The following is a 55001-nucleotide window of genomic DNA, read 5'->3' as shown; positions in this document are numbered from 1 at the left end:
GCGTCGAGGAAGACGAGGACCTCGGCCCCCTCCTCGATCGCCGTCTGCGCCGCGAGGTTGCGGGCCGCCGCGTAGGGCAGCGCCCGGCGGTCGGTCTGCACGGGGCGCACGATCGTGCGCCAGCGGTCGGTGCCCAGGGGGAGCCGGTTGCGGGTGAGGTCCCGGTCGCCCATGGAGACGACGACGTGCAGGTCCGCCGGCCTGGATCCGACCGAGATGCCGTCGACCTGGCCGAGCAGCTGCTCGTGGTGGCCACGGGTCATCGTCAGCACGGCCAGGGAGGAGGTCACACCGGTGACCCTAGTGACGCGGCGGGGCCGGTGCTACACCCCGAGGGGTGGTTCGGGCCGCGCTCCCGACGAATGAGGCGTACTCTCTGGTCGTGACTGTGCCCGTGACGGTGGCGATCCTCAACGACTACGAGGTGGTCGTGCGGGGTGTCCACGCGATGCTGGAACCGTTCGACGACCGGGTCGAGGTCGTCGAACTGACGGCGGGCCTGCCGGTGCGTCAGGACGTCGACGTCGTGCTCTACGACACCTTCTCCGCCCCCCAGGTCGACAGCGCCGACTTCGACCGGGCGGTGCGTCACGAAGGGTTCGGCGCGGTCTGCGTCTACTCCTGGGACACCGACCCCCGCCTCGTGGACGTCGCCCTGTCCAAGGGCTGCCGGGGCTATCTCGACAAGGGCCTGGAGGCCGCCGACCTGGTGGCCGCCATCGAACGGGTGGCCGCCGGCGAGCTGGTCGTCTCGCCCTCCCGCTCGCACGTGGTCCCGATCGGTCCCCAGGCCGGGCTGACCGCGGACGAGGACCCGCGGGACCGACGGCCGCAGCTGGTGCCCGGCGACTGGCCCGGCCGTCCCTACGGGCTGTCGCCGCGGGAGGCGGAGGTCCTCGCCCTCATCACCCAGGGCCTGACCAACGTGGACATCGCCTCCCGGGCGTTCCTGTCGATCAACTCGGTGAAGACCTACATCCGCAGCGCCTACCGCAAGGTCGGGGTGACCCGTCGCTCGCAGGCGGTCCGCTGGGGCATGCAGCACGGCCTGGCGCCGGACACGATGCGCGAGACCGACCCGGACGTCCCGCAGCGGGCCGGGGCCTGAGGACGGGGCCTCAGCCCTCCGGCAGGTAGACGACGCAGGAGTAGGGGCCCAGGTCCAGCAGGCCGGTGCCGTCGGTGACGTCCAGGTCCGGCGTCGCGTGGTCGCCGAAGAGCTGGCTGTAGCGGCGGGCGTCGCTGTTGAACCGCACCCGCCACCGACCGCCGGGCAGCTCGACCTCGCGTTGGACGGCGTGGGCGGTGAGGTTGAGGGCCACGAGCACGTGCTGGCCGTCGTCGGTGGAGCGCACGTAGGCGATGACGTTGGCGTCGTCGTCCAGGCTGACGAGGCTGGTGGTGGGCCCGCACAGGCCGGCCGTCTCGCCGTCGAGGTTGCGGCGCATCCGCACGAGGTCGCGGAAGAGCTGGGTGATGTCCCGGAACGCCCAGGCCCGCTCCCAGTCCAGCGGGACGGTGTCGCGGAACCACTCGTCCTCGAGGAACTCCTGACCCTGGAAGAGCATCGGCATGCCCGGGGCGGTCAGGACCAGCGCGGCTCCCAGCGTGGCCATCTTCTGGGCGTCCCAGCCCGAGGGGTTGTGCCCCTGGACCTCAGAGGTGATCCGGGCCTTGCCGTTGGCCACCTCGTCGTGGGACTCGGTGTAGACGACCCGGTCGAAGGCGTGGTGGTAGCGGTGCATGACGGCCTTGGCCACCGCCGGGATGGACCGGTGCTCGTCGCCCGGCGCGGTGAGCACCTCACGCACCGGGTGGACGAACTGGTTGTCCCACTGCGCGTGGAGCGCGGCGCCGCCCTCCTCGGTGGAGGTGACCCACGGGTCGTTGTGCAGGTCCTCGGCGATCGTCAGCCGGCCGGGGAAGTCGGTGCGGACCAGCTCGCCGACCTGGCGCATCATCTCCCACCCCTCCGGGATGTCCCCGGAGAAGCCGTCGACGTGCCGCATGTAGGGCGTCATGTCCAGCCGGAGGCCGTCGACGTGGTAGTCGCGCAGCCACATCCGGGCGTTGTCGAGGATGAAGTCGCGCACCTCCTGGCGGCCGTAGTCCGGGCGGGTGTCGCCCCACGGGGTCTCCGAGCGCCAGTCGTTGTAGAAGTAGATGCCGCCCTTGCCGTCCTCGCTCCAGCCGTCGAACTGCCACAGCGACAGGTCGCTGGGGCCGAAGTGGTTGTAGACCACGTCGACGACGACGGCGATGCCGTGGCGGTGGGCCTCCCGGACGAACGCCTTGAGCGCGTCCGGGCCGCCGTAGGTGTGCTCGACGGCGAAGATGTGCGCGGGGTTGTAGCCCCAGGAGTAGTCGCCGGCGAACTCCATGAGCGGCATCAGCTCGATGGCGTTGACCCCGAGGCCGACGAGGTAGTCCAGCTTGCCGGTGAGGTCGTGCAGGTCGGCGGGGCCGTCGGCGGCGTCGACGAAGGAGCCGATGTGGGTCTCGTAGAGCACCAGCTCGTGCTGCCCGGGGGTCTCGAACTGCTCGTCGCCCTCCCAGTCGAACCGGCCGTGGTCGTAGAGGATCCCGTTGCCGACCGAGTTGGTCACCGCGTAGGCGCGGGGGTCGATCCGGAAGAAGGTGTGCTCGCCGTTGGTCAGCAGCAGCTTGTACTCCTGGCCGTGCTCGGCGCCGGGCACCTCGACGTACCAGTTGCCGTTGCCCTCGGGCTCCATCGGGTGCGCCTGGTCGTCCCAGCCGTTGAAGTCGCCGACGACCGAGACGGCGTCGGCGTTGGGCGCCCACACGCGGAAGGCGAAGCCCCCGTCGACGGCGATGGCACCCATGCCGGGGTGGGACGAGCTCATGCAGCAACCTCCAGGTCGAGGGGTCGGGACCAGCGACATCGTATGCCGTGGGCGCCCGGGTCCCGCCCCGCGGACCGGGCGGGAACGGCCGCCCGACGCCGGTGGGGCAGACTGCGGGGGTGTCCGACCGCACCCGTCCGCCCCGTGGCCCCGCGCGCCCCCGCCGGGAGCTGGCCGACATCGGGCCCCTGGAGCAGCTGCGGGCGGGGCGGCTGGCGCCCCGGCTGACGCTGCTGCTGCTCGGGCTGTTCCTCTACGGCGCCTCGATGGCGCTGGTGGTCCGGAGCGTGCTGGGGCTGATCCCCTGGGACGTGCTCCACGTGGGCATCCAGCAGCACGTGCCGCTGACCTTCGGCACGATCGTCGTGGGCACCTCGGTGCTGGTCCTGCTCGCCTGGATCCCGTTGCGGCAGAAGCCGGGCCTGGGCACGCTGGCCAACGCCTTCCTCATCGGCCCGTCCGCCGACCTGGTGCTGGCGGTCGTCCCGCAGACCGACCACCTGGGCTGGCGGACCCTGCTGCTGCTCGGTGGGATCCTGCTCAACGGGGTGGCGACCGGGATGTACATCGGCTCGCAGTTCGGCCCGGGCCCGCGGGACGGGCTGATGACCGGCCTCGCGCGGGTGAGCGGCCGCTCCATCCGGCTGGTCCGGACCGTCCTGGAGGTCTCCGTGGTGGCCGTCGGGTGGCTGCTCGGCGGCATCGTCGGCGTGGGGACCGTGCTCTACGCGGTGCTCATCGGTCCGCTCGCCCAGCTCTTCCTGCCGATCTTCACCGTCGAGCTGCCGCCCCGGTCCCGCGCCTCGTGAGTCGCGGCGGGACCGGCGGCGGCGCGCGACGGCATACCCCCCCGGTGTGGGTGCTGACCCTGACGCTGGCGACCCTGTCGATGATCGGGCCGTTCACCATCGACACGATCTTCCCGGGGTTCGCCCAGATGGGGAAGGCGTTCGACGCCGGCCCGGCCGCGCTGCAGCAGGTGACGAGCGTCTACCTGCTGTCCTTCGCCCTGATGAGCGTGGTGCACGGGCCGCTGTCCGACGCGCTCGGCCGGCGGCCGGTGATGCTCCTGGGGCTGGGCGGCTACGTCCTGGCCTCAGCCGCGTGCGCGCTGGCCCCCTCCCTGGGCTGGCTGCTCGTCGCGCGCGTGGTGCAGGGACTCTTCGCCGGGGCGGCGACGATCGTCAGCCGGGCCATGATCCGCGACCTGTTCTCCGGCGCCGAGGCCCAACGCCTGATGAGCCAGGTGATGATGATCTTCGCCGCGGCGCCCGCGCTCGCCCCCGTCGTGGGCGGGTGGATCCTGCAGTGGGGCCCGTGGCCGTGGATCTTCTGGTTCGTCGGCGCCTACGGGGTCGTGGCGGCGCTGCTCGTCGTGCTCGTCCTGCCCGAGAGCCTGCCCCCGCAGGACCGGCAGCCGCTGCGGCTGGGGTCGGTCGTCGGCGGCCTGCTCACCGTGGCCCGGTCCTGGGTGTTCGAGCGGCTGGCGCTGGCGGCGGCCTTCGCGATGTCGGGCTACTTCGTCTACGTCGTCGGGGCGCCGATCGTGGTGCTGGACCTGCTGAACCTGGGCGAGCAGGACTTCTGGGTGCTCTTCGTGCCGCAGATCGGCGGCTTCGTGCTCGGGTCGTGGCTGACCGGGCGGCTGGCCGGACGCCTGAGCGCGCCGCGGCTCATCGACGGGGCCATGGCCGGGCTGCTCGTCGCGGGGACGGTCAACGTTACGCTCGCCGCGGTCGTGCCCTCCCTGCCGTGGGCCGTCGTCGGGCCCACGCTCATGGGGGTGGCCATCGGGGTCGTCTTCCCGATGCTGCAGCTGGAGATGCTCGAGCTGTTCCCCACGCACCGCGGGTCGGCGGCCTCGATGGCCACCTTCGCCTCGCTGACGTTCAACGCGGTGCTGGCCGGGGCGATCATCCCGCTGGTCACCGCGTCGCTGCTGACGACGGCGCTGGCCAGCGCCGGGCTGGGCCTGGCCGGGGCGTCGATGTGGGCCTGGCACCGGGCGGCCGGGCGCGCCTGAGCGCCGAGGTCCTTGCCCCGACGTCCGGCCTCAGCCGGGCAGCCCCTCCGTCCGGCAGATCCAGGGTCGGGACCCTGCCAACGCCTGACGCTGGGAACGCCTGGGCCTGGGGGCCGAAGGCACCGGAGACGCCGGGTCAGCCGCCGGAGGGCTTGCGCACCTCCGATGGGTCGATCTCGCCCTCGCGCAGCAGCTCGACGCCGGCCCGGAGCAGGTCGTCCATCGGTTCGCCGCGGTCGACCCGGGCCAGGATGGTGGCCCGCATCCGGGGGTCCCAGAACTTGCGCAGGTGAGTGGCGATCTCCTCGGCGGCACGCTCGGGCGGGTGGTGGGCCATGGCGCGGGCGATGTCGTGGCCCATGCGCAGGTCGGCCGGCTGGTGCTGGCGCTCCTGGGCGTCGACGTCGTCCCCGGTCGGTGGTCCCTGGTCGGGCACCGGGTCGGCGTCCGTCGGGGCGTCCAGGTCCGGGCCAGCCAGGTCCGGGGCGCCGGGCTCCGGAGCGACGAGGCCCGGGCCGCCCGACGACTGCCCGTTCATCGCGACGCCCCGGACGACGGGGACCCGACCAGCTCGCCGCCGACGGCCGCACCGTCGGCCGCCCCGTCGGGCCGGCCGGCGTTGGCCACGGCGACCTGGACGGCGGTGACCTTGTACTCCGGGCAGTTGGTGGCCCAGTCGGAGTTCTCGGTGGTCACCACGTTGGCACCGGTCACCGGGTGGTGGAAGGTCGTGTAGACCACGCCCGGCTGCATCCGCTCGGAGACCTGGGCGGTCAGCGTCGTGGTGCCGACCCGGCTGGAGAGCTCCACCCGGTCGCCGGTGCGGATGCCGCGCAGCTCGGCGTCGGAGGGGTGGATCTCCAGCACGTCCTCGGGGTGCCAGGTGCTGTTGGCCGTGCGCCGGGTCTGGGCCCCGACGTTGTACTGCGACAGGATCCGGCCGGTCGTGAGGATGAGCGGGAACCGCCGGTTGGTGGTCTCGGTCGTGGGCACGAACACCGTCGGCACCAGCCGGCCGCGGCCGCGGACGAACTGCTCGACGTGCATGGTCGGGGTGCCGGTGGGGGCGGCCTCGTTGACCGGCCACTGCATGGAGCCCTCCCGGTCGAGCCGCTCGAGGCTGACCCCGGCGAAGGTGGGCGTCGTCGCGGCGATCTCGTCCATGATCTGCGCCGCGTCGTCGTAGTGCATGGGGAAGCCCATCGCGGTGGCGATCTCGCAGACCACCTGCCACTCGTCCTTGCCCACCTTCGACGGCATGATCGGCCGCACCCGGCCCAGGCGGCGCTCGGCGTTGGTGAAGGTGCCGTCCTTCTCCAGGAAGCTGCTGCCGGGCAGGAAGACGTGCGCGTAGCGGGCCGTCTCGTTGAGGAACAGGTCCTGGACGACGACCAGCTCCATCGAGGTCAGCGCCGCCCGCACGTGCTGCAGGTTGGGGTCGGACTGGGCGATGTCCTCGCCCTGGACGTACAGCCCCCTGAAGGTCCCGCCGATGGCGGCGTCGAACATGTTGGGGATCCGCAGCCCCGGCTCCGGGTCGAGGGAGACGCCCCACAGGTCCTCGTAGATCGCGCGCACCTCGGGCCGGGAGATGTGCCGGTAGCCGGGCAGCTCGTGCGGGAAGGACCCCATGTCGCAGGAGCCCTGCACGTTGTTCTGCCCGCGCAGCGGGTTGACGCCCACGCCCTTGCGGCCGATGTTGCCGGTGAGCATCGCCAGGTTGGCCAGGCCCATGACCATCGTCGAGCCCTGGCTGTGCTCGGTGACGCCCAGCCCGTAGTAGATCGACCCGTTGGGCGCCGACGCGTAAAGCCGGGCCGCCGCACGCACCTGCTCGGGGTCCAGCCCGGTGGCCGCTGCCGTGGCCTCGGGGGAGTTCTCGTCGCGGCGGATGAACTCGAGGTAGGGGTCGACGTCCTCGCAGCGCTCGCGGAGGAACTCCTCGTCGGCCAGGCCCTCGGTGACCACGACGTGCGCCATCGCGTTGATGAAGGCCACGTTGGAGCCGGGCAGCAGGGGCAGGTGGGAGGCCGCCTCCACGTGGGGCGAGCGCACCAGGTCGATGCGGCGGGGGTCGGCCACGATGATCTGCGCGCCGTGACGCAGCCGCTGCTTGAGCCGGGAACCGAAGACCGGGTGGGCGTCGGTGGGGTTGGCCCCGATGAGCAGGACCACGTCGGTGTGGTCGACCGACTCGAAGTCCTGCGTCCCGGCGGAGGTGCCGAACGTCTGGTTGAGCCCGTAGCCGGTGGGGCTGTGGCAGACCCGGGCGCAGGTGTCGACGTTGTTGTTGCCGAAGGCCGCCCGCACCATCTTCTGGACGACGTAGACCTCCTCGTTGGTGCACCGGGAGGAGGAGATGCCACCGACGGCGCCCACGCCGTGGCGGTCCTGGATGGCGCGGAAGCCGTCGGCCACCCGCCGGATCGCCTCGTCCCAGGCCACGACCCGCCACTCCTCGTCGATGGAGTCGCGCACCATCGGGTGCAGCTGGCGGTCCTCGTGGTTGGTGTAGCCGTAGGCGAACCGCCCCTTGACGCAGGAGTGGCCCTCGTTGGCCCCGCCGGAGCGGGCCGGGACCATCCGGACGACCTCGGGAACGGTCGTCGGCGAGCCGGGCAGGACGTCGGCGTCGTCGTCCACCGGCCGGTCCTGGATCTCCGCCCGGAAGGTGCACCCCACCCCGCAGTAGGCACAGGTGGTCTCCACGACCCGGGTCGGCATCCCCAGCTGCACCAGCGAGCGCTCGACCAGCGCTTCGGTTGGGCAGGCCTGGACGCAGGCCCCGCAGCTGACGCACTCGCTGCCGAGCATGTCCGTCGGTCCGGGGGCGATCCGCGAGCCGAATCCCCGGCCCTCGACGGTCAGTGCGAAGGTGCCCTGGACGTCGGCGCAGGCCCGCACGCAGCGGGAGCAGACGATGCAGGCCTGGGGGTCGTAGTCGAAGTAGGGGTTGGAGGCGTCCCGGCCCTCGCCCCCGTCGACGTGGTGGGCCAGCCCCGCCCTGGCCATGGCCAGCACGTCGGGCCGTCCGGTCGCCGGGCTGTCGACGAACGCCTCGGTGGTGCCCTCCTGGTCGGCCGGCCCGGGCGGGGTCGGCAGCCCGTAGCGGACCTCCGCGACCCCCGTGCGCCGGGCCATCTCCTGGACCTGGCAGGTGCCGCGCGCACACCCGGGGCAGTCGGTGGGATGGTCGGACAGGTAGAGCTCCATGACGCCCTGCCGGAGCCGCTGCACCTGCTCGGTGCCGGTCCGCACGACCATCCCGTCGGTGCACGGCGTGGTGCACGAGGCTGGCGTGCCCTTCGCCCCGTCGACCTCGACGAGGCACAACCGGCAGGACCCGAACGCCGACAGCGAGTCGGTGGCGCAGAGACTGGGCACGTCGACCCCGGCCTCCCTGGCCGCCCGCAGCACCGAGGTGCCGGCCGGCACCTCGACGTCGCGGTCGTCGACCGTCACGCGGACGGTCACGTCGGTCTCCACGGCGGGCGTGCCCAGGTCGGGCTCGGGGGCGTAGGCCGTGCCGGCCGGGCGGTGCGGGGTGAGGGTCATGGCGCGCTCCTGGTGGTGCTGGCGGCGGCTGCCCCGGCGCGGGGGTCGGGGCCGGTGGCGTCCCCACCTCCGGCGGGGGCGAAGTCCTCGGGGAAGTGCTTCAGGGCGCTGCGCACGGGCATGGGCGTCAGGCCGCCCATCGCGCACAGCGACCCGCTGGTCATCGTCGTGCAGAGGTCCTCGAGCAGGACGAGGGCGGCCTCGCGCTCGGCCGGCGGACCGACCCGGATCCGGTCGATCGTCTCGACGCCCCGGGTGGACCCGACCCGGCAGGGGGTGCACTTGCCGCACGACTCGGCGGCGCAGAACTCCATCGCGAACCGGGCCATCCGGGCCGCGTCGAAGGTGTCGTCGAAGACGACGATCCCGCCGTGGCCCAGCATCCCGCCGGCCTCGGCCAGCGTCTCGTAGCCGGCGGCCACGTCGAGGCCGGCCGCGGGCAGGTAGGCCCCCAGGGGTCCGCCGACCTGGACGGCCCGCACGGGGCGTCCGGAGCGGGTGCCGCCGCCGAAGCCCTCGACCAGCTCGCGCAGGTCGGTGCCCAGGTCGGCCTCGACGAGCCCGCCGCGGGCGACGTTGCCCGCCAGCTGGAAGACCTGGGTGCCGCGGGAGCGGCCGTCGCCCGCGGCGGCATACGTCTCGCCTCCCCCGGTGAGGATGGCGGGCACGGCGGCGAAGGTCAGCACGTTGTTGACGACCGTCGGCCGGCCCCACAGGCCGGACAGCGCGGGGATCGGGGGCTTGGCGCGGACCTCGCCGCGGCGGCCCTCGATCGACTCGAGCATCGAGGTCTCCTCGCCGCAGATGTAGGCGCCGGCACCGCGCCGCACGTGGACGGTGAAGGACCGCCCGCTGCCGAGGACGTCCTCGCCGAGGTAGCCCTCGGCGGTCGCCACCGAGATCGCCTCGCCGAGGATGGCGATGGCGTCGGGGTACTCGCTGCGGACGTAGAGGTAGCCCTCCGTGGCCCCGATGGCGACGGCCGCGATCGCCATCCCCTCGAGCAGGGTGAACGGGTCACCCTCGGCGAGGATCCGGTCGGCGAAGGTCCCCGAGTCGCCCTCGTCGAGGTTGCCGGCCACGAACTTCTGGTCGGCCTGCGCCTCGAGCACGGTGCGCCACTTGATCCCGGTCGGGAACCCGGCACCGCCCCGGCCACGCAGCCCGGAGGTGACGACCTCCTCGACGACGTCGGCGGGGTCCATGTCCAGGGCCCGGCGCAGGCCGGCCCAGCCGCCCGCGTCGCGGTATGCCGCGATGTCGGTGGGCTCGGCCAGACCGAGCCGGGCGCAGCTGACCCGGTGCTGGGCGGTCAGCCAGGGGTCCTCCGCCACGGGCCCGAGGGAGTTCCCGACGGGGGCGCCCTCGAGCATGCCGCCGGAGACCAGCCCGGGCACGTCGGTCGGGGCGACGTTGGCGTAGCCGACTCGCCCGGCGGGCGTCTCCACCTCGACGAGCGGCTCGCGCCACAGCATGCCGCGGGTGCCGTTGCGCCGCACCGTGACCCCGGGCTGCTGGGCCAGGGCGGCGGCGACCTCGTCGGCCCCGACGGCGCGGGCGGAACTGTCCCTGGGGACCCAGACGATGGTCATCGGCGCGCCTCCTGGTCGGCGGTCGGCAGGGTCTCGGGAACCCCCGGTGCGGGCGGACGGTCGGCGAGCTCGGCGACCAGCTGCTGCACCCGGGACTCCTCGACCCGTCCGTGCAGCACGCCGTCGGCCTCGACCGTGGGACCGAGCGCGCAGTTGCCGAAGCAGAAGACCTGCTGCAGCTCGACGTCGGGGCCGGCGGTCCGCACCGCCTGCTGCGCAGCGGCATACACCCCTTCCGCCCCGACGGACTGGCAGGCCTCCGCCCGGCAGACGCGGACCGTGTGCGCGGGCGGCGGGGTCCGCCGGAAGTCGTGGTAGAAGCTGACGACCCCGTGGACCTCGGCGACCGAGAGGTTGAGCTCGTCGGCCAGCACCCGGACGTCGGGCTCGTCGATCCAGCCGAGGGCGTCCTGCACGTCGTGCAGCACCTCGAGCAGCGGGCCACGCTCCCCGGCCCGTCGCCGGGCCAAGTCCCGCACCGCGTCGGCCCGGGCACCCTCGGGCGCCGGGGCGGGGCCGCCGTCCTGCCGCGGACCTCGCCTGCGCCTGCGCGGGCCTTCGCGCTCGTCCACGTCCGCAACCTCCTCGTCGCCGTGTCCTGCCCACTCTAGGTCGCGGGACCGACGTTGGGCACCCCCGTCGCCCGCTCCGACCGGCGCACCCCGCCCGTCACGGCGGGTCCCCACCTCACTAGAGTGGAAGCACGAACCCACAGGAGGATGAGATGTCCGAACAGCGGTCGACGCCGATCCTGTCCGAGGACGAGTGCTGGGAGCGGCTCCGCCAGACCGAGTTCGGCCGGATGGCCTACCACCTCGCCGACGAGGTCCACATCAGCCCTCTCAACTACGCGGTCGACGGGGACCGGCTCGTCTTCCGGACCGCCGAGGGGTCCAAGCTGCTGGGGGTCGCCATGAACGAGGACGTGGCGTTCGAGGTGGACGACATCCTCGAGGACGAGGAGCGGGCCTGGAGCGTCATCGCCCGCGGCAAGGCACACATCCTCGAGGGCGACGAGGCCCGCGACGCCGACAACCTGCGGCTGCGGCCCTGGGTCAGCTCGGCCAAGTTCAACGTCGTGGCCATCACCGTCGAGGAGGTCAGCGGTCGCGACTTCCACCTGGCCCGCCCGTGGCGGCACATGATGCCGCCGGAGGACTGATCGCCGGCGCCGGACCCTGGAGCGAGCGCGCGCTGCCCCGGGTCGTCGACCTCGTCCTGTCCGAGCGGGTCACCCGCCCGTGGCGCGAGCGCGCCTGCGCCGACGCCGTCGGCACCGTGCTGGAGATCGGCTTCGGCAGCGGCCTCAACCTGCCGCACTACCGGGCGGGGGTCGAGCGGGTGCTCGCGGCCGAGCCCTCCGACCGCGCCTGGGAGATCGCCGGCGACCGGATCGCCGAGTTCGGCCGGCCGGTCGAGCGGGTCAGCCCGGACGCGGCCCGCATCCCCCTGCCCGACGGCAGCGTCGACACCGTCGTGTCCACGTGGTCGCTGTGCACCGTCCCCGACGTGCGGGCCGCGCTGGCCGAGGCGCGTCGGGTGCTGCGTCCCGACGGGGCGCTGCACTTCGTCGAGCACTCCCGCGCGCCGGAGAAGGCCGTGCGGCGGGTGCAGGACGCCATCCAGCCCGTCTGGGGTCCCGTGGCCGGGGGCTGCCACGTCACCCGGGACGTGCCGGGCCTGGTCCGCGCGGCGGGCTTCGAGGTGGTGACGGACGAGGCATACCTGACGCGGTTCCCGCCCGCCCGTCCCTGGGCCTGGTTCGTCGTGGGGACCGGCCGCCCGACCGGCTGACGCAGCCGGCCGGGCGTGCCACCGGCGTCAGTCGCCCTTGTTGAGCCCCGCAGAGATCGCGTTCATCACCGAGGAGTCGGCCAGCGTCGTGACGTCGCCCACCTCCCGGTGCTCGGCGACGTCCTTGAGCAGGCGGCGCATGATCTTGCCCGAGCGGGTCTTGGGCAGCTCGGGGACGATCATGATCTGCCGGGGCTTGGCGATCGGGCCGATCTCCTTGGCGACGTGGTTGCGCAGCTCGGCGACCAGGTCCGAGCCCTCGCCCGCGTCGTCGGCCTCCTGGACGGCCTCCTCGCGCAGGATGACGAACGCGCAGATCGCCTGGCCGGTGGTCTCGTCCGCGGCCCCGACGACGGCCGCCTCGGCGACCTTGGGGTGGGACACCAGGGCCGACTCGATCTCCGAGGTCGACATCCGGTGGCCGGAGACGTTCATCACGTCGTCGACCCGGCCGAGCACCCAGATGTTGCCGTCCTCGTCCAGCTTGGCGCCGTCCCCGGCGAAGTAGACGTTCTCGAACCGGCTCCAGTAGGTGTCCTTGTAGCGCTGCGGGTCGCCCCAGATGCCGCGCAGCATCGAGGGCCAGGGCTCGGTCAGGACGAGGTAGCCGCCGGAGCCCTTCTCCACCGGCTGCCCCATGTCGTCCACGACCGCGGCGCTGATGCCCGGGATCGCGTGCTGGGCCGAGCCCGGCCGGGTGGGGGTCACGCCGGGCAGCGGGCTGATCATGATCGCCCCGGTCTCGGTCTGCCACCAGGTGTCCACGATCGGGCACCGGTCCCCGCCGATGACCTCGCGGTACCACATCCAGGCCTCCGGGTTGATCGGCTCCCCGACCGACCCGAGCAGCCGCAGCGAGGACAGGTCGAACTTCGCCGGGATCTCCTTGCCCCACTTCATGAAGGTCCGGATCGCGGTGGGGGCGGTGTAGAGGACGGTGACCTTCTTGTCCTGGACGATCTCCCAGAAGCGGCCCTGGTGCGGGGTGTCCGGGGTGCCCTCGTACATCACCTGGGTGGCGCCGAGGGTCATCGGCCCGTAGACGATGTAGGAGTGCCCGGTGACCCAGCCGATGTCGGCGGTGCACCAGTAGACGTCGGACTCCGGGTGGATGTCGTGCACCACGGAGCTGGTGTAGGCGGTCTGCACGACGTACCCGCCGGTGGCGTGGAAGATCCCCTTGGGCTTCCCGGTCGTGCCCGAGGTGTAGAGGATGAACAGCGGGTGCTCGGCGTCGAACGCCTCCGCCTCGTGGGTGTCGGCCGCCTGCTCCAGCTGCTCGTGCCACCACAGGTCACGGTCGTCGTTCCACTCCACCTCCTGCTCGGTGCGCCGCACGACGAGGACCTTCTCCACCGGGGAGTCGCCCACGGCCAGGGCGGCGTCCACGGCGGGCTTGAGCGCGCCCGGCTTGCCGCGGCGCCACCCGCCGTCGGCGGTGATGACCACCTTGGCGCCGGCGTCGTCGATGCGGCTGTGCAGGGCCTCGGCGGAGAAGCCGCCGAAGACGACCGAGTGCGGGGCGCCGAGGCGGGCGCAGGCCAGCATCGCCACGACCGCCTCAGGGATCATCGGCAGGTAGATCGCGACCGTGTCCCCCTTGCCGACGCCCAGGTCGGCGAGCGCGTTGGCGGCCTTCTGCACCTGCTGGTGCAGCTCGGCGTAGGTGATGTCGCGGGTGTCCCCCGGCTCCCCGACGAAGTGGATCGCGACCCGGTCGCCGTTGCCGGCCTCGACGTGCCGGTCGACCGCGTTGACGCAGGCGTTGAGGGTGCCCCCGACGAACCACTTGGCGAACGGGGCGTCGGACCAGTCGAGCACCTGGTCGAAGTCGTTCTCCCAGCTCACGAACTTCCGCGCCTGGTCGGCCCAGAAAGCCTCCCGGTCCGCGGACGCCTGCTCGTAGAGCTCGCTCCTGCCGTTGGCGGCGGCCGCGAACTCCTCGCTCGGCGGGAAGGTGCGCTCCTCGTGCAACAGGTTGGACAGTCCTTCTTCGGACATGGATGCCTCCTTGCGTCTGGGCTGCGTGCTCCCGAGTATGCCGTGACCTCGGCGGGCGCGCGGGCCGGGGCGGGTGCGGGGCGACGAGCGGACGGTGCCGTGCGACGAGCGGCAGCGCCGGCGGAGGTCAGCGCCGCGCGGGCACGCCGAGCGCCCCGGTCGGGATCGACTCGGGGGTGTGCAGCCGCACGAGGGTGCGCCGGGTCCCGCGGGGGATCCGGTGCGGGGTGGCCAGGGAGACGCCGACGGCGGTGAGCAGGGCCACCGGCACGGTCCAGGCCGCCGGCTGCGCCAGGAGCGCGCCGGCCCACCCGGGGCGGTCGCCGACGAGCACCGTGACGCCGATGGCACCGGTGGCCAGGACGGCACCGACGAGCAGCCCGGCGGCGGCCCCCGGCACGGTGAGCCGGGGCCACCACACGCCCAGCGCCAGCAGGGGGAAGAAGGTCGAGGCCGCCACGACGAAGGCCAGCGTGACGAAGGCGGCCAGCCCCACCTCGGGGAAGAACCGGCTCAGCCCGTAGGGGACGAGCACGGCGACCACGGCGGCCAGCCGGAACCCGGTGACCTCGGAGTGGTCGCCCCCGGTGACCTTGGCCAGCAGCGGCCGGACGACGTCCTGGTTGAGCACTCCGGTCACCGCGACCGCGAGCCCGGAGGACGTCGAGAGGAACGCCGCGAACGCCCCGCCCGCGAGCGCGGCGACGAGCAGGTCGGCCGGCACCCCGTCGACGACCTGCGCGGGCAGCCGGAGCACCACCGTGTCGGCCCGCCAGTCCTCGGCGGAGGAGGCGAGGTAGGCGCGGCCGAGGACGCCGTAGACGATTGTCACCACGTAGAACATGCCCAGCAGCCACAGCACCCGCACCGTCGTGCGACGGGCCTGGGCGCCGTCGGGGTTGGTGTAGTAGCGCACCACGACGTGCGGCAGCCCCGTCGTGCCGAGGGCCAGCGCCACCAGCAGGGAGAAGGTCCGGTAGAGGTGGTGCCGGTCGGGGACCTCCCCGGTCAGCGGCAGCAGCCAGGAGCTGTCGACCTGCGGGAGTGGCCCGCGGGTGGCCCACCAGACCGCGACGATCACCCCGGCGGGCACGGCGAGGGCGGTGAGCTTGACCCAGTACTGCACGGCCTGGACCAGGGTGATCGAGCGCATGCCGCCGGCGGCGACCGAGAGCACGACGACGACGAGGACCACCGTCGCCCCGAGCCGTTCGGGCGCCCCGGTGACCAGGCGCAGCGTGAACCCGGCGCCCTGGAACTGGGGCACGAGGTAGAGCCAGCCGATGAAGACGACGAGCACCGTGCACAGGTGGCGCACCGCCCGCGACTCGAGCCGGGCCTCGGCGAAGTCGGGCAGGGTGTAGGCGCCCGACCGCCGCAGCGGCGCGGCGACGAGCACCAGCAGCACGACGTACCCGGCGGTGTAGCCGATCGGGTACCAGAGGGCGTCCACCCCGGTGTCGTAGACCAGCCCCGCCACCCCGAGGAAGCTGGCGGCCGAGAGGTACTCCCCGCCGATCGCCGCCGCGTTGCGGCCGGGGGTGACCGTGCGGCCGGCGACGTAGAAGTCGCTCGTGCGCCGGGACAGCCGCAGGCCGAAGACGCCGAGCACGAGCGTGAGCACGCACACGGCCAGGACCGCCAGCCCGGGCAGCACCCCGGACACTAGGCGTCCCGTCCGACGACGTCGCTGAACCGCGTCTCCAGCCGGCCCGCCTGGTGGGCGTACCAGGCGGCGAGCGCGACCATCGCCGGGTAGACGAGCACCCCGAGCAGCACCCAGACGAGGGGGACGCCGGCCAGGCTCACCGCACCGGTCGCCGGCACGAGGGTGACGAGCACCGGCACGGCGAGCAGGGCGGCGGCGAAGACGCCCAGCACGGTCAGCGCGAGGCGCAGCTGGGCCCGCAGCAGCCCCTGGAGGTAGAGCTCGCCCACCTCGGTCTGCTCGACGAGGTCGGTGGCGGGGGTGCGCTGCCGCACGGGCGGCGCACCCCGGCGGGAGGAGGTCACCCGGACCCGGGAGGTATGCCGTCGCGCCGGCGCGCCCGGTCCGTCCGGGGGCGGGGACGACGGGGTCGGCATGGTGGGCAGGCTACGCCCGACCTGCGACACCGGGTGGGGTGGGCGACGATGGGGCCATGGCAGACCTCAAGGACCGCACGATCGAGCTCGTGAGCAAGGGCTACCGCTTCACCGACCGGCTGCTCGGGCCGGCGGTGCGCCCCGGCTCGGCCCGGCGGGCCCCGATGAGGCTGCTCGGCTCGCCCACCCTCGTGGTCCGCGGGGCGGAGGGGGTGCGCCTGTTCTACGACACCGACCGGATGCAGCGCACCGGTGCCATGCCGGCCATCATCGGCGGCGGCCTGTTCGGCAAGGGGTCGCTGCACGGGATGGACGGCGAGGCGCACCGCAACCGCAAGGCGATCTTCGTCCGGGCCGCGATGGACCCCGACGCGCTGCGCGAGCTGATGGCCGACGCACGGCGGGAGTGGGCGGCATACATCGACCGGGAGTGGGTGGCCGGCGAGGGCGGCACCGTCTACGACGCCGCGGTGGACGTCTACGGCCGGTCGATCATGCGCTGGGCCGGGATCGAGGCCGACGAGGGGACCCTGACCCGGCTGTCCCGGTGGGAGGCGCAGATCGTCGACGGCTTCGCCGTGCTCGGGCCCGCCTACGTGCTGCAGAAGGTCCGGCGGCGCCAGTGCGACCGCTGGTTCGAGGAGCACGTGCGCAGGGCACGGGCCGGCGAGGTGCCGGTGCGTCCCGGCAGCGCCCTCGACCTGGTCCTGGCCCACCGCGAGCTGGACGGACAGCCGCTGTCGGACCATCTGGCCGCCGTGGAGATCCAGAACGTGGTCCGGCCGACGATCGCGGTCGCCCGGTTCGCCGCGTTCCTGGCGCTGGCCTTCCACGAGCACCCGGACGTGCGCGAACGGGTCAGCGAGGAGGTCCTCGCCCGCGGGACCACGGTCGACGGGCCCTACGCCACGGCGGTCGCCCAGGAGGTGCGCCGCTACTACCCCTTCGTGCCGGTGCTGCCGGCCGTCGCGCGGCACGACCTGGAGTTCGAGGGAGCCCGGGTCGCGGCCGGCGACCGGGTGCTCGTCGACATCTTCGGGACCGACCGCGACGCCGAGCACTGGCACCAGCCGGACCGCTTCGACCCGGAGCGGTTCACCGGGGAGGGCGCCGACCTGGCCTGGTCGGACCACTTCCTGCCCCAGGGCGGAGGCCGTCCGGAGACCGGCCACCGCTGCCCCGGGGAGCTGGTGACGGTGGGGCTGCTGGCGCTCACCGCCGCCGAGCTGTCCCGGCTGGAGGCGGACCTGCCCGAGCAGGACCTGTCCTACCCCCTGGACCGGATGCCGACGGCACCGGGGAGCAAGGTCCGGTTCGTCGACGTGCGCCGGCGCTGACCGTCAGGTCCGGGGGCCGCGGGCGAGGATGCGCTCGCGGACGTCGCGGGTGTGCCGGCGGGCCACCTGCAGCTCGGTCCCGTCCGGGGCCAGCACGAGGGACACCCGTCCCTGGCTCTGCCGCACCTCGGCGACGTGGGCCAGGGAGACCAGGGTCGAGCGGTGGATGCGGACGAACCCGGCGCCGGCCCACCGTTCCTCCAGCGTGCTCAGCGGCACCCGGACCAGGTGGGAGCCGGTGGCGGTGAACAGCCGGGCGTAGTCGCCCTGGGCCTGGACGTAGCGGATGGTCGACCGCAGAACGAACCGGGTCACCCCGCCGAGCTCGACCGCGATCCGTTCGTCCGGGGCGGCCTGCGCGGGACCCGCCTCCCTTGCCGCGGCCGTCGGCCCGGCGGCCTCGGCCACCTCCCCGGGGGCCCCCGGCTCGGCGCGCGCGTCCGCGGGGGGCGCGGACGTCATACCCTCCACCACCCGGTCGACCGCCCGGGCGAGCCGGGACGGGGAGACCGGCTTCATCACGTAGTCCGTGGCTTGCACGGCGAAGGCGTCGACGGCGTGCTCCTCGTGGGCGGTGACGAAGACGACCTGCGGGCGGCGGGCGAACCGGGCGATGATGCGCGCCAGCTCCATCCCGTCGAGCCCGGGCATGGAGATGTCGGAGAAGACGACGTCGACGTCGCCGGCGTCCAGCGCCCGCAGCGCGTCGGTGCCCGAGGAGGCAGGCACCACGACGTCGAACCGGCCGTCCTGCTCGAGGAGGTAGGTCAGCTCGGAGAGGGCGGGCGGTTCGTCGTCGACGACGAGGGCGCGCATGACCTCATCGTAGGAGGCGCCCTCCGTGCGGCGGAGGAGGCACCGGGGCGGCGGGCCGGTGTCAGCAGCCGCGCAGGAGCTGGGCCTTGGCCCAGGCGCCCGACTGGTAGACCGCGGCCTGCGCCCAGGCCCGCAGGCTCCGGTCCGTGCCGGCGTCGGTGGTCCAGACGAGCACGTCGGCGTCGCTGCACCGTTCCATGAGCATCCGGGTGCGCGCCGCGTGCGGGGTGCTGGTCATCACGGCGACCCGGTCCCAGCCGTGCTCCGTGACCCGGGCGCCCAGGACCCGGGCCTCCCCGCGGGTGGTGTACGGCTCGGGCAGGACGCACTCGACCCGGTAGGTGGCCGTGCGCAGGCCGCAGTGGTCGGTCGCGTAGGCCTCGCCGGTGTCGGCGTTGACCGAGGTCGTGGCCAGCAGCACGGGGGCGACGCCGGTGTCCATGACGGCGAGCGCCTCCTCGATCCGGGTCTCCACCGGACCGATGACGTAGGCCGCGTCCACCGGTGCCACCTCGTCGACCCGCGGGTCGACCACCACGTCGAGACTGACGGCCACCCACGTCACCAGCGCCGCGAGGACGGTCGCGATCAGGGTCGTCAGCCAGGGCCTCATCCGGCCACGTGCACGCCGGGGGCGTACTTGGGCACCCGGAAGGAGACCTTGGTGCCCAGCCCGGGGGCCGTCTCGACCACGAGGCCGTGGTCGTCGCCGTAGACCTGCCGGAGTCGGGCGTCGACGTTGCCCAGGCCCACGCTGTCGGTGTCCTTGCCGTCGGCCGCCGTGTCGCCGTCGAGCGCCCGCTGGACCAGCTCGGGGTCGGAGCCGACCCCGTCGTCCTCGATGGTGATCTCGGCCAGGTCGCCCAGGTCGGTGGCGGTGATCGTCACCGTGCCGACGTCCTCCTTGGCCGCCAGCCCGTGGCGGACGGCGTTCTCCACGAGGGGCTGCACGGCCAGGAAGGGCACGGCCACGGTGAGCACCTCGGGCGCGACGAGGAGGTGGACCTGGAGCCGCTCGCCGAAGCGCGCCTGCTCGAGCACGAGGTAGCGCTCGATGTTGCGCAGCTCGTCGGCCAGGGTGGTGAAGGCCCCGCCGCGCCGCAGGGCGTAGCGGGTGAAGTCGGCGAACTCCAGCAGCAGCTCGCGGGCCCGGTCGGGGTCGGTCCGCACGAAGGAGGCGATCGCGCCGAGGGAGTTGTAGATGAAGTGCGGGCTGATCTGGGCCCGCAGGCTGCGCAGCTCGGCCTCCATGGCCCGGGTGCGCTCCCGGTCCAGCTCGCCGAGCTCGAGCTGGCCGCTGACCCAGGTGGCGAGCTGCTCGGTGGCGCGGGCCAGCCCGGCGGAGGGCCGCTCGGCGTAGGCCGCGACCGTGCCCACGACCCGGTCCTCGACGACGAGCGGGGCGACCACCCCGGCCCGGACGTCGCACTCGGGGTCGGCGCAGGGCAGGTCGTCGCGGTCGAGGACGACGACGTCACCGGTGTCCAGCACCCGGCGGGAGTGGTCGACCGCCTGGCCGGAGTGGTGCTCCCCGTGCCCGGACCAGGTGAGCAGCTGGTGGCCGTCGCACAGCGCCAGCCCGGACGCCCCGAGCATGAGGCGCAGGTGCCGGGCCGCCCGGCCGGCGTGCTCGCTCGTCAGGCCGGACCGCAGGTGCCGGCCCGCCTGGGACCCGGTGCGCAGCGTCTCGTAGGTGATCCGGTCCGCCTCGGAAAGGAACCCCCTAGCCTCCCGCCGGCGGCGCAGCCACAGCACGACGTGCAGGACGAGGAAGGCGCCCGCCACGACGATGGCCGTGGGGAGGTGGAAGTCCTGCATGGAGGGAGGGTATGCCGTCGGCCGGCCCGGCCTCCGCCGTCTTTGGTGCGAACTCACCTGGGCGATACCCTTGGGGGTATCACGTCAATCCGTTCAACGAGGAGTTCCATGTCCCACGGCGCCCACGTCCTCGACGGCCTCAAGGCCCCCGCCCGCGACCTGCGCTCGCGCATCCCGGACGTCTACGCCGGGTTCGCCGCCACCCACAAGGCGGCCCTGGCCGAGGGCGAGCTGAGCACCGCCACCAAGGAGCTCATCGCCCTGGGCATCTCCGTGGCCACCCAGTGCGACGGCTGCATCGCCAGCCACGCCCGCGGTGCGGCCCGCGCCGGAGCCACGGCCGAGCAGGCCGCCGAGACCATCGGCGTCGCTATCCTCATGGCCGGCGGCCCCGCGACCGTCTACGGCCCGCGCGCGATGGACGCCTTCCTGGAGTTCTCCGGCGCCAAGGAGGCCTGAGCCTCCCGGGGCGCTGCCCGCGCGTCGGCCGGCGCCGGCGCATCGGCCGGGGGCGCGTCGGCCGGGGGGCGCTCCCGGCCGCGTGACCAGTTGTGGCCCCCACCAGGGCCACGACTCGTCGGCCGAGACCCCCCGACGACGTCTACTCCCCCCGGCCGGACGAGCCGACGGTCTCGACCGGGCGGCCCAGGTCCACGAGCAGGGCGGTCGACAGCTCGGCGGCCGCCCGCCGCACCTTGTCGAGGTCGACGGCCGCGTGCCGCTCCTCCACGCTCGGCTCGATGGTCGAGAGCACCTCGTCGCGGTTGCGGGCGGCGGCCGCGGCCTGCACCGCCAGCTCCTGCCGCAGCTCGGCGCTCAGCAGCCCGCCCTCCTGGTCGGCCCGCCGGGCCAGCTCGACGGCGAACCGCTCGCCGGCGGCCGCCTCCTCCTGGTCGTCGCTGGTCAGCATGAGCGCCGCCCGGTCGAGCAGGCACCGGCCCCGCTCCAGGTCGCCCTGGCCGACCTCGGCCACGGCCCGGGTGAGCAGCGGCCGCTCCGCGGCACCGGCCTGCCGGGCGATCATCGCCAGCTGCAGGCCCAGCACCCGCTCCCGGGTCCGGGCGCCGACGTCCCCCTCGCGCAGGCTCGGCACGTAGCCCTTCGACGGCGCGCTCTGGGCCATCGTGTCGAGGTACTCCCGCTGGGCCTCCTCCGGCGTGCCGACCGTCTCCCGCAACGGGATCGCCCGGATGGCCAGGGTGGCGAAGAAGACCACGACGATGATCGGCAGGCCGAGGACGAACACGTCGTGCAGCTGGTCGGCCAGTCCCCGGCGCACCGCCTCCAGCACCTCCGGCGGCAGCACCTCCGGCGGCAGCCCCTCCGTCGCCGCCGGGTCCAACGCCGCCCCGGCGTCGATCTGCCCCAGCTCGGCCGCCCGCGACGCCATCTCGGCCGGCAGGTGCCCCGCGATCGCCGACGCCATCCCGGCCGTCATGACCGAGCCGAAGACGGCGATCCCGACCGTGTTGCCGACGTTGCGGAAGAACTGCAGGGTCGCGGTGCCGACGCCCAGGTCGGCCCGGGAGACCGCGTTCTGGACGACGAGGGTGTACTGCTGCATCGCCATCCCCAGGCCGGTGCCCATGACCGCGATCGCCGCGGTCATCGTCCACTCCGAGGACTCCACGGTGAGCCGGGTCAGCAGCCACAGGCCCACCCCGGTGACGACCGTGCCCAGCAGCATGAGCTCCTTGTAGCGGCCGGTCCGGGTGATGAGCAGGCCGGAGAGGATCCCCACGACGATCATCCCGAGCATCATCGGCATGAGGATCAGGCCGGACTCGGTCGCCCCGGCGCCGAGCACGCCCTGGGCGTAGACCGGCACGTAGATCAACGCGCCGAACATCACCATCGCCAGGCCGAAGGCGGCGATGTTGGCCCAGGTGAAGATGCTGTTGCGGAACAGGCCCAGCGGCAGAAGAGGGTTCTCCGCCCGCAGCTCGGCCAGGACGAACCCGGCCAGCAGGACCGCACCGGCCGCGAAGAGGCCCAGCACCGGCGCCGACGTCCACGGGTAGGTGGTGCCGCCCCAGGACGTGGCCAGGAGGATCGACACGAGCGCCGGGGTCAGGGTGACGATGCCCAGCACGTCGATGCTGCCGCGCGTCGGCTCGTGGTCCAGGTGCAGGAAGCGGGCGATGACGACCACCGCAACCACACCGACCGGCAGCGCGGCGAAGAACAGCCACCGCCAGCCCAGCTCGTCGGTGATGAGCCCGCCCGCAAGGGGGCCGGCGACCGAGGTCACGCCGAACACCGCCCCCATGAGGCCCTGGTACTTCCCCCGCTGCCGGGCCGGGATGATGTCCCCGATGATGGTCTGCGACAACGGCATGAGCGTGCCCATGCCCAGGCCCTGCACCGCCCGGCCGAGGACGAGCGTCCAGAAGTTCGGCGCCAGCCCGGAGATCACCGAGCCCACCATGAAGACGACCAGCCCGCCGAGGTAGAACCCGCGCCGGCCGAAGATGTCGGACAGCTTGCCCACGATCGGCACGACGATGGCCGAGACCAGCATGGCCGCGGTCGCCACCCAGCTGTAGTGCTCCATACCCCCCAGCTCGGCGACGATCCGGGGGATGGCCGGGCCGACGATCGTCTGGCTGATCGAGGCGACGAACATGCCGAGCATCAGCCCGACGAAGACCCGCCGGTGCGCGGGCGTCATCCGGTAGGGAACGGGTTCGGGGGTGGCGGCCGTGGGCGCGGCTCCGGTGGTGGTCACGGGGTCCTTCGGGGTATGCGGTGGTGCCGGCGGAGGCGTTCGGAGCGGCGGGTCTCGAGGCTGTCGGTGAGCTGCCCGAGCAGGCGGGCCAGGTCACGGCTGTCGTCGTCGTCCCAGCCCTCGAGGGCGTCGGTGACGAGGGCCACCCGTCGGGCCCGCTCCTGGCGGACCGCCTCGCGACCCTCGTCGGTGAGGCAGAGCAGGGAGGCGCGACCGTCGGCCGGGTCCGGCTCGCGGGCCACCAGCCCCCGGTCGACCAGGGATGTGAGCCGCCGGCTCATCGTCGAGGGGTCCAACCCCTCCGACCGGGCCAGGTCGCGGGAGCGGACGGGCTCCCCGCCGTCGCCCTGGTGGGACAGGTGGACGAGGACCGAGAAGTCCGGGCGCGAGAGGTCGCCCTGGAACTCGGTGAGGAGGCGGCCCATCGAGACGAAGGCGCGCGCGAGCTGCTCAGATACGTGCATGATGCAACCATCATACGTCGTCCGGACGCCTCAGCTGGTCACGTCGCGGGCCCCCCGGCCGAGCAGCCACCGACGCACGAGACGGCAGCGGCCGGACTCCCACCAGGCGAGGTCGAGCGCGTCCGCCCGGGCTTCGACGGGCAGGAGACCGTCGAGCCGGGCCCGGGTGGACTCCTCGGTGACGTCGCCGTGGACCAGGTCGAGCGTCAGGTGTGGCTCGGGCGCGAACTCCCCGGCGTAGGGCGGGTGGTCGGGGAACTCCGCGACGAGCAGGGCGGTGAGCAGGGCGAACGGCCCGGCCGGCTCGGGCGCGAGGTGGACGATCCCGTTGGGGAAGGTGGCCACCCGCGCGAGCCGGTAGGGAAACGGCTCCACCTGCGCGGCGACGGCGGCGACCCGGCTGGCCACGTCGTCGTCCAGCACGTCGACGAACGGGCCGAGGGCGGTGACGTGGGCGTGGACGAAGCGGGGGTCGGCGGAGACGAAGCCGGGGTCGTAGGCCGCGGTCCGGTCGCGGACCCATCCCTCCAGCGGCGGGACCGGCACCTGGAGCACGCTGTGCCCGCGCCAGGCTGACGCACCGGTGTCGGGCAGGCTCACCGTCCCCGCCGCTGCCGGTGGAGGCGCAGCTCGTGCACGAACCAGACACCTCCGAGCACCAGGGTGATCAGCCCGTGCCACCACGCGATGGCAGCGGCAGCGACGAGGACCACAGCGGACACGATGACGACGGCCGACGCTGTCACGGGCCACCAGGTCGAGCTCCGCCCCCTTGCCAGGTCATCCACGGGCCCGACCGTTCCACAGGACATGGTCGTCCGCAAGGCTGTGCAACAGATAGCCGACCAGCGGTGAGGCTCCCTGCCGGTTGCGACATGTCACGTGCTGCACCCTCGGGCCTCTGGCACGCGACACGCCACAACGGCTCTGCACAGTGCGTGACACGCCGGGGGCGGAGAGCCCAGGGCCGACCATCGGCCCCCGCCGTTACCGCACCCGCGCCGTCAGAAGACCGGTTTGCCGCCCGTCACCCCCAGCACCGTCCCGGAGACGTAGCTGGCTTCGTCGGACGCGAGGAAGACGTAGGCCGCGGCCACCTCGACGGGGTGGCCGGCGCGGCCCAGCGGGGTGTCCGAGCCGAAGCCCTCGACCTTGTCCGCCGCCATCGTCGAGGGGATGAGCGGCGTCCAGATCGGCCCGGGCGCCACGGCGTTGACGCGCACCCCGCGCGGGCCCAGCTCGGCGGCCAGGTTGACGACGAGATTGTTGAGCGCCGCCTTCGTGGCCGCGTAGTCCAGGAGGTGGTCCGAGGGCTCGTAGGCCTGGATCGAGGTGGTGACGATGATGCTGCCGCCGTCCTTCTCCAGCTCGCCGGCCAGCTCGTGCACCAGCCAGTAGGGCGAGAAGACGTTGGTCGCGAACGTCCGCTCGACCTGCTCCAGCGGGAACTCCTCGAGCGTGTCGTGGGTCATCTGGTAGGCCGCGTTGGCCACCAGCACGTCGAGCCCGCCGAGCGCCTGCACGGCGTCCTTGGCCAGCTGCCGGTTGGCCGCCAGCTCGCGCAGGTCCACCGCGAACAGGTGGCAGGTGCCGCCGGCCGCCTCGACCAGCTCCTGGGTGCGCCGGGCGTCGTCCTCCTCCTCGGGCAGGTGGGCGACCGCGACCGCGGCTCCCTCCTTGGCGAAGGTGAGGGCCACGGCCCGGCCGATGCCGGAGTCGCCGCCGGTGATCAGGGCGCGCCGGCCGGGGAGGCGGTCACGACCCGTCCACGACTCCTCGCCGTGGTCGGGCGCGGGGTCCAGGTCGGCGACCGTGCCGGGCCACTCCTGGGACTGGCCGGGGATGTCGGACAGCTGCGGACGGGTCATGCCGTTCTCCTTCCGTCAGGGATGGGGATGTCGTGCAGGGATGGGAATGTCGTGCAGGGATGCGTATGCCGTGCCGCCGCTCAGACGTCGCGCTCCCAGCGGCGCATCGCCCCGCAGGCGGTGAAGAAGTCCTCCGGCGTCGTCGTCGACAGGTCCAGGCAGGCCTGGTCCAGCCGGTCGGCGATCCCGCCGGCCTCCAGCAGCGGGCGGGCGCCGGGGGCGTAGCCGATGAACTTGTAGTGCGAGAACGCGTCGGCGACGAAGTCGCGGGTGGCCGGGTGACCGGCCAGCTCCTCGGCCCCGGCCCCCTCGCCCAGGAGGGCGACCGCGTCGAAGAGCACCGAGGGCCCGCCGTCGATCTTGTGGTCGACCGGCCGGCGCTCGCCACCGGCGAGGGTGACGCCACCGACCTTGAGGGCGACCGTCTCGACCATCGCGCCGCCGTCCTCGAAGGCCTTCGTCAGGGCGTCGAGCGCGGCCCCGTCGGTCCCGTCGGTGACGACGATCCCCAGCTTGCGGCCGGCGAAGCTCTCCGGCGCGCGGAACTCCATGCTGAGGGCCGGGGAGGCCGGCAGGTCGTGGTTCGGCCGCACGTGCGGGGTGGTGGCCTCCGGCAGCTCCATCCCGAGCCCGTCGGCGACCCCGGCCGCCAGCTCCTCGTCGACGTTGCGCAGGTTGGCCACGATCCGCTCGCGGACCACCGGGATCTCGCACTTGGACAGCTCGAAGACGAACGCCATCCGGATGTGGTCCTGCTCGACCGGGCTCTGGCTGCGCCAGAACTGACCGGCCTGGGAGTAGTGGTCGGCGAAGCTCTCGGCCCGGACCCGACGGGTGTCGCCGCTCTCGGGCCGCTCGACCGTCCGGAAGCCCGCCTCCCGGTCGGCCCGCGGCCCGGCCGCGGCCCCGGTGAAGGAGTTGGGCTCGTAGTTCGCCCGGCCCGCCTGCCGGCCCATCTGCATGTGGCCGTCCCGCTGGAAGTGGGCGACCGGGCAGCGCGGCGCGTTGACCGGGAGCTGGCTGAAGTTCGTCGACCCCAGCCGCTTGAGCTGGGTGTCCAGGTAGGAGAAGTTGCGTCCCTGCAGCAGCGGGTCGTTGGTGAAGTCGATGCCGGGCACGACGTTCTGGGTCATGAACGCCACCTGCTCCGTCTCGCTGAAGACGTTGTCGACGACCCGGTCCAGCCGCATCGTGCCGACCACCCGCAGCGGCACCTGCTCCTCGGGGATGATCTTGGTCGCGTCGAGCACGTCGAAGTCGAAGGAGTCGGCGAACTCGTCGTCGAAGGTCTGCACGCACAGGTCCCACTCGGGGAAGTCGCCGTTGTTGATCGCCATCCACAGGTCGCGCCGGTGGAAGTCCGGGTCGGCGCCGTTGATCTTGACCGCCTCGTTCCACACCACCGACTGCAGCCCCTGCTTCGGCACCCAGTGGAACTTGACGAACGTGCTGCGCCCCTCGGCGTCGACGAACCGGAAGGTGTGCACGCCGAAGCCCTGCATGAAGCGGAACGACCGCGGGATCGCGCGGTCCGACATCTGCCACAGCAGCATGTGGGTCGACTCGGGCATCAGCCCGACGAAGTCCCAGAAGGTGTCGTGCGCCGACTGGGCCTGCGGCCAGCCCCGGTCCTGCTCCTCCTTGACCGAGTGCACCAGGTCGGGGAACTTGAGGGCGTCCTGGATGAAGAACACCGGGATGTTGTTGCCGACCAGGTCCCAGTTGCCCTCGTCGGTGTAGAACTTGGTCGCGAACCCGCGCACGTCCCGGGCCAGGTCGAAGGAGCCCATGTTGCCCGCGACGGTGGAGAACCGGACGAACACCGGCGTCTCCTTGCCGGCCTCGGCGAACAGCGAGGCCCGGGTCAGGTCGGACAGGTCCTCGGCGGCGGTGAAGGTGCCGTGCGCGCCATACCCGCGGGCGTGCACCACCCGCTCGGGGATCCGCTCGTGGTCGAAGTGGAAGATCTTGTCGCGGAAGGCGAAGTCCTCCAGCAGGGTGGGTCCGCGGTCGCCGACCTTCAGGGAGTTCTGGTCGTCCGAGAGCACCTGCCCCTGCGAGGTCGTCATCGGAGGGATGCCGTCGCCCGGCAGCTGGTGCAGCTCGCCGCCCTCCCCGGGCTCGGTCGCGTCGGTGTAGCGCGGGTTGTCCGCGGCGGCGCCCGCGTGGCGGGGCGTCGGCGGCTGCGGCGGGGCCGGGTCCTGCGGGTAGTCCGGGAGCCGGGGGCCGCCTGTCTCCACGGCCGGCTGGTCGTTCTGGTTCGTGGCCATCGTGGTCCTCCACGTCCGCGTCGGGTCGTCGCCCTCTCTGGCGACGCGTCTTCCACGCTAGGACGACGAGGCCCGCTCGTCCTGTCGACCGGCCCCGCCGACCGACCCCCGCAGGTCTGTCCTGCTCAGGACCGCTTCGGCTGGGCCCACCGCCACCCGCGGGGCAGCTTCTCCCCGGCCGCGACCGAGCGCACCCGCACGTCCCCGAACACCGACCAGCCGGTGACGACCAGCCGGCCGCCCGACGGCGGGGTGCCGGTGGCGGCCGCGCCCACCTCCGAGCGCGCGTCGCCGAGCAGCGTCATCCCCTGGATCTGCACGTCGGTGCCCTCGGGCACGAGGATCTTCGCGCTGCCGAACAGGCTGTAGAGCTCGACCTCGAGGGTCTCCCCCGGCTGCAGCACGTGGCGCAGGTCGAGCTTGACGTCGCCGAACACCTGGTAGGACACGGTCTTCCGGGCGGCGTCCCACGCCCCGGTGCGCACGAGGTCGCCGAACGCGGACACCATGGGCTGGTCCCGCTCCCTGCGCGCGGGCAGGTTCCCCGGACCGCCCGAGGAGTATGCCGCTCCGCCGGCCTGCTGCCAGGAGCCCGGCGCCCCGGGGACCACCTCGGGCATCCCCGCGCCCGGCGTCTGCGGGCCGGGCAGCGGAGGGGGCTGCAGCGCGGGGTCGATCCCGGGGGACGGCTGCATCGGGTCCGTGCCGGGCGGTGCCGCCAGCTCGTCACCCTCGCGGGGCCCCTGCCCGCGGTCGTCGTCCTGCCACCCCGATCGGTACGTCATACCCCCACCGTAGTCGGGCCGGCGAAGCACGCCCCGGCGCGGGAAGCGCGCACCCGCGGCACCGAGCATCCCCGCCGGATCCGTAGGCTGGGGGGATGGAATTTCGGTACCTCGGCAACAGCGGGCTCAAGATCAGCGAGATCACCTACGGCAACTGGTTGACCCACGGGTCCCAGGTGGAGAACGAGGTGGCCCACCAGTGCGTGCGCGCCGCGCTCGACGAGGGCATCTCGACCTTCGACACTGCCGACGTCTACGCCAACACCAAGGCCGAGAGCGTCCTCGGCGAGGCGCTGAAGGGCGAGCGCCGGGAGAGCCTGGAGATCTTCACCAAGGTCTACTGGCCCACCGGCCCCGGCGGCAAGAACGACACCGGCCTGTCCCGCAAGCACGTTCTGGAGTCGATCGACGGGTCGTTGAAGCGGCTGCAGACCGACTACGTCGACCTCTACCAGGCGCACCGGTTCGACACCGAGACGCCGCTGGAGGAGACGATGCAGGCCTTCGCCGACATCGTCCGCCAGGGCAAGGCGCTCTACATCGGCGTCAGCGAGTGGACCGCCGACCAGATCCGTGAGGGCCACCGGCTGAGCAAGGAGCTGGGCTTCCAGCTCATCTCCTCCCAGCCGCAGTACTCCATGCTCTGGCGGGTCATCGAGCCCGAGGTCGTCCCGGCCTGCGAGGAGCTGGGCATCTCCCAGATCGTCTGGAGCCCGATGGCCCAGGGCGTGCTCTCGGGCAAGTACCTGCCCGGCCAGCAGCCCACCGAGGGCCGCGCGGCCGACGAGAGGATGGGCAAGGGCATGCAGGGCTTCATGTCCGACGAGACCCTCACGGCCGTGCAGAACCTCAAGCCGCTGGCCGAGGAGGCCGGCCTGACCATGCCGCAGCTCGCAGTCGCCTGGGTGCTGCAGAACCCCAACGTGGCCGCCGCGCTCGTCGGCGCCTCCCGGCCGGAGCAGGTCAAGGACAACGTCAAGGCCGCCGGCGTGACGCTGGACGCCGACCTTCTGGCCAAGATCGACGAGGTCCTCGGCGACACGGTCGAGCGCGACCCCGGCAAGACGGCCGAGAACGCCCCGCAGACCCGGGTGGCCTGACGCCCGGCGTCCGGACGACGGGACGGATCAGCGCTCGACGATCGTCGTGACCACCTCGGTCAGCGCCGGCCGGCGGGGCGTCGAGGAGAAGCCGAAGCGGGCCGGCGGGTCGACCGGGGTCAGCGTGCCCAGGTCGACGCCGTCGAGCCGGGCGGTCACGGCCGTCACCGTCCGCAGGTCGGTCGCGCCGTAGAACTCCCGCCGCCCCTGCCCGGCGCTGCCCCGGGTGCGCACGCCCCGCAGGACGACCCGGGCCACCGGGTCGGTGACCGTGGACAGCAGGGGGCTGGCGGCGACCCTGCGGGGTATGCCGCGCAGCAGCCACCCCAGTGCCGTGCGCCGGCCGAGGGTCGCGGCGAGGGTCAGGGACGGCGTGGCCACGGAGAAGGTCGCGGGCGGCCCGTCCGTCGGGGCCGGTCCGCCGGCGGCGAGGTCGACCTCGACCGGCTCGATCCGGGTCTCGTCGAAGCTGTAGGTGCCGGTCACGAAGTCGGCGACCTCCCGCGACGGGGCCAGCAGGACCCGGTGGCCGTCGGCCCGCTCGACCATGACGTCGGCGAACGAGCCCAGCGGCGAGGTGTCCCAGACCCCGACGACGAGCCGCACCCCGCTGCTGGTCCCGACCCCGAGGATCCGGCCGGTGAAGGTCCAGGTGCGCGACGTCATACCCCCATCCTCGCCGGTGCGGGCGCTGCTGACAGGCTGGGGCCATGGGAGCACCCTTCGACCTGACCCTGGAGCAGATGCGGGAGCACCGCAGCGCCAAGTGGAGCCGGGTGGCGCCCGACGTGCTGCCGGCGTGGACCGCAGAGATGGACGTGCGGACCGCGCCGGCGGTCGCCGAGGCGCTGCGCACGGCCGTCGACCGGTCGGACTTCGGCTACGCGGGGCACCCGAGGCCGGTGGTGGAGGCGTTCGCCGGGTTCGCGCGGGACACCTGGGGCTGGGACCCGGTGGCCGACGGGGACAGCGTGCGGGTGATGGCCGACGTGGGGGTCGGCGTGCAGGAGGTCCTGCGCGCGGTGACCTCCCCCGGGGACCGGGTGCTGCTCACGCCGCCGGTCTACCTCAGCTTCTACCCGTGGATCCGCGGGCTGGGCCTGGAGCCGGACGACGTGCCGATGCTCGACCAGGACCGGGGCGGGCGGCTGGACCTGGAGGGGATGGAGCGGTCGCTGGCCGGCGGGACGAAGGTCGTGCTCCTGTGCTCCCCGCACAACCCCCTGGGCCTGGTGACCCCGCGGCAGGACCTGGCCGCGGTGGCCGACCTGGCGAAGGAGCACGGGGCGCTGGTGATCTCCGACGAGATCCACGCGCCGCTCGTGCACCCGGGCAGCGAGCAGCAGTTCGTCCCCTTCCTGACGGTCTCCGACGCCGCCCGGGAGGTCGGGATCGCGCTGCAGTCGCCCTCGAAGGCGTGGAACCTCGCCGGGCTCAAGCTGGCCGTCGGGGTGGTGGCCGACACGTCGCGCTGGCCCGAGGGGATGCCCGGCGGGCTGGACTGGGGCGCGGGGATCCTCGGGCAGTATGCCGCGGTCGCGGCCTGGACGGACGGGCGCGAGTGGCTGCAGGTCGTGCGCCGGCAGATCCAGGAGCGGTCCGCCCAGCTGGAGGGGCTGCTGGCGCAGCACCTGCCCACGGTGCACTACCACCGGCCCTCGGCCGGTTACCTGGCCTGGCTGGACTGCCGGGAGCTGGGACTGGGCGACGACCCGGCGGCCGCCTTCCTCGAGCGGGGGCGCGTGCTGCTGTCCCCCGGTCCGGCGTTCGGGCCGGGCGGGGCCGGGTTCGCCCGGCTCAACATCGGCACCTCCGAGGAGCTGATGGCCGAGGCGGTGCGGAGGATGGCCCGGGCCCTCTGAGCCGGGACGCCTGTCCGGGCTCCAGGGCCCATCCGGACGTCAGGGACAGGGGATGGCACCGAGGCGGGCCAGCCCGGCCAGGTCGCCGGGGCCGAAGTGCGTCTGGCCGGTGTTGACGGGGGTCATCAGCTCGCCCGGCGCGTCCACGTGGCCCAGGCCCAGGACGTGGGCCAGCTCGTGGTCGAGCACCGCCGCGTGCGCCTCCGGCGTCGGCAGCTGGTCGGTGTCCAGGACGACCTGCCCGGAGGCGTTCCAGGACCGGCCGTCGGGAAAGGTCACCACCGTCGGCCCGCCGAACCCTGCGCTCGGTCCCTCGAGCGCCGGCACCTCCTCGTCGGTCGCCCAGCCGACCAGGACGGGCTCGCCCCGGGACGCGGGGTCGTCCGACCAGGTGCGATCGGTCTCGCCGACGAGCTCCAGGTGCAGGCCGCTGGCGTCGGAGATCCGGGCGAGGGAGGCGAGCACCAGGTCCGCGTAGCCCTCCGGGGCTCCTGCCGGGTTGACGGCGACCTCGACCGGGCCGCAAGGGGAGAAGCCGACCGGCTCCTCGCTCCGCGGCTGGGTGGCCAGGAAGGCGTAGGCACCGTCGGTCTGCGGGGCGACGGCGGGCAGCAGCCGCTCGCCGCGAGGTGGTTCCCATCCCCACCCGGCCGGGTCGGAGCGGGGGAGGAAGTCCGGCACCAGGTCGTCGAACCGCCCGCCCGCGCTCCCCTGCGCCGCCGGGTCCACCGGGTCTGACGCGGCGCGGTCCTCCTGCGGGCCGACGACGACGTCCGGGGCCACCGGCGAGGCGTCCGGCAGCGGCGGCTCCGGCTCCTGCTCCGGCAGCCCGAGGACGGAGCGGCCGGTGTCCTGCGCCCAGGACCAGGTCTGCACGGCCCGGTCGGGGTAGGTGAGTCCGGCGCCGACCAGGCCGAGCACCACCAGCACCCCCGGCCACGACCGACGTCGCCGGCGCACCGGTGGCCGCAGCGGCACCGGTGCGAGGGCCGGCACGGGCGGGGGACCACCCTCGGGCGAGTGGTAGCGCCAGGGCGTCGTGCCGCCGGTGAGCGGGCTGCCCGGAGGAGCCCCGCCCAGGCCGTATTGCCGGTCCCACTCGTCGAGCTCGGCGAGCCGCCGCTGCATCTGCGCCGCCCTCCGACGACGGGCGGCGGCCTCGAACATCCCCATGGCAGGACATCGTGCCCCACGGCACCGACGGACGACACCGACGGACGGCACCGGACCGGCCCGCCGCCGGAGTTGGGGACCGCCCGTCCCACTCCATACCCTGTGCCCCATGACCCGTCCCCACCTGTGGATCCGCGCCGAGTCCCGCCCGACCGAGCAGCGCGTGCCGATCGTCCCCGCCGACGCCGCCCGGCTCATTGCCGACGGCTTCACCGTGACCGTCGAGGAGTCGCCGACCCGGATCGTCCCGGTCGAGGAGTACGTCGAGGTCGGCTGCTCCGTCGCCCCGTTCGGCTCCTGGGTGGACGCCCCCGAGGGGGCCGTGGTCGTGGGGATCAAGGAGCTGCCGGAGGACCCCTCGGACCTGCAGCACACGCACGTGTTCTTCGCCCACGCCTACAAGGGGCAGGAGGGTGCCGAGGAGGTGCTGGAGCGGTTCCGCCGCGGCGGCGGCGAGCTGCTGGACGTGGAGTACCTGACCGTCGACGGCAAGCGCGTCGTGGCGTTCGGCTTCTGGGCCGGCTACGTGGGGGCGGCGCTGTCGGTGCTGCGCCACCGCGGGCTCCTGGACGGCGGCGTCGGCCCGATGACCCGCGAGGACCTGGACGAGCGGCTGCGCGGCAGCACCCCGGCCGAGCCGGAGCGGGCGCTGGTCATCGGCTCGCGCGGGCGCTCCGGGACCGGTGCCGTGGAGGCGCTGGCCGTGGCCGGGTGCGCCCTGACCCGGTGGGACCGGGCCGACACGCTCGTCCTGGACAAGCCCGCCCTGCTCGACCAGGACATCCTCGTCAACTGCGTCGTCAGCCTCGGGGCGGGAGAGGCGTTCGTCACCGCCGAGGACGTGGACGTGCCCCGTCGCCTGCGCGTCGTCGGCGACGTGACCTGCGACGTGACCTCCGAGGCCAACAAGCTGCCGGTCAACACGCAGATCACGACCTGGGACGAACCGGTGCGCCGGTTCGGCGGGGACGAGCACCCCCTCGACGTCATCGCCATCGACAACCTGCCCTCCCTGCTGCCGCGAGAGTCCTCCGAGACCTTCAGCGCCGAGCTCACCCCCCTGCTGCCCGACCTGGCCGACCGGTCCGGGCCCTGGGCGGCGAGCCTGGAGTGGTTCCGCCGGCACGTGCACGACGCATCCTGACGACGGACCGCCCCGGCGCGGTGGTGCTGCTGGCCGACGGCGGGATCGCCGAGCAGGGACCGCCGGAGCAGGTCCTCGACTCGCCCACGAGCGAGCGGGGCCAGGCCTTCCTGCAGCAGCTGTCGGAGCACTGAGCCGTTCGGCGACGCGGGCTGCGACCCGCGGTCGTCGTGAAGGGCAGCGTGGTGTCAGCCGACGGCGAGATCCATACCGACGGCGTCGTAGGCCGGCAGCGCACGCCGGTCGAACGTCAGCCGCGTCCGCCCGTGCGTCCTGGCCGTCATCCCGACCAGTCCGTCGTAGACCGCGCCGCCCTTGATCCCGACCGCCGCCAGGTGGCGCAGGGCGTCCCGGTGACGGTCGTGGAACGGCAGGAGCGCAGGCACCCGGACGCTGGTGTCGCAGGTCGGCCTCACCGGCGGGTGGCCTCGAGCACCTCGCGCACCGTCGCGGTCGTGAGCCGGGGCACCTCCTCCTGGGGCACCAGGACCGGGAACCCGTCCTCGTCCTCCAGGGTGACGGGGGTGGAGGCCACCTCGATCTCCAGCCGACCGTCCGTGAAGGCGATGTCGACGAGCTGCCCCGGCTGGAGCCTCATGGCCTCCCGCAACGCCTTCGGCACCACGATGCGACCGGCACCGTCGATGGTCGTTCGCATCGCACGAATCTACCATCGGGGTATCGCCCCGAGTGGACCCTCAGGTGAAGGCGCTCACGCCCGTCACCGCCCGGCCGACGAGCAACGACTGCACGGTCCGGCTGCCCTCGTAGGTGTAGACCGCCTCCAGGTCGGCGAAGTGCCGACCCACGTGGTGGTCGAGGAGGATCCCGTTGCCGCCCAGCAGGTCCCGGGCCGTGGCCACGACCTCGCGGGCCGCGGTCGTGGTGTGCAGCTTGGCCATGGCCGCGTGCTCGAGGGTGCACCGGCCCTGCTCCTCCAGCTGCGACATCCGGGTGCACATCAGCTGCATCGAGGTGATGAGCGTGACCATCCGGGCCAGGTCGTCCTGGACCAGCTGATTGTGCGCGAGCGGCCGGCCGAACTGCTCGCGCCGCCGCGCGTAGGTGAGCGCCCCCTCGTAGGCCGCGACCGCGTGGCCCAGCGCCTCCCAGGCCACCGTCTGCCGCGACCGGGCCAGCACCCGGTTGGTGTCCTCGAACGTGCGCGCCCCCGCCAGCCGGTTCCCCGCCGGCACCCGGACCCCGTCGAGCCGGATGTGGGCCTGCCACACCCCGCGGTTGCCGACCTTGCCCTCGATGACCTGCGCGTCCCAGCCGTCGGCCTCCTGCGGCGCCTCGACGACGAACCCTCCCACGTTCCCGTCGTCGTCGCGCGCCCACACCACCGCCAGGTCGCAGACCGACCCGTTGCCGATCCACCGCTTCGCCCCGTCGAGCACCCACCCGTCGCCGTCCCGCCGTGCGGTGGTCTCCAGGCTGACCACGTCCGACCCGTGGGTGGGCTCGGTCAGCGCGACCGCGCCGAGCAGCTCGAGCCGGGCCATCGCCGGCAGCCACCGCTCCCGCTGCTCCTCCGACCCCAGCACCTGCACCGACGTCATCGCCAGGCCCGAGTGCACCGCGTTGAGCGTGGCCACCGACCCGTCCCCGCGGGCCAGCTCGGCGCACATCATCCCCTCGGCCAGCGGCGAGACCCCCGCGCACCCGTACCCCTCGATCGAGGCCCCCGCGACGCGCGTGGCGGCATACGCCCCGAGCAGCTCGCGCGGGAACCGGGCCGCCTCCCAGAACTCCGCGGCCCGCGCGACCACCTCCTCGTCGCACCACCGGCGCACGCCGTCGCGCAGCTCGCGCTCCCGTTCGGTGAGCAGCTCGTCCAGGTCGAAGAAGTCGGTGCCAAGGGCCGTCCCGAGGTCGCTGCCGTCGGGCAGCTCGCGCGCGGACTCCGGCATCGGGGCGGGGGACTGGTCCATCCAGCGAGGGTATGCAGCCGCGCCGGCCCCCGCGACCGGGCGCCTCGGGTCGGGGCCGGGGTGGAAGGGCCTCCCGGGGCTCAGCCGTCGAGCAGCGGGTGCCCGTCGACGACCCCCGCGGGGCGACCCTCCTCGATGAACCACTCGTCGCCGAAGGCCATCGCGAACTGCTCCTGCGGCATCCCCAGCATCCAGCCGACGTCCTCCTGAGAGGCGTGCGCGGCCAGGGCGGCCCGCTTGGCGGCCAGCACCGGGCGGGCGTCGACGTGCCAGTGCAGCTCGTCCTCGGGGGTGCCGAACGGGTTGCCGTCGTCGGCGGGCGCGTCCGGGTCGATGCCGACGTCCTCCAGCCCGGCCTCCCGGGCGGCGGCCACCAGGCGGCGGATGTGGTCGCGGTTCATCGTGGCCTGCAGCCACCGGGGACGGCGGGCGGCCAGCTCGACGGCCCGCCTCACCACGTCGTGGACCTTGACGTGGTCGGGGTGGCCGTAGCCGCCGTGCCAGTCGTAGCCGACGACCGCGTCGGCGTCCTCCTCGTCGAGGACGGCGACGAGGCGGGCGGCGGCCTCCTCGGTCGAGGCCCGGGCGAAGGCCCGCTCCCCCTCGTTCTGCTCCCACCCGGTCATCCCGGAGTCGGCGTAGCCCAGCCAGGCGACCCGGGCGGTGCCGAGGACCTCGGCGGAGGCGGCCGCCTCGACGCGACGTCGGGCCCCGACCGTCTCGCCCTCGGCCAGGTCGGCCGGCACCGTGCCGTGGTCGCCGTCGGTGGCGTAGACGCAGACGACCCGGTGGCCGGCGTCGGCGGCCAGCCGCATCGTGCCCGCGGTCTGGGACGCCTCGTCGTCGGGGTGGGCATGGAGGAGGACGATCGTGCTCACGAGGGACCAGACTAGGGCCCGGGCCGGCCGCCCGTGACCGGTTCGGGGCTCACGCCTCGCGGTGCCAGTCCCCGCAGGACAGCGTCCGCAGCGGCACCAGGGCCACCCAACCGCAGGCCTGCAACGGGGCCAGGTGGTGCCTCAGCCCTTCAGCTCGGGGAAGTCGCTGTCCCGCCACTCCTGCTGGACCACCCCGGTCGTGCCGGGCAGCACCGCCTCGCTGGCCAGCTCGTCCTCCCGCGCCCGCAGCTCGACCCGGCGGATCTTGCCGGAGATCGTCTTGGGCAGCTCGAAGAACTCGATCCGACGCACCCGCTGCCAGGGGGCGAGGTGCTCCCGGGCGTGCCGCAGGATCGACAGGGCGGTCTCCCGCGTCGGCTGGTGCCCGTCGACGAGCGACACGTAGGCCTTCGGCACCGCCAGCCGCACCTCGTCCGGGGCCGGCACGACCGCCGCCTCGGCCACGGCCGGGTGCTCGATGAGGACCGACTCCAGCTCGAAGGGGCTGATCTTGTAGTCGCTGGCCTTGAAGACGTCGTCGGTGCGGCCGACGTAGGTGATCATGCCCTTCGCGTCCCGCTCGGCCACGTCGCCGGTGTGGTAGAAGCCGCCGGCCATCGCCTCGGCGTTGCGCCCGTCGTCGCCCTGGTAGCCCGTCATCAGCGCGACCGGCGCCGCCGAGAGGTCCAGGCAGATCTCGCCCTCGCCCGGGCCCTCCACCACCTCGCCCGTCTCCGGGGAGACGAGCACGGAGGGCACGCCGGGCAGCGGCATACCCATCGAGCCGGGCTTGACCCGGTCGCCGGGGCAGTTGCCGATCTGGGCGGTGGTCTCGGTCTGCCCGTAGCCGTCCCGCAGGGTCAGCCCCCACTGCCGCTGCACCTGGGCGATGACCTCGGGGTTGAGCGGCTCACCGGCGCCGATGACCTCGCGCAGGGCCCCCGGGCCGCCGGAGAGGTCGGCGTTGATGAGCATCCGCCACACGGTCGGCGGGGCGCAGAAGGTAGTGACCCGGTGCGCCCGCAGCACCTTGAGCAGCGCGGCCGGGTCGAACCGGGCGTAGTTGAAGACCAGGATCGTCGCCTCGGCGATCCACGGCGCGAAGAAGCAGCTCCAGGCGTGCTTGGCCCAGCCGGGGCTGGAGATGTTGAGGTGCACGTCGTCGGGCCGCACGCCGAGCCAGTACATCGTCGACAGGTGCCCGACGGGATAGCTCACCTGGGTGTGCTCGACCAGCTTGGGCCGGCTGGTCGTGCCGGAGGTGAAGTAGAGCAGCAGCCGGTCGTCCGCGCCCGTGCCCGGGTGCCCGGCGGGCGGGACCGAGGTCCGGTATGCCGCGCGCAGGTCGGTCCACCCGTCCGCCTCCCCGACGGACAGGCGCACGTAGTCGCCGGGCACCTCCTCGAACTTGGGGGTGTCGGCCGGGTTGGCGACGACCGCCGTGGCCTGCCCACGCTCGATGCGGTCGCGCAGGTCTGCCGGGCCCACGGCGGTGGTCGTGGGCATGACCACGGCGCCGAGCTTCATCACCCCGAGCATGGTGTCCCACAGCTCGACCTGGTTGCCGAGCATGACGATGACGCTGTCTCCCCGGGAGACGCCCTGGCCGGCGAGGAAGGCGGCGACCTGGTCGGAGCGGGTGGCGACCTCGTCGTAGCTCAGGGTCGTGTCGGACAGGTCCTCCTCGACGATCGTCAGCGCCGGCCGGTCGTTGCCGCGGGCGATCGCGTCGAACCAGTCGACGGCCCAGTTGAAGGTCTCCCCCACGTCCGGGTAGCGGAACTCCGCCCGGGCCCGCTCCGGCTGCCCGTGCAGGGAGAGCAGGAGGTCGCGGGCCTCCCGGTAGCGGTCGGTGCTGGTGCTCGGGGCGGACGTCGTCGTCATGGTCCATCCCTACTACACACGGCCGGAGCCGCGCACCGAGGGTGCGTCAGGCCCAGCGGGAGAAGACGCGCTGCAGCTCGCCGGCGTGCCGGGCCGGCACGTAGGCGACGGTCATCGACCGCCCGTGGCGCACGTAGGCCGGACGCTGCCCGGCCCCGGCCACCGCGGCGAACAGCTCGGGCATGACCACGGGGTCGGCCCGGTCCTGGGTCCGACGGGGGTGGATCTCCCGGGTCAGGTCCTCGAAGGTGAACCGGACGACCCAACGGCCGCGCTCCTCGTCGACGCCGCCCTCGACCTCCTCGAGCAGGTGGGCCGTCCCGGCGGCGTCGGCCAGCTTGCGCACGAGCTCGGGGTAGGACTGGGGCCCCACGAGGTGGTCGAGGTCCACCGTCGTCACCCGGGGGTGCCGCGTGAGCGCGCCGTCCTCGCCGCGGGCCATCACCTGCAGGATCGCCACGTAGGGGTGCAGCTTAATCCAGCCCGCGGCGTCCGGGTCGTCGGCGATGTCCTGGACGCCCACCCCGTCCTGGGTCTCCAGGCCCAGCCGGGCCAGCGTGCCGAGCTGCTCGCCGACCGAGGGCCGGACGGGCGGGGGCACCGGCGTCGGGGGCTCCTCGCTGCTGTCCTTGCCGCGGGTGAAGATCTCGAAGGGGCCCATGGCCTCAGCCTGCCACGGGTCGGGGTCGGCGGCAACGGATCCGCGACCCCTGTGACGCGGTCGACACCGCAGGTCACCGGCCCTGACGAGGCCGCTGCGGGGTCAGGAGCAGGCCGCCTCCCGCAGCGCGGCCAGGCCGGCGAGATCACCCTCGCCGAGCTCGCTCTGCCCGTCGTTGCGGGCGGCCATCAGCTGGGTGGGGTCCTCGGTGTGGCCCAGGCCCAGGACGTGGACCAGCTCGTGCACGAGGACCGCCTCGGGGTCGGTGCGGGAGAACCAGCCGCCGGTCTCCTCGGTGTCGACGACCACCATCCCGCCGACGGCGTGCCCACCCCCGCCCGGTCCCTGGACGTAGCTGGAGCCGCCGATCCCGGCGACCGGGCCGGCCAGCGCCGGCACCTCCTCCTCGTCGGCCCAGCCGAGCAGCACCGGGCCGAAGCCGCGGTCGGCGAAGTCCCGGTCGGCGGTCTCGCCGACCACCTCCAGGTCGAACCCGCTCGCCGTCGAGAGCCGGGCGACCGCGGAGCCGACCATGTCCGCATACCCCTCCGGAGCCCCCTCGGGGTTGACCACGATCTCGACGGTCTCCTCGCACGGCCAGGTCAGCGGCTCCCCCCGCGCGGTCGTCTGCAGGAAGGTGTAGCCGTCGCCGCCCGAACCGGGCTCCCCGTGGAGCGGGTCGACCGCGGCGTCCCGCAGGTCGCTCAGCTGCAGGTCGGGGGAGACGACGAGCGTGCCGACGATGACCGCGCCGACGACCACGAGGGTGCCCAGCACCCCGCCGCAGGAACCTCCGCGGCCCCGGTCGGTCGTCGAGGGGGTCATCGTCACCGTCCCAGTGTGCGGGACGCTCCTGCCAGCGGCCTGACTACTGCCCCAGCCCGCCGAGGAGCGTCTCGAAGTCGGTGACGTCCTCGTCGACCCCGTTGCCGGAGGACCGGCGGCGCGGGGCGGCCAGGTCGTCCTCGCGCGGCACGAAGCCGCCCACGGCGCCGGTCTCGGCCACGACCAGGGAGGCCAGCTCGGCGGCCGCCTGGGCGATCCGCCGGCCGAGCCGGTCGGACTCCCCGCCGCCGAAGTCCTCGGTCGCGGCGAACACGCCCGTGGGGACCACGACGGCCCGCAGGTAGGTGAACAGCGGCCGCAGTGCGTGGTCGAGGACGAGCTGGTGCCGGGAGGTCCCCGCGGTGGCCGCGACGATCACCGGCACCCCGTTCAGGGCGTCGGTGTCCAGCACGTCGACGAACATCTTGAACAGCCCGGAGTAGCTGGCGGTGAACACCGGCGTCACCGCCACCAGCCCGTCGGCCGACGCCACCAGGTCCCGCGCCTGCGCGACCCGCGGCGTCGGCATCCCCCCGGTGGTCATGGTGGTGGCCAGGTCCTGGGCGAGCTCCCGGAGCTCGACCACCTCGACCTCGGCGCGCTCGCCGCGCGCGCTGACCTGGGTGGTCACGGCGTCGGCGATGCGGTCGGCGAGCAGACGGGTGGACGAGGGGTTGGACAGCCCGGCGGTGACGACGACGATGCGGCGGGTCATGGAGGCTCCTCGGGGGTATGACGTGGGGCGGGTGCCCGGGACCGCCCTCGGGGGGGCGGTCCCGGACGGGGTCAGCCCGCGCGGGCGGCGGCCCGGTCGGCGGCGGTCCGCGCCGGGGCGACGAGGTGGTGCGGCGCCTGCGGGCCCTCGGCGACGAGGGAGGCGTGGGTGGGCGGGTCGCTGGGCACGGAGGCCGGGCGCCGGGCCTCGAACTCGCGGCGCAGCACCGGGACGACCTCGCGGCCGAGGATCTCGACCTGCTCGAGGACGACGTCCAGCGGCAGGCCGGCGTGGTCCATGAGGAACAGCTGGCGCTGGTAGTCGCCGACGGCGTCGGCGAACCCGAGGGTGCGCTCGATGACCATCTCCGGGGTGCCGACGGTCAGCGGCGTCGCCCGGGTGAACTCCTCCAGGCTCGGCCCGTGCCCGTAGACGGGGGCGTTGTCGAAGTAGGGCCGGAAGAAGCGCTTGGCCTCCGCCTCGGTCCCGGCCATGAACGCCTGGCCGCCGAGCCCGACGATCGCCTGCTCGGCGGCGCCGTGGCCGTAGTGCTCGAAGCGACGCCGGTAGAGGCCCACCATCTGGGCGGTGTGCTCGATGTTCCAGAAGATGTGGTTGTGGAAGAAGCCGTCGCCGTAGTAGGCGGCCTGCTCGGCGATCTCGGTCGAGCGGATCGACCCGTGCCAGACGAAGGGCGGCGTGCCGTCGAGGGGGCGGGGCGTCGAGGTGAAGCCGTGCAGCGGGGTGCGGAACGTGCCCTGCCAGTCCACGACGTCCTCGCGCCACAGGCGGCGCAGCAGGTGGTAGTTCTCCACCGCGAGCGCGATGCCCTGGCGGATGTCCTTGCCGAACCACGGGTAGACCGGGCCGGTGTTCCCACGGCCCATCATGAGGTCGACGCGACCGCCGGAGAGGTGCTGCAGGAACGCGTAGTCCTCCGCGATCCGCACCGGGTCGGTGGTGGTGATGAGGGTCGTCGCGGTCGAGAGCAGCAGCCGCTCGGTCTGCGCGGCGATGTAGGCCAGGTGGGTGGTCGGCGCCGACGGCACGAACGGCGGGTTGTGGTGCTGCCCGGTCGCGAAGACGTCGAGCCCGACCTCCTCCGCCTTGAGCGCGATCGCGGTCATCGCCTGGATCCGCTCGTGCTCGCTCGGCGTGCGGCCGGTGGTGGGGTCGGGCGTGACGTCCCCGACGCTGAAGAGACCGAACTGCATGGCTCACCTCTCGCTGGTTGATCTGTCAATCATCCTAACGCGAGGGGCGCGCCGGGCATTCCGACCGGCCGCCGGGCGGGGCCGAGCCGCCCCGACCGGCAGACCGGCCCGTGGCTACCCGGCGGGCACCGCCGGGCGCTGCAGCAGGTCGGCCATCTTCCGGGCGATGAAGTCGGTCGCCCGGCGCGGGGCCACCCGGGAGAAGAGGTCCATCACCATGGCGTCCTTGCCGACCGTGACCCGGAAGCGTCCCTCGACGACGGCCTGGTCCACGATGGTCCGGGCGGCGTCGACGGCGCTGGTCACCCGGTGCTGGCTGTTGGCCCGCGCCTCGGCGGCGTCCGCCCCGCCCGGGACCACGACCCCGCTGTTCGCCGTGATGTCCGTGCCGATCGCGCCGGGGAAGACGACGGTCACCGCGACGTCCGTCTCCCGCAGCTCGGCGTAGAGCCCCTCCGTCAGCAGGGTCACCGCCGCCTTGCTCGCGCCGTACAACGTCTGGCCGGGCACCGGCAGGAAGCCGCCCATGCTGGAGACGTTGACCAGGCAGGCCTCGGGGGCGGTGCGCAGGTGCGGCAGGAAGGCCTTGTTCACGTGGATCGTGCCCCATAGGTTGACCTGCAGGACCTTCTCCATCTCCGGGTAGTCCAGCTCGGCGAACGGCACGAACTGCTGGATGATCCCGGCCACGTTGAGCAGCCCGTCGACCCGGCCGTGGACGGCGACGACCTCGTCCGCGACCGCCTCCACGCGCTCCCGGTCGCCGATGTCGACGACGTGCACGGAGAGGCGCTCGCCGGCCGCCGCGAGACCCTGCGTCCCGGCGAGCGCCTCCGCCCGCAGGTCGAGCGCGGCCACCCGTGCCCCACGCCGGATGAGCTCCAGGACGACCTCCCGGCCGATGCCGTTACCGCCGCCCGTGACGACGAAGACCTTGTCGTTGACCTGCATGTTTCCTCCTGTGTCGTGATGACCCCAATTCTACGACAGCTCGTCGTGGACGACGGTGCGGGGCACCTGCGCGAGCCCCGCCCCGACCCCGGCACGACGGCATACCCCCGGCCCGTCCCCTGGCACGATGGGGAGGTGACCTCCCGCACCCCCGTCCGGCCCGGCACCCCCACGTGGGCCCGCCGGGTGCTGCCCGTGCTGCTGCTCGTGGCCCTCATGTGGACCGTCGAGGTGGTCGACCTTTTGCTGCCGCTGCCGCTGGACCAGTTCGGGATCCGCCCGCGCGACACGGGGCACCTGGCGGGGATCGTGCTCAGCCCGTTCCTGCACCTGGGGTTCGGGCACCTGCTGACCAACACCGTCTCGCTGCTCGTGCTCGGCGGCCTGCTCGCCCTGACCACCCGGCACCTGTGGCTGGTGACCGCCGGCGTCGTGCTCCTCGGCGGCCTGGGGGTGTGGCTGCTGGGCGGGCCCGGAACCGTCCACATCGGGGCCAGCGGGGTGGTCTACGGGTATGCCGCGTTCCTGGCGGTCTACGGGTTCGTCTCCCGGCACCCCTGGCGGGCGCTCGTCGGGGTGCTCGTGGTCGTGCTCTACGGGTCGATGCTGTGGGGCGTGCTGCCGCTACGCGAGGGCGTCTCCTGGCAGGGGCACCTCTCCGGCGCGCTCGCCGGGGTGGCGCTGGCCGTGTGGCTGGGTCGCCAGGACCGTGCGGACGTGCGGAGGCGCTGAGCCCCTGCACCCGGGCGGTGCCGGTGCCGACGATCCCTGCTCAGGCGACCCGACGCACGTCCGTGTGGACGAAGTCGTCCCCCTTGAACAGCAACGGCTCGTCCAGCCGGATGGCGAGCGCATAGCTGAAGCAGTCGCCGAAGTTCAGCCGGGCCCGGTGTCCCGACCCCCGGCCGAAGTCGCGGTAGGCCTGCCGGGCGGCCCGCGCGTCGGCAGCCGTCACGTCCACGACCGTGATCCGGAGGGCGTCGACGAGGGCGTCGTAGCCGCGGCTGAGGACGGGGTCGCGGCGGCCGTCCAGCACGACGCCCACCTCGGTCCACGAGACGGCCGAGATGCGAGGGGACGGCTCGGACCTGAGGCGGGAGAGGAAGTCACGGCGCTCGGGCTCGCCCAGGACGATCGCCACCAGGGCCGAGGAGTCGACGATCACGCGGGCAGGCCCTCGTCGTCGTACAGGTCCTCCAGGGAGGCGCGCACCGCGTCGGAGTCCGTGGGCGTGAGGGACGCGTCGATCTGGGCGAGGATCCGTTCGACCCCTGGGTCCGGCCCTCCCGGGCCTGCGTCCGGCCCGGAGGAGGCGTCGGCCAGGTAGCGCTCCAGCGCCTCCTCCACCACGGAGACCTGCGACCTGCCGGACAGCTCGGAGGCCCGGCGGATCAGGTCGCAGACCCGGTCGTTCTTGATGTTGATCGCCACGGCACCAGGGTACCGTGTTGGCGGTACCTAAGGTACCCCGTAGTGCTCACGCCTCCGGCCAGGAGTCGGGCGTGTGCTCGCCGCCGGGCACGACCCGCTCCTCTTCCTCGGCGACCTCGTGCCAGCTGTCCTGCGGCCGGTAGCCCAGCTCGAGCATCGCGTCGGTGAGGTCCCACCGGCGGTTGGGGTTGTCGGAGACCGCGTAGTAGACCCCGAACCGGGTCGGCGCCTCCACCGCCCGCTGCAGCGCCTGGGCCGCGTCGCCGGGGCTGAGCCACATGGCCTGCACGATGTCCTGGTCGGCCGCCCCGTAGTCGCCGCTGACCCAGCCGATCCGCAGCGCGATCACGTCCAGCCCGTGCTCCTCGTGGTAGAAGCGGCCGAGCACCTCCGCGAAGACCTTGGACACCCCGTAGAGCGAGTCCGGCCGCGGCGGCTGGGAGTTGTAGACCGGCCACTGCTCGTCCCGGTCGTACATCCCCATCGCGTGGTTGGACGAGGCGAGCACGACCCGGCGCACCCCGGCCGTGCGGGCGGCCTCCAGGACCGTGCGAGTGCCGACGATGTTGAGGTCCAGGACGGTCTCCCACGGGGAGTCGGGCGCGGCGGCCCCGGCCAGGTGGACGACCGTGTCGACCCCGGCGAAGGCCCGCTCGCACGCCGCGAGGTCGCGCACGTCGAGCTGCTGCACGGGCGGGTCGGCGTCCGGGTCCGCGTCGACGTCGGTGAGGACCAGCTCCCAGTCGTCGCGGGTCCGGTCGAGCAGGATCGGCAGGGCGTCGCCGGCGACGGTGCCGCCGGCGCCGGTGACGAGGACTCGGCGAGGGCTGGTGGTCATGGGGTCACGGTAGGGCAGCCGGTTCCTCCGCTCATCCCGGGCCGCGCGGGTGCGGCCCGCCGGCGGGCGCCGCTGCCGTGTCACATCGGTCACCCGGACGACCGATGTGACACGACAGCGGGGAACATCGGTCCGGAGCGGCCCTTCCTACCGCAGGTGGCTGGCCCCGTTGAAGTCCAGCACCGCGCCGGAGGCCCAGTGCGACCACGGGTCCGCCAGCGCGACGACCGCGTCGGCGATCTCCTCGGGGGTGGCGACCCGGTGGAAGGGGCTCTGGGCCCTGACCGCCTCCCCCTGGTCCCCGGCGAGGGCGTAGCCGGCCATCTCGGTGGCGATGAAGCCCGGCGCGACCCCCAGCACCGCGATGCCGTGCGGCGCCAGCCGGACCGCCATGGACTGCCCCAGGGCGTGCAGCCCGGCCTTGCTGGCCCCGTAGGCCGGGATGTCCGGCTCGCCCCGGTAGGCGCCCCGGCTGCCCACGTCGACGATCCGCCCGGCGGGCAGCCCCTCGGCCGCGGGGACGTCGATCATGTGCCGGGCCACCTGCCAGATCAGGTGGGCCGGGCCGAGCAGGTTGGTCGCCAGGGTGCGCTCCCAGACGGCGACCCAGTCGGGGTATGACGTCTCCTCCAGCGGGTGCGTCCCGCGCCGTCCGCGACCCTCCTCGGGGGCGACGATCATCGCGGCGTTGTTGACGAGGACGTCGACGCGGCCGAGCACGCCGACGGCCTCGGCGGCCAGCCGCTCGACCGCGGCCGGGTCGCCCAGGTCGGCCTGCACGAGGCCGTGCCCCTCGCCCGGCAGCGAGCCCAGCACGTCCCGGGCCAGGTCCTCGCTGCCGTGGTAGTGGACGACGACCCGGTCGCCACGGGCGGCGAAGGCCCGTGCGGTCGCGGCGCCGACGCCGCGGGAGGACCCGGTGACCAGCACGCCCCGCGACGGCGTCCCGGCCGCCTCGGTGCGGGCCTCACCCGCCCGCGCGCTCACGGCATACCCCCGTCCTGGAGCAGGTCGGTCCGGCCGAACAGCTGCGCGGTCTCGCGTGCGGTGGGCGTGCCCGCGTCGGGGTCGGCCCCTGCCTCGAGCAGCACGGCGACGACCTCGTCCTCGCCCTTGAAGACCGCTCCGGCCAGGGGCGACTGGCCGCGGTCGTTGAGCCGGCCGACGTCGGCCCCCCGCCCGGCCAGCTGGCGCACCAGGTCGGCGTGCCCGTGGTAGGCGGCGAGCATGAGCAGCGTGTTGCCGTCCGGGTCGGTGAGGTCGACCGGGGCGCCGGCGTCGACGTACGCCGCCAGCTGCTCGGTCCGGCCGTGCCGGGCCATGTCGAAGAGGGCGTGCGCGAGGTCGACGGCCTCGGGGGGAGGGCCGTCCGCCTCCGGCGGGGCGCCGTCGGGTGGCTGGGCGCTGGGGTCCGTGGGCATGGCTCGCTCCTCGTCGCGGGGCGCCGCAGGACGGGCTGCGGCCGGCACACCGTCAGCCTAGCCATCGGCGGGTAGCCTGCGGCAGGTGGAGGACCGGACCGACGACCTGCGGCGGGCGCTGCGTGCTGCGCTGCACGAGGACCCCAACGTGCGGCAGGAGGCGGCCCTGCGGCTGGGCACCCTCGCTGGTCCGGACACCGCCGGCGAGCTGGTCGCCCTCCTCGTCTCCGAGCCGGACCTCGGTGTGCGGGAGACCCTGACCTGGGCCGTCGTCCGTCAGGCCGACGCCGCCCTGCCCCACCTGCTCGCCGCTCTGGAGGGCGAGGAGCCCTCCCGGGTCCAGGTGCTGCACGCGCTGAGCAAGATCCAGGACCCGACCGCCGTCGCCCGGATCCTCCCGCTGGCCGACGACCCCGACCCGGCCGTGGCCGCCAAGGCCTGGTGGGCCCTGGGGCGCACGGGCGTCCCCGAGGCGGTCCCGGCGCTGATGGCCCATCTCGGCGACCCCGACGAGGCCCGCCGGCACGAGCTGACCCGGGCCCTGGAGCAGCTGGGGGCCCCGGCCGTGGACGCCCTCGCCGACCGGCTGCGCGTCGGCGACCCGGTGGAGCGACGGCACGCCGCCGAGGTGCTCATGGTCGTCGGGGACCCCGACGCGCGCCCCGCCGTGGACGCCCTCGTCCACGCCGTGGAGCGCGACGACAAGGACGTCGCCCTGGTCGCGGTCGAGGCCCTGGCCCGGCTCGAGATGCCCGAGGTCGACGAGGCCCTGCGCCGGCTCCGCGGCTCCTCCGACCGCTGGCTGGCGATCATCGCCGACTGGCTGCTCTCCGACCGGGCCGAGCGTAAGTAGGGCCCGCCGACCCGACAGCGGCACTCGTTCGCGCCACCTGTCGGCAGCTGCTCGTAGCGTGGGGCCCGTGTACAGCACCGTGGCGATCAGCGGCTACCGCTCCCTGCGTGACGTCCGGCTGCCGCTGGGCCGGCTGACCGTCGTCACCGGGGCCAACGGCTCGGGCAAGTCGAGCGTCTACCGGGCGCTGCGCCTGCTCGCCGACTGCGGCGCCGGCCGGGTCGTCGGCTCGCTGGCCCGGGAGGGCGGGCTGGGCTCGGCGCTGTGGGCCGGCCCCGAGACGCTCGGGGGCGCACGGCGGGGCCACGACGTGGAGGGCACCGTCCGCAAGGGCCGGGTCTCGCTGCTGCTGGGGGTCGGCGGCGACGAGCTGTCCTACCTGGTCGACCTCGGCATCCCGGTGCAGGGCGGGTCGGCCTTCGACCGGGACCCGGAGGTGAAGCGCGAGGCGGTGTGGACCGGACCCGTGATGCGGCCCTCCACCCTGCTGGCCCGGCGACGCCACCACCGGGTCGAGGTCCGCGACGACGGCGGCGCCTGGGTCCAGGCACCGGTCAGCGTGCAGGCGTGGTCCAGCATGCTCACCGAGGTCGTCGACCCGGTCGCCGCACCCGAGCTGTGGGCGGTGCGGGAGCAGCTGCGCTCGTGGCGGTTCTACGACGGCTTCCGCGTCGATGCCGCCAGCCCGGCCCGGCAGCCGCAGGTCGGCACCCGCACCTGGGCGCTCGCCGACGACGGCGCCGACCTGGCGGCCGCCCTGCAGACCATCGCCGAGGACGGCCGGGCGGCCCTCGACGACGCGGTCGCGGACGCGTTCGACGGGGCCCGGCTCGAGGTCGTCGTCCAGGACGGCCTGTTCGACGTCCGGCTGCACCAGCCGGGCATGCTGCGGCCGCTGCGCACCGCCGAGCTGTCCGACGGCACGCTGCGCTACCTGCTGTGGCTGGCCGCCCTGCTGACGCCGGTGCCGCCCCGCCTCATGGCGCTCAACGAGCCGGAGACGAGCCTGCACCCCTCCCTCCTGCCGGCCCTGGCACGACTGGTCGCCACCGCCTCCCGTCGGACCCAGGTGGTCGTGGTGACCCACTCCGAGGCCCTCGTCGAGGAGCTGGCCGGTGCGCTGACGGTGGACGGCGAGGACCCGCGGGACATGGACCCCGTGCCCGGGGAGGTGCCGCCGCTGCGGCTGGTCGAGCTGGCCAAGGACCTCGGCGAGACCCGGGTGGAGGGCCAGGGGGTGCTCACCACGCCGGCCTGGGAGTGGGGCCGGCGCTGACCGGGTCCGTCAGCCGGCGACTGCGAGCGTCGGCACGGGCCGGGCCCGCGGTCGAAGCACCACCGGCGCGGGTCAGCCGGGCCGGACACCCGAAGATGCCGTGAGGACCCAGATATGTGGGGGGTCTCACGTCTGTTCGGGGGGTTCACCGATCTCCGCGTGTTTCACGGACCTCCGGCGGGAGTGCGCGGCGCCCCGGCGCGGTCACCCGCCGTCGAGGTCCTCGGCGGCCGGGTCGACGGGCGCCAGGTCGGGACGCTTGCCGGTCCGGCCGTCGCCGGAGCTCTGCCCGCGCAGCCGCCGCCCGACCCACGGGCCGAGGTGCTGCGACGCCCACGCCCGGTGCTCGCGCAGCGCCTCGCGCTGACCGCGCAGCGCCTCGCGCCGCCCGTGGGCCGGCACCGCCGCCGGCGGGTCGACCCAGCCGTGCTGCCCGACGGGCACCCCGAGCGTCCAGAGCACCTGCGCGGCCACCAGCCGGTGGCCCTGCGTGCTGAGGTGGATCCGGTCCTCGGCGTACATCCGGGGATGGCGCAGGGCACCCAGGGTGTAGAGGTCGACGACGAACGACCCGGTCCGCTGCCCGATGGCCCACAGGTGGGCGTTGTGCTCCACGAGCCGCGGGGTGATCCGGCTGACCACCGGGATCCACGAGACGTTGGCCGAGGTGAAGAGCACCACGTCGGCCCCGTCGGCCCGCAGCCGCTCCACGGCCCCCTCGAGCCTGGCCATGACCTCGGGGATGGAGACCCGGGGACGGAGCACGTCGTTGCCGCCGGCCGACAGGCTGACCAGGTCCGGCCGCAGCTCCACCGCCGCGGGCAGCTGCTCGGCCAGGACCGCGTCGATCCGTCGCCCGCGGACCGCGAGGTTGGCGTAGCGCAGGTCGAGACCCTCCCGCGCGTTCCGGGCCGCGAGCGCGGCGGCGACCCGGTCGGCCCACCCCAGGTGCTCCCCGGGCCGTGAGGGGTCCTCGTCGGCCAGCCCCTCGGTGAAGGAGTCGCCGACCGCCACGAACCGCCGCCAGGTGCGCAGCTGCGGAGGGTCGGGACGGACGGGCACCGCGCCAGCGTATGCCGCCCGCCCTCGAGGATCTGCGCGGAGGTGCCCATCCCTGCCAGAGTGGGCGGATGAGGATCGCCGTGCCGACAGAGGTCAAGAACAACGAGTACCGGGTGGCCATCACCCCGGTGGGGGTGCACGAGCTGGTGCGCCGCGGCCACGAGGTGCTCGTCCAGCGCGGAGCCGGGGAGGGCTCGTCCATCCCCGACGACGACTACGTCGCCCAGGGGGCCACCCTCGTGGACGGGGCCGAGGACACCTGGGCCGCGGGCGAGATGGTGCTCAAGGTCAAGGAGCCGGTCGAGGAGGAGTACGGCTTCCTGCGCGAGGACCTGACGCTGTTCACCTACCTGCACCTGGCCGCCGACGAGCCGCTGACCCGGCGCCTGCTGGAGGCCCGGACCACCGCGATCGCCTACGAGACGGTCCAGCTGCCCGACCGCTCGCTGCCGCTGCTCTACCCGATGTCCGAGGTGGCCGGCTGCCTGGCGCCCCAGGTCGGCGCGCACACGATGATGAAGGTCAACGGGGGGCGCGGCGTGCTCATGGGCGGCATCGGGGGCGTGGCCAACGCCAAGGTCCTCGTGCTCGGCGGCGGCGTCGCCGGGCAGAACGCCGCCAACATCGCCCTCGGCATGGGCGCCGACGTCACCATCCTCGACACCGACCTGGCCAAGCTGCGCACCCTGTTCTGGCGGTTCGACAACCAGGTGCGCCAGCTGGCGTCCAACACCCTGACCATCGCCGAGCTGGTCCCGGAGGCCGACATGATCATCGGCACGGTGCTGGTGCCCGGCGCGCGGGCCCCCAAGCTGGTCACCGACGAGATGGTCGCCTCGATGAAGCCGGGGTCGGTGCTGGTGGACGTGGCGATCGACCAGGGCGGGTGCTTCGAGGGGTCCCGTCCGACGACCCACGCCGACCCGACCTTCCCGGTGCACGGGTCGATCTACTACTGCGTGGCCAACATGCCCGGCTCGGTGCCGCACACCTCCACCTGGGCGCTGACCAACGCCACCCTGCCGTATGCCGTGCAGCTCGCCGAGAAGGGGTGGGCGCAGGCGCTGCGCGACGACGACGCCCTGGCCCACGGCCTCAACACCCACGCCGGCCAGCTCACCTACCCGGCCGTCGGGGAGGCGTTCGGGATCGACGCGGTGACCACGGCGGAGGTGCTGGCCGGCTGAGCAGGTGGGACCGCGACCTGCGGTTCTCCGCATGTCGCGGTGCACAACCGGTTGACAGTCAGCCCGGGCGCGGCAGAGGTCTCGTCCAGTGTGTCCGGACCCACGGACGCGCGACCTGCGGAGACGTCGATGCCGGCCCGGCGGACTGGATGCCACCCCGGTCCCCGGGCCGCAGGCGGGCGCGCGTACCACCACACCTGCCCCTCGTCACGCCGTGGCCTCGCGGTAGCGGCGCGCCACCAGAGCGGCCAGGGCGTCGTGGGTGCCCAGCGGCGCGGTGGCCACGGTGCCGGCGGCGGCCGCCACCCGATGGGCCCGGTCCAGGAAGTGACCGGGTGAGAGCAGGTGGGCGGCGACGACGACGTGCCCCGACTCCCGGCCCTCCTCGGTCAGCCGGGACAGCTCCTCCTCCGGCCGGGGTCCGGGGCCGCTGAGGAAGGCCGTGCCCGTGGCCACGCCGAGCCGCGCGCCCAGCAGACCGGAGATCTGGGCGACCTCGGCCCGGGCCGCGTCGACGCTCGAGCCGGCGCCGACGACGAGGACGGCCCGCAGCCTCATGGCCCCTCCTTCTCCCGCCCTCCCCTCCACGGCCCAGGGCCGAGCCTGCAGCACGCGGTCCGTCAGGGCCTGGAGCACCTCCTCCTCAGCGCCGAGCGCCGGAGTGACCGATGCCCGGGGCATCGTCACCACGGCCGAGGGGACGTCGTGCCGCACGTGGTAGCCGGACGCCAGGAAGAACGGCACGACGACCGGGTCGGACAGCCCGGCGAGGACCTCCTGCAGGGTCGGCCCGCAGACGTCGACGAAGCCGACGGAGGGTGGGGAGGGCAGCCCCAGGAGCGCACCGGCCCGGGCGGCGCAGTCGCGGACCACGCGCTGGCCCTCCTCGCTGGCCGTGCCGTGCGCCGCCACCACCAGGGGGCGCCGACCCTCCCCGGCCGTGGTGCGGCCGGGCAGGGGCAGGGGGCATCGGCCCGTCATGACGCCGTTCCCACGCTGGCGCGCTCCTCGCCCGTCGGCGCAGGCCGGGGCGTGCGGACACGACGGACGACCAGGGCGGCGCGCACGAGCAGGGACACCCACACCGCGGCGACGACGGCCAGGAGGGTGGGGACACTGACCCCCGCCTGTGCCACGCCCAGCCCGGACAGCACGGGGGCGAGGTTGAGCAGCACGATGAGCCCTCCGACCGCCACGCCGAGGACGGCCTGCGGGAGCTTCCCGGCGAGCAGCGCCGCGAAGGGCGCGGCGACCACGCCCCCGGCCATGAGGGCTCCCACCGTCCACCAGTCCAGGTCCCGTAGCCCCAGGCCGACCACGAACCCCGCGCTGGCCGCGACCGAGACGACGAACTCCGAGGTCGCCACCGATCCGATGACCCGGCGCGGCTCGGCGTCCGCTGTGGCCAGGAGGGTGGAGGTGACCACGGGCCCCCAGCCACCGCCCCCGGTCGCGTTGACGAAACCTCCCCCGGCACCGAGCGGCCCGAGGAAGCGTCGCCGTGCCGTCCACCGCGGGGACCGTTCCAGCCGGGGTGAGTGCCGCAGCCCGAAACGCACGGTGACGGCGACCCCGAGCACGAGCAGCAGCCAGGCCATCACGGGTCGCGCGACGGCCGTGTCGAGACCGGAGAGCACGGTCGCCCCGACGAACCCGCCGACGGCGCCGGGACCGGCGAGCCGGCGCACGATCCGCCAGTCGACGTTGCCGACCCGCCAGTGGCTGATCCCCGACGAGAGCGTCGTCCCCAGCTGGGCGACGTTCACGGACGCGCTGGCCAGGGCCGGTGCGACGCCGGTCGAGAGCAGCAGCGACGCGGACGTCACGCCGTAGCCCATCCCCAAGGACCCGTCCACGAGCTGGGCGGCGGCACCCACGAGGAGGACGAGGACCAGGGTGGTCACGCCACCGCACCGACGCGCAGGGACGGCCGCACGCCGAGGGCCACCTCGCCCCCCAGGTCGAGGACGCCGGCCGGCATGGTCCCGGCACCCGTCCGCGCGTGCGACAGACGGACCACGTCGCCGACCACCACGACCGCCGGCGACGCGACGCCCACCGCCTCGGCCCGGTCCGCGATGTCGGCGAGGGTGCCCACGGTCACCCGCTGCTGCGGGGTGCAGCCGCTCTCGACGACCGCGACCGGCATCGCCGGGGAACGGCCGTGCTCGACGAGCAGTGCCGCCGTGCGCCGCAGCGTGGCCACGCCCATGAGGACGACGAGGGTGTGGTCGCCACCGGTGGGCAGCGCGGGCAGCTCGTCGTGGCCGGTGACCACCGTGTAACCGCGGGCCAGGCCCCGGTGGGTGACCGGGATGCCCGCGGCGGCCGGCACGGCGACCGCCGAGCTGATCCCGGGGACGACCTCGACCTCGACGCCCGCCGCCTCGCAGGCCAGCCGCTCCTCCCCGCCCCGGCCCAGGACGTAGGGGTCCCCTCCCTTGAGCCGGACGACCGCTCGACCGGCCCGGGCCTCCTCGACGAGGATCTGGTTGATCTCGTGCTGCGGGACGGGGTGGCTGCCGCTGGTCTTGCCGACGTCGACCACGCGCACGTCGGCGGGGAGACGCGCGAGCAGACCGCGCGGGACCAGCCGGTCGGTGACCACGACGTCCGCCTGGGCCAGCAGGGCCGATGCGCGGGCCGTGACGAGCTGCTCGTCACCGGGGCCCGCCCCGACGAGGGCCACCCAGCCGGTGCGGCGCGGCCGGCGGGCGCGCAGGTCGACCGACCCGGAGCCCAGGTGCGTCAGGACCGCGTCCCGGGCGGTGACCGAACGGCGCGGGTCGCCGCCGGCGTGCACGGCGACCTGCAGCGGTCCGTCCTGGGTGGCGACCCTGCCGCGTGCCGGCACCCGGGCGGTGCCGCGTGCCGGGGCACCGGCGCGGACGCAGAAGATGCGCGAGCCCGCCGCGTCGTGCGCCACCCGGTCGTCGACCCGGTCCTGGCCGGTGGCCGTGTGCACCAACCAGGCCCCGGCCAGGTCGCCGGGACCGGCGTAGGGACGGGGCACCCAGCCCACCTGCCGCCGTGCCACCGCCGCGGCCAGGTCGGGGCAGAGCTCGGGCGCGACGACGCTGACCTGGGCCCCGTCCTCGGCCAGGTCGAGCACCCGACGCGCCGAGACCGGCCCGCCCCCGACGGCGACCACCCGTCGACCCCTCAGGTCCAGCCCGAGCAGGGTCAGCCCGGGGCTCACGGGAGCGACCCCGTGCCGACGATCCCGGCCGCGAGGGTGGTCCCGTCGTGCTCGTCGACGACGAGGAAGGATCCACCCTCGCGGGACACCTCGTAGGGCTCCAGCGGCAGGGCCTCGGCGAGCCGCAGCTCGACCCGCACGAGGTCGTTGAGGCCGGCCCGTTCCACCGGCCCGTGGTCCAGGGTGGCCACGTCGAGGCGGGAGACCAGCCGGTCGGCCCGGGCCCGCACCGTGCGGGTGCCGTGCTTGACCAGCACCCGCGCACCGGGCACGAGCGGGGTCTCCGCGAGCCAGCACAGCACGACCTCCGCGTCCTGCCTCGGTCGCGGGGCCTCGTCGGCGGCGCTGAGGAGGTCGCCGCGGGCGACGTCCAGCGCGTCGGCGAGCCGGAGCGTCGCCGACAGGGGTGCTGCCGCCACGGGCACGCCGCGTCCGCCGACGTCGATCCCCACGACCGTGGTCCGTCGGCCGGACGCGGACACCACGACCTCGTCCCCGACCCGCACCGTGCCCGAGCCCACGTGCCCGGCATACCCCCGGTAGTCCACGAGGGTGGGGTCCACCGCACCGTGCTGGGGTCGCAGGACCAGCTGCACGGGCATCCGGAACGGCTCCTGCGCCAGGTTCAGGGGCGGCAGGGTCTCCAGCAGCTCGAGCAGGGTGGGGCCGGTGTACCAGCCCGTGCGGGCGGAGCGTTCGACGACGTTGTCGCCCAGCAGCGCCGAGACCGGCACGACGAGCGCGTCGGCCAGGCCGAGGCGGGCGGACAGCTCGGCCACCTCGGCGCAGACCCTGCGGTGCACCGCCTCCGCGTCGTCGACGAGGTCGATCTTGTTCAGCGCCACGACGACGTGCGGGACGCGCAGCAGAGCGACGACCGCCAGGTGGCGGCGGGTCTGCTCGACCACGCCGTGCCGGGCGTCGACGAGCACGACCACCACGTCGGCGGTGCTGGCACCGGTGACCGTGTTGCGGGTGTACTGCACGTGGCCGGGGCAGTCGGCGAGGATGAACGACCGGTTCGCCGTGGCGAAGTAGCGGTAGGCCACGTCGATGGTGATCCCCTGCTCCCGCTCGGCCCGCAGGCCGTCGGTGAGCAGCGCCAGGTCGGCCAGCTCGCCGGTCCACCCGCGACGGCGGCTGACGGCCTCGACCGCCGCGAGCTGGTCGGCGAGGACGGACCGGGTGTCGTGCAGCAGGCGCCCCACGAGCGTGGACTTGCCGTCGTCCACCGAGCCGGCGGTTGCCAGCCGCAGCAGGGTCGGGGCCTGGTCCGGCGTCGCCGTCGGGCCCGGGGCCCGGGTGGGGGCCGGGTCCCGCGTGGGGGGCGGTGTCGAGGTCCGGGTCGAGATGCTCATCAGAAGTACCCCTCCTTCTTGCGGTCCTCCATGGC

Annotated in this window: 56 protein-coding genes (2 of these 56 running past the window's edge); 14 read left to right on the top strand and 42 right to left on the bottom strand. The window is 74.0% G+C overall.

All coding sequences use genetic code 11. The features are described 5' to 3' along the window. Positions 1-290 carry the 5' end (the start) of a glycosyltransferase family 2 protein gene (locus FJR00_RS06580; RefSeq protein WP_141337992.1) on the bottom strand. 580 nt of this gene lie to the left of the window's left edge, so 290 of the gene's 870 nt are visible here — the first part of the coding sequence; the start codon lies at positions 288-290; its stop codon lies off the left edge, out of view. A gap of 92 nt (positions 291-382) precedes the next feature. Between FJR00_RS06580 and FJR00_RS06575 the strand changes: the two genes are divergently transcribed. Further along, complete coding sequence (locus tag FJR00_RS06575) at positions 383-1108, top strand: response regulator transcription factor (protein WP_238330360.1); 726 nt, start codon at positions 383-385, stop codon at positions 1106-1108. Between the two features lie 10 nt (positions 1109-1118). On the opposite strand, the gene FJR00_RS06570 is transcribed toward FJR00_RS06575, so the two are convergent. After that, positions 1119-2864: an alpha-amylase family glycosyl hydrolase gene (locus FJR00_RS06570; protein ID WP_238330359.1), complete on the bottom strand. Its 1746-nt coding sequence runs from the start codon at positions 2862-2864 to the stop codon at positions 1119-1121. 119 nt (positions 2865-2983) lie between these two features. Between FJR00_RS06570 and yczE the strand changes: the two genes are divergently transcribed. Then, entirely contained in the window at positions 2984-3673 is a 690-nt protein-coding gene (yczE, locus tag FJR00_RS16280) for a membrane protein YczE (protein WP_238330358.1), read from the top strand. Between the two features lie 44 nt (positions 3674-3717). After that, entirely contained in the window at positions 3718-4887 is a 1170-nt protein-coding gene (locus FJR00_RS16275) for a multidrug effflux MFS transporter (protein ID WP_238330357.1), read from the top strand. 136 nt (positions 4888-5023) lie between these two features. Here the strand turns inward: FJR00_RS16275 and FJR00_RS06560 are convergent, their stop codons facing one another. From FJR00_RS06560 to FJR00_RS06545, 4 genes are read right to left on the bottom strand one after another with little or no spacing between them, the layout of a single operon-like run. Next, entirely contained in the window at positions 5024-5425 is a 402-nt protein-coding gene (locus FJR00_RS06560; protein ID WP_141337991.1) for a formate dehydrogenase subunit delta, read from the bottom strand. Beyond that, positions 5422-8442: a formate dehydrogenase subunit alpha gene (gene fdhF / locus FJR00_RS06555; protein WP_141337990.1), complete on the bottom strand. Its 3021-nt coding sequence runs from the start codon at positions 8440-8442 to the stop codon at positions 5422-5424. The genes FJR00_RS06560 and fdhF overlap by 4 nt, the downstream gene beginning before the upstream one ends. Continuing rightward, a complete protein-coding gene (locus FJR00_RS06550) occupies positions 8439-10034 on the bottom strand; it encodes a formate dehydrogenase beta subunit (protein ID WP_141337989.1) in 1596 nt (531 codons plus the stop codon). Before FJR00_RS06550 ends, fdhF begins: the two co-directional genes overlap by 4 nt. Next, a complete protein-coding gene (locus FJR00_RS06545) occupies positions 10031-10606 on the bottom strand; it encodes an NADH-quinone oxidoreductase subunit NuoE family protein (RefSeq protein WP_202876607.1) in 576 nt (191 codons plus the stop codon). The genes FJR00_RS06550 and FJR00_RS06545 overlap by 4 nt, the downstream gene beginning before the upstream one ends. A gap of 152 nt (positions 10607-10758) precedes the next feature. Between FJR00_RS06545 and FJR00_RS06540 the strand changes: the two genes are divergently transcribed. Further along, on the top strand, positions 10759-11196 hold the full coding sequence (locus FJR00_RS06540; RefSeq protein ID WP_141337988.1) for a pyridoxamine 5'-phosphate oxidase family protein: 438 nt from the start codon (positions 10759-10761) through the stop codon (positions 11194-11196). Beyond that, the gene (locus FJR00_RS06535; protein ID WP_181409529.1) at positions 11166-11828 is read left to right on the top strand and encodes a class I SAM-dependent methyltransferase; all 663 of its coding nucleotides are present in this window, start codon (positions 11166-11168) and stop codon (positions 11826-11828) included. The genes FJR00_RS06540 and FJR00_RS06535 overlap by 31 nt, the downstream gene beginning before the upstream one ends. Positions 11829-11855: 27 nt before the next feature. Here the strand turns inward: FJR00_RS06535 and acs are convergent, their stop codons facing one another. The 3 genes from acs to FJR00_RS06520 all read right to left on the bottom strand — a co-directional run bounded on the left by acs (position 11856) and on the right by FJR00_RS06520 (position 15914). Next, positions 11856-13829 (bottom strand): acetate--CoA ligase, encoded by a 1974-nt coding sequence (gene acs, locus FJR00_RS06530; RefSeq protein ID WP_141337987.1) that lies wholly within the window; start codon positions 13827-13829, stop codon positions 11856-11858. Between the two features lie 127 nt (positions 13830-13956). Next, positions 13957-15495: a sodium/solute symporter gene (locus FJR00_RS06525; RefSeq protein WP_075957284.1), complete on the bottom strand. Its 1539-nt coding sequence runs from the start codon at positions 15493-15495 to the stop codon at positions 13957-13959. Continuing rightward, positions 15495-15914, bottom strand: a complete 420-nt coding sequence (locus tag FJR00_RS06520; protein WP_141337986.1) for a hypothetical protein — start codon at positions 15912-15914, stop codon at positions 15495-15497. The genes FJR00_RS06525 and FJR00_RS06520 overlap by 1 nt, the downstream gene beginning before the upstream one ends. 56 nt (positions 15915-15970) lie before the next feature. Between FJR00_RS06520 and FJR00_RS06515 the strand changes: the two genes are divergently transcribed. Continuing rightward, entirely contained in the window at positions 15971-17251 is a 1281-nt protein-coding gene (locus FJR00_RS06515) for a cytochrome P450 (RefSeq protein WP_141337985.1), read from the top strand. A 3-nt stretch (positions 17252-17254) separates the two neighbouring features. Here the strand turns inward: FJR00_RS06515 and FJR00_RS06510 are convergent, their stop codons facing one another. The 3 genes from FJR00_RS06510 to FJR00_RS06500 all read right to left on the bottom strand — a co-directional run bounded on the left by FJR00_RS06510 (position 17255) and on the right by FJR00_RS06500 (position 19885). Next, positions 17255-18067 (bottom strand): LytR/AlgR family response regulator transcription factor, encoded by an 813-nt coding sequence (locus tag FJR00_RS06510; RefSeq protein ID WP_141337984.1) that lies wholly within the window; start codon positions 18065-18067, stop codon positions 17255-17257. Positions 18068-18128: 61 nt separating this feature from the next. After that, positions 18129-18680 carry a YdcF family protein gene (locus FJR00_RS06505; RefSeq protein WP_141337983.1) on the bottom strand — a complete coding sequence of 184 codons (552 nt, stop codon included), beginning with the start codon at positions 18678-18680 and terminating at the stop codon, positions 18129-18131. Then, on the bottom strand, positions 18677-19885 hold the full coding sequence (locus FJR00_RS06500; RefSeq protein ID WP_181409528.1) for a sensor histidine kinase: 1209 nt from the start codon (positions 19883-19885) through the stop codon (positions 18677-18679). Before FJR00_RS06500 ends, FJR00_RS06505 begins: the two co-directional genes overlap by 4 nt. Before the next feature lie 108 nt (positions 19886-19993). Here FJR00_RS06500 and FJR00_RS06495 point away from each other — a divergent pair, with 108 nt between their 5' ends. Beyond that, the gene (locus FJR00_RS06495; RefSeq protein ID WP_075957280.1) at positions 19994-20344 is read left to right on the top strand and encodes a carboxymuconolactone decarboxylase family protein; all 351 of its coding nucleotides are present in this window, start codon (positions 19994-19996) and stop codon (positions 20342-20344) included. Between the two features lie 142 nt (positions 20345-20486). Here FJR00_RS06495 and FJR00_RS06490 read toward each other — a convergent pair whose 3' ends face one another. The 7 genes from FJR00_RS06490 to FJR00_RS06465 form a co-directional block, all read right to left on the bottom strand. Next, positions 20487-22613, bottom strand: coding sequence for an MDR family MFS transporter (locus tag FJR00_RS06490; RefSeq protein ID WP_272949573.1), 2127 nt, complete (start codon positions 22611-22613; stop codon positions 20487-20489). Continuing rightward, a complete protein-coding gene (locus FJR00_RS06485; protein WP_141337982.1) occupies positions 22610-23077 on the bottom strand; it encodes a MarR family winged helix-turn-helix transcriptional regulator in 468 nt (155 codons plus the stop codon). The genes FJR00_RS06490 and FJR00_RS06485 overlap by 4 nt, the downstream gene beginning before the upstream one ends. A 30-nt stretch (positions 23078-23107) precedes the next feature. Continuing rightward, positions 23108-23677 carry a 2'-5' RNA ligase family protein gene (locus tag FJR00_RS06480; RefSeq protein WP_238330356.1) on the bottom strand — a complete coding sequence of 190 codons (570 nt, stop codon included), beginning with the start codon at positions 23675-23677 and terminating at the stop codon, positions 23108-23110. After that, positions 23674-23799, bottom strand: coding sequence for a hypothetical protein (locus tag FJR00_RS16505; protein ID WP_272949572.1), 126 nt, complete (start codon positions 23797-23799; stop codon positions 23674-23676). The genes FJR00_RS06480 and FJR00_RS16505 overlap by 4 nt, the downstream gene beginning before the upstream one ends. 282 nt (positions 23800-24081) lie before the next feature. Next, positions 24082-24945, bottom strand: coding sequence for an SDR family oxidoreductase (locus FJR00_RS06475; protein ID WP_141337981.1), 864 nt, complete (start codon positions 24943-24945; stop codon positions 24082-24084). Between the two features lie 80 nt (positions 24946-25025). Beyond that, the gene (locus FJR00_RS06470) at positions 25026-27215 is read right to left on the bottom strand and encodes a catalase (RefSeq protein ID WP_337678386.1); all 2190 of its coding nucleotides are present in this window, start codon (positions 27213-27215) and stop codon (positions 25026-25028) included. Between the two features lie 125 nt (positions 27216-27340). Then, positions 27341-28000 (bottom strand): LiaF domain-containing protein, encoded by a 660-nt coding sequence (locus FJR00_RS06465; protein WP_141337980.1) that lies wholly within the window; start codon positions 27998-28000, stop codon positions 27341-27343. Between the two features lie 95 nt (positions 28001-28095). Between FJR00_RS06465 and FJR00_RS06460 the strand changes: the two genes are divergently transcribed. Beyond that, the gene (locus FJR00_RS06460) at positions 28096-29100 is read left to right on the top strand and encodes an aldo/keto reductase family protein (protein ID WP_141337979.1); all 1005 of its coding nucleotides are present in this window, start codon (positions 28096-28098) and stop codon (positions 29098-29100) included. Positions 29101-29127: 27 nt separating this feature from the next. Here FJR00_RS06460 and FJR00_RS06455 read toward each other — a convergent pair whose 3' ends face one another. Next, entirely contained in the window at positions 29128-29766 is a 639-nt protein-coding gene (locus FJR00_RS06455) for a hypothetical protein (RefSeq protein WP_141337978.1), read from the bottom strand. Positions 29767-29810: 44 nt separating this feature from the next. Between FJR00_RS06455 and FJR00_RS06450 the strand changes: the two genes are divergently transcribed. After that, positions 29811-30962, top strand: coding sequence for a MalY/PatB family protein (locus FJR00_RS06450; protein ID WP_141337977.1), 1152 nt, complete (start codon positions 29811-29813; stop codon positions 30960-30962). A gap of 39 nt (positions 30963-31001) precedes the next feature. On the opposite strand, the gene FJR00_RS06445 is transcribed toward FJR00_RS06450, so the two are convergent. Continuing rightward, positions 31002-32135, bottom strand: a complete 1134-nt coding sequence (locus FJR00_RS06445; RefSeq protein WP_141337976.1) for a zinc metalloprotease — start codon at positions 32133-32135, stop codon at positions 31002-31004. A gap of 109 nt (positions 32136-32244) precedes the next feature. Here FJR00_RS06445 and FJR00_RS06440 point away from each other — a divergent pair, with 109 nt between their 5' ends. After that, a complete protein-coding gene (locus FJR00_RS06440; RefSeq protein ID WP_141337975.1) occupies positions 32245-33279 on the top strand; it encodes a saccharopine dehydrogenase in 1035 nt (344 codons plus the stop codon). A gap of 188 nt (positions 33280-33467) precedes the next feature. Here the strand turns inward: FJR00_RS06440 and FJR00_RS06435 are convergent, their stop codons facing one another. The 10 genes from FJR00_RS06435 to FJR00_RS06390 all read right to left on the bottom strand — a co-directional run bounded on the left by FJR00_RS06435 (position 33468) and on the right by FJR00_RS06390 (position 42341). Continuing rightward, positions 33468-33665, bottom strand: coding sequence for a PIN domain-containing protein (locus FJR00_RS06435; RefSeq protein ID WP_181409527.1), 198 nt, complete (start codon positions 33663-33665; stop codon positions 33468-33470). A 26-nt stretch (positions 33666-33691) separates the two neighbouring features. Next, positions 33692-33937, bottom strand: coding sequence for an AbrB/MazE/SpoVT family DNA-binding domain-containing protein (locus tag FJR00_RS06430; RefSeq protein ID WP_141337973.1), 246 nt, complete (start codon positions 33935-33937; stop codon positions 33692-33694). A 40-nt stretch (positions 33938-33977) separates the two neighbouring features. After that, positions 33978-35213: an acyl-CoA dehydrogenase family protein gene (locus tag FJR00_RS06425; RefSeq protein WP_238330355.1), complete on the bottom strand. Its 1236-nt coding sequence runs from the start codon at positions 35211-35213 to the stop codon at positions 33978-33980. An 80-nt stretch (positions 35214-35293) separates the two neighbouring features. Beyond that, positions 35294-36091 (bottom strand): PIG-L family deacetylase, encoded by a 798-nt coding sequence (locus tag FJR00_RS06420; protein WP_141337972.1) that lies wholly within the window; start codon positions 36089-36091, stop codon positions 35294-35296. A gap of 141 nt (positions 36092-36232) precedes the next feature. After that, on the bottom strand, positions 36233-37975 hold the full coding sequence (locus tag FJR00_RS06415) for an AMP-binding protein (RefSeq protein WP_141337971.1): 1743 nt from the start codon (positions 37973-37975) through the stop codon (positions 36233-36235). A 46-nt stretch (positions 37976-38021) separates the two neighbouring features. Beyond that, entirely contained in the window at positions 38022-38636 is a 615-nt protein-coding gene (locus FJR00_RS06410) for a hypothetical protein (protein WP_141337970.1), read from the bottom strand. Positions 38637-38738: 102 nt separating this feature from the next. Further along, complete coding sequence (locus FJR00_RS06405) at positions 38739-39461, bottom strand: matrixin family metalloprotease (protein ID WP_238330365.1); 723 nt, start codon at positions 39459-39461, stop codon at positions 38739-38741. A gap of 43 nt (positions 39462-39504) precedes the next feature. After that, positions 39505-40176 (bottom strand): FMN reductase, encoded by a 672-nt coding sequence (locus FJR00_RS06400; RefSeq protein ID WP_141337968.1) that lies wholly within the window; start codon positions 40174-40176, stop codon positions 39505-39507. Between the two features lie 71 nt (positions 40177-40247). Beyond that, complete coding sequence (locus FJR00_RS06395) at positions 40248-41390, bottom strand: LLM class flavin-dependent oxidoreductase (protein ID WP_141337967.1); 1143 nt, start codon at positions 41388-41390, stop codon at positions 40248-40250. Between the two features lie 114 nt (positions 41391-41504). Beyond that, entirely contained in the window at positions 41505-42341 is an 837-nt protein-coding gene (locus FJR00_RS06390) for an SDR family NAD(P)-dependent oxidoreductase (protein ID WP_141337966.1), read from the bottom strand. A gap of 18 nt (positions 42342-42359) precedes the next feature. Here FJR00_RS06390 and FJR00_RS06385 point away from each other — a divergent pair, with 18 nt between their 5' ends. Further along, on the top strand, positions 42360-43073 hold the full coding sequence (locus FJR00_RS06385) for a rhomboid family intramembrane serine protease (RefSeq protein WP_238330352.1): 714 nt from the start codon (positions 42360-42362) through the stop codon (positions 43071-43073). Between the two features lie 40 nt (positions 43074-43113). Here FJR00_RS06385 and FJR00_RS06380 read toward each other — a convergent pair whose 3' ends face one another. From FJR00_RS06380 to FJR00_RS06360, 5 genes are all read right to left on the bottom strand, one after another. Beyond that, positions 43114-43506, bottom strand: coding sequence for a type II toxin-antitoxin system VapC family toxin (locus FJR00_RS06380; RefSeq protein WP_141337965.1), 393 nt, complete (start codon positions 43504-43506; stop codon positions 43114-43116). Then, on the bottom strand, positions 43503-43772 hold the full coding sequence (locus tag FJR00_RS06375; protein WP_141337964.1) for a type II toxin-antitoxin system VapB family antitoxin: 270 nt from the start codon (positions 43770-43772) through the stop codon (positions 43503-43505). The genes FJR00_RS06380 and FJR00_RS06375 overlap by 4 nt, the downstream gene beginning before the upstream one ends. A gap of 46 nt (positions 43773-43818) precedes the next feature. Continuing rightward, positions 43819-44610 (bottom strand): NAD-dependent epimerase/dehydratase family protein, encoded by a 792-nt coding sequence (locus tag FJR00_RS06370; RefSeq protein ID WP_141337963.1) that lies wholly within the window; start codon positions 44608-44610, stop codon positions 43819-43821. Positions 44611-44757: 147 nt separating this feature from the next. Then, positions 44758-45597, bottom strand: a complete 840-nt coding sequence (locus FJR00_RS06365; protein WP_202876606.1) for an SDR family NAD(P)-dependent oxidoreductase — start codon at positions 45595-45597, stop codon at positions 44758-44760. After that, complete coding sequence (locus tag FJR00_RS06360; protein ID WP_141337962.1) at positions 45594-46031, bottom strand: ankyrin repeat domain-containing protein; 438 nt, start codon at positions 46029-46031, stop codon at positions 45594-45596. Before FJR00_RS06360 ends, FJR00_RS06365 begins: the two co-directional genes overlap by 4 nt. A gap of 85 nt (positions 46032-46116) precedes the next feature. On the opposite strand from FJR00_RS06360, the gene FJR00_RS06355 reads away from it, so the two are divergent. Then, positions 46117-46884, top strand: a complete 768-nt coding sequence (locus tag FJR00_RS06355) for a HEAT repeat domain-containing protein (RefSeq protein WP_238330351.1) — start codon at positions 46117-46119, stop codon at positions 46882-46884. 67 nt (positions 46885-46951) lie between these two features. After that, the gene (locus FJR00_RS06350; RefSeq protein WP_141337961.1) at positions 46952-48160 is read left to right on the top strand and encodes an AAA family ATPase; all 1209 of its coding nucleotides are present in this window, start codon (positions 46952-46954) and stop codon (positions 48158-48160) included. Between the two features lie 204 nt (positions 48161-48364). Here the strand turns inward: FJR00_RS06350 and FJR00_RS06345 are convergent, their stop codons facing one another. Then, positions 48365-49222 (bottom strand): SGNH/GDSL hydrolase family protein, encoded by an 858-nt coding sequence (locus FJR00_RS06345; RefSeq protein ID WP_141337960.1) that lies wholly within the window; start codon positions 49220-49222, stop codon positions 48365-48367. A 68-nt stretch (positions 49223-49290) separates the two neighbouring features. Here FJR00_RS06345 and ald point away from each other — a divergent pair, with 68 nt between their 5' ends. Continuing rightward, entirely contained in the window at positions 49291-50409 is a 1119-nt protein-coding gene (ald, locus tag FJR00_RS06340; protein ID WP_141337959.1) for an alanine dehydrogenase, read from the top strand. Positions 50410-50616: 207 nt separating this feature from the next. On the opposite strand, the gene FJR00_RS06335 is transcribed toward ald, so the two are convergent. The 5 genes in view from FJR00_RS06335 to cysD are tightly spaced (each overlapping or abutting the next) and all read right to left on the bottom strand, a layout consistent with a single transcriptional unit that may run on beyond the window. Next, entirely contained in the window at positions 50617-51390 is a 774-nt protein-coding gene (locus tag FJR00_RS06335; protein WP_141337958.1) for a sirohydrochlorin chelatase, read from the bottom strand. Next, a complete protein-coding gene (locus FJR00_RS06330; protein ID WP_141337957.1) occupies positions 51387-52313 on the bottom strand; it encodes a sulfite exporter TauE/SafE family protein in 927 nt (308 codons plus the stop codon). Before FJR00_RS06330 ends, FJR00_RS06335 begins: the two co-directional genes overlap by 4 nt. Then, positions 52310-53608: a uroporphyrinogen-III C-methyltransferase gene (cobA, locus tag FJR00_RS06325; protein ID WP_238330350.1), complete on the bottom strand. Its 1299-nt coding sequence runs from the start codon at positions 53606-53608 to the stop codon at positions 52310-52312. The genes FJR00_RS06330 and cobA overlap by 4 nt, the downstream gene beginning before the upstream one ends. Beyond that, positions 53605-54966, bottom strand: a complete 1362-nt coding sequence (locus FJR00_RS06320) for a sulfate adenylyltransferase subunit 1 (protein WP_141337956.1) — start codon at positions 54964-54966, stop codon at positions 53605-53607. The genes cobA and FJR00_RS06320 overlap by 4 nt, the downstream gene beginning before the upstream one ends. Continuing rightward, positions 54966-55001, bottom strand: partial view of a sulfate adenylyltransferase subunit CysD gene (gene cysD, locus FJR00_RS06315; protein WP_141337955.1) — the end only. It continues 927 nt past the right edge of the window; the window shows 36 of its 963 coding nt (coding positions 928-963); the start codon falls outside the window, past its right edge; it ends in the stop codon at positions 54966-54968. The genes FJR00_RS06320 and cysD overlap by 1 nt, the downstream gene beginning before the upstream one ends.

Source organism: Ornithinimicrobium kibberense (assembly GCF_006519705.1).
Lineage (GTDB): Bacteria > Actinomycetota > Actinomycetes > Actinomycetales > Dermatophilaceae > Ornithinicoccus > Ornithinicoccus kibberensis.
The sequence above is the reverse complement of the archived record's forward strand: the minus strand, read 5'-3'. Positions and strand labels throughout refer to the sequence as shown.

What these genes read in the sequence shown, in the direction of transcription:
- FJR00_RS06415 (WP_141337971.1), bottom strand. Translation starts at nt 37,975, where the DNA reads ATGACGACGACGTCCGCCCCGAGCACCAGCACCGACCGCTACCGGGAG.
- FJR00_RS06450 (WP_141337977.1), top strand. Translation starts at nt 29,811, where the DNA reads ATGGGAGCACCCTTCGACCTGACCCTGGAGCAGATGCGGGAGCACCGC.
- FJR00_RS06515 (WP_141337985.1), top strand. Translation starts at nt 15,971, where the DNA reads ATGGCAGACCTCAAGGACCGCACGATCGAGCTCGTGAGCAAGGGCTAC.
- FJR00_RS06390 (WP_141337966.1), bottom strand. Translation starts at nt 42,341, where the DNA reads ATGCAGGTCAACGACAAGGTCTTCGTCGTCACGGGCGGCGGTAACGGC.
- FJR00_RS06335 (WP_141337958.1), bottom strand. Translation starts at nt 51,390, where the DNA reads ATGACGGGCCGATGCCCCCTGCCCCTGCCCGGCCGCACCACGGCCGGG.
- FJR00_RS06400 (WP_141337968.1), bottom strand. Translation starts at nt 40,176, where the DNA reads ATGACCCGCCGCATCGTCGTCGTCACCGCCGGGCTGTCCAACCCCTCG.
- acs (WP_141337987.1), bottom strand. Translation starts at nt 13,829, where the DNA reads ATGTCCGAAGAAGGACTGTCCAACCTGTTGCACGAGGAGCGCACCTTC.
- FJR00_RS06570 (WP_238330359.1), bottom strand. Translation starts at nt 2,864, where the DNA reads ATGAGCTCGTCCCACCCCGGCATGGGTGCCATCGCCGTCGACGGGGGC.
- ald (WP_141337959.1), top strand. Translation starts at nt 49,291, where the DNA reads ATGAGGATCGCCGTGCCGACAGAGGTCAAGAACAACGAGTACCGGGTG.
- FJR00_RS06410 (WP_141337970.1), bottom strand. Translation starts at nt 38,636, where the DNA reads ATGGGCCCCTTCGAGATCTTCACCCGCGGCAAGGACAGCAGCGAGGAG.
- FJR00_RS06495 (WP_075957280.1), top strand. Translation starts at nt 19,994, where the DNA reads ATGTCCCACGGCGCCCACGTCCTCGACGGCCTCAAGGCCCCCGCCCGC.
- fdhF (WP_141337990.1), bottom strand. Translation starts at nt 8,442, where the DNA reads ATGACCCTCACCCCGCACCGCCCGGCCGGCACGGCCTACGCCCCCGAG.
- FJR00_RS06475 (WP_141337981.1), bottom strand. Translation starts at nt 24,945, where the DNA reads ATGACCCGTCCGCAGCTGTCCGACATCCCCGGCCAGTCCCAGGAGTGG.
- FJR00_RS06455 (WP_141337978.1), bottom strand. Translation starts at nt 29,766, where the DNA reads ATGACGTCGCGCACCTGGACCTTCACCGGCCGGATCCTCGGGGTCGGG.
- FJR00_RS06385 (WP_238330352.1), top strand. Translation starts at nt 42,360, where the DNA reads ATGACCCCAATTCTACGACAGCTCGTCGTGGACGACGGTGCGGGGCAC.
- FJR00_RS06470 (WP_337678386.1), bottom strand. Translation starts at nt 27,215, where the DNA reads ATGGCCACGAACCAGAACGACCAGCCGGCCGTGGAGACAGGCGGCCCC.
- FJR00_RS06405 (WP_238330365.1), bottom strand. Translation starts at nt 39,461, where the DNA reads ATGACCCCCTCGACGACCGACCGGGGCCGCGGAGGTTCCTGCGGCGGG.
- FJR00_RS06440 (WP_141337975.1), top strand. Translation starts at nt 32,245, where the DNA reads ATGACCCGTCCCCACCTGTGGATCCGCGCCGAGTCCCGCCCGACCGAG.
- FJR00_RS06395 (WP_141337967.1), bottom strand. Translation starts at nt 41,390, where the DNA reads ATGCAGTTCGGTCTCTTCAGCGTCGGGGACGTCACGCCCGACCCCACC.
- FJR00_RS06360 (WP_141337962.1), bottom strand. Translation starts at nt 46,031, where the DNA reads ATGCCCACGGACCCCAGCGCCCAGCCACCCGACGGCGCCCCGCCGGAG.
- FJR00_RS06320 (WP_141337956.1), bottom strand. Translation starts at nt 54,966, where the DNA reads ATGAGCATCTCGACCCGGACCTCGACACCGCCCCCCACGCGGGACCCG.
- FJR00_RS06550 (WP_141337989.1), bottom strand. Translation starts at nt 10,034, where the DNA reads ATGACCATCGTCTGGGTCCCCAGGGACAGTTCCGCCCGCGCCGTCGGG.
- FJR00_RS06485 (WP_141337982.1), bottom strand. Translation starts at nt 23,077, where the DNA reads ATGCACGTATCTGAGCAGCTCGCGCGCGCCTTCGTCTCGATGGGCCGC.
- FJR00_RS06505 (WP_141337983.1), bottom strand. Translation starts at nt 18,680, where the DNA reads ATGAGGCCCTGGCTGACGACCCTGATCGCGACCGTCCTCGCGGCGCTG.
- FJR00_RS06460 (WP_141337979.1), top strand. Translation starts at nt 28,096, where the DNA reads ATGGAATTTCGGTACCTCGGCAACAGCGGGCTCAAGATCAGCGAGATC.
- FJR00_RS06500 (WP_181409528.1), bottom strand. Translation starts at nt 19,885, where the DNA reads ATGCAGGACTTCCACCTCCCCACGGCCATCGTCGTGGCGGGCGCCTTC.
- FJR00_RS06370 (WP_141337963.1), bottom strand. Translation starts at nt 44,610, where the DNA reads ATGACCACCAGCCCTCGCCGAGTCCTCGTCACCGGCGCCGGCGGCACC.
- FJR00_RS06425 (WP_238330355.1), bottom strand. Translation starts at nt 35,213, where the DNA reads ATGGACCAGTCCCCCGCCCCGATGCCGGAGTCCGCGCGCGAGCTGCCC.
- FJR00_RS06560 (WP_141337991.1), bottom strand. Translation starts at nt 5,425, where the DNA reads ATGAACGGGCAGTCGTCGGGCGGCCCGGGCCTCGTCGCTCCGGAGCCC.
- FJR00_RS06445 (WP_141337976.1), bottom strand. Translation starts at nt 32,135, where the DNA reads ATGGGGATGTTCGAGGCCGCCGCCCGTCGTCGGAGGGCGGCGCAGATG.
- FJR00_RS06510 (WP_141337984.1), bottom strand. Translation starts at nt 18,067, where the DNA reads ATGCGCGCCCTCGTCGTCGACGACGAACCGCCCGCCCTCTCCGAGCTG.
- FJR00_RS06465 (WP_141337980.1), bottom strand. Translation starts at nt 28,000, where the DNA reads ATGACGTACCGATCGGGGTGGCAGGACGACGACCGCGGGCAGGGGCCC.
- FJR00_RS06430 (WP_141337973.1), bottom strand. Translation starts at nt 33,937, where the DNA reads ATGCGAACGACCATCGACGGTGCCGGTCGCATCGTGGTGCCGAAGGCG.
- FJR00_RS06540 (WP_141337988.1), top strand. Translation starts at nt 10,759, where the DNA reads ATGTCCGAACAGCGGTCGACGCCGATCCTGTCCGAGGACGAGTGCTGG.
- FJR00_RS06520 (WP_141337986.1), bottom strand. Translation starts at nt 15,914, where the DNA reads ATGCCGACCCCGTCGTCCCCGCCCCCGGACGGACCGGGCGCGCCGGCG.